We start from the raw sequence: 42,864 nt of genomic DNA on the forward strand, positions 1-42,864 counted from the left end.
AACTTCTTTTTATAGAATTTTCAGGGGTTGGAATATACTGTTCAGTTATCAAGGTTCTCTTTGTTGTTGTCTTTCAGTTCTCAGCGACAACTTCTTTATTCTATCACATCGCCGATCGCTTGTCAACAACTTTTTTATTTATTTTTTTCTTTTTATTTTCTGTCGTTTTCGCGACAGGTCTTTACTATATCATGTTTATCAGTGTTTGTCAACAACTTTTTCATTTTATTTTCAAGCACTGCTCTGCGTTTTATGGAAACAGAGCGGAGAAAGAGGGATTTGAACCCTCGCGCCGGTTGCCCGACCTACACCCTTAGCAGGGGCGCCTCTTCGGCCTCTTGAGTATTTCTCCGAACTTGCTTTTCCATATGACGCGTCACATGACGCATACCCTAGTATACTAAATCACCAGGTCTTTGTCAATCCCTTTTTTCAGAAATTCTTATTATTTCCTGTATGCTTCCACCGCCGTCTCATACAGGTTATGCCCATCACAGTCGACAACAACAATGGCCGGAAAATCCTTAACGGTCAGCTTCCGGATTGCCTCGGTTCCGAGATCCTCATAGGCGATCACCTCGGCAGAAGTAATGCACTTGGAAAGCAGCGCCCCGGCGCCTCCGACAGCTGCCAGATAAACGGCTTTATTCCGGACAACGCCATCCAGCACTGCTTTCGAACGCTTTCCTTTTCCGATCATTCCCCTTAAACCAAGATCCAGAAGCTCCGGCGCATACTTATCCATACGGCTGGCCGTGGTGGGACCTGCCGATCCGATGACCTGTCCCTCTCTGGCCGGCGCCGGTCCCATATAGTAAATTACCTGATCTTTGATATCAAAGGGAAGTTCCTCCCCTCTGGAAAGAGCCTCTGCCATCCGCTTGTGAGCGGCATCTCTTGCGGTATAGATGGTTCCGGAAATATAAACATAATCACCGGCCTTTAATTTCGATGTAACTTTTTCTCCGAACGGAGCATTGATGTACTGATCCATGATACCCTCCTCCTTATAACACTCTCACTGCATGACGGTTCACGTGACAACAAATGTTCACAGCCACGGGAAGTCCCGCAATATGGGTCGCATAGGTCTCAATGTTGACGGCAAAGGCTGTCACCCGTCCTCCGAGACCGCCGGGACCGATGCCGAGCCCGTTGATCTTCTCAAGCATTTCTTCCTCCAGGTCACGCACATACGGAATTTTGGAATGCTCCAGGGCATTTCTCGTCAAGGCCTTTTTCGCCAGATAGGCACACTTTTCAAAGGTGCCGCCAATCCCGACACCAACCACCATGGGAGGACAGGCATTGGGGCCAGCATCCCTCACTGCCGTTAAAATAGCTTCTTTTACGCCCTCGATCCCGTCTGCCGGCTTTAACATAAAGATCCGGCTCATATTCTCACTTCCGAAGCCCTTAGGAGCCACCGTGATCTCCAGCTTATCCCCGGGAACGATCTCATAATGGATCACCGCAGGCGTGTTATCCTTTGTATTTTCCCGTAAAATCGGATCTCCGACCACGGATTTCCGGAGGTATCCCTCCACATAGCCACAACGGACGCCGTTATTGACTGCGTTTTCCACAGTATCCCCAATGATATGGACATCCTGCCCCACCTTCAAAAAGACCACTGCCATTCCCGTATCCTGACAGATGGGGATCTCGTCACTGTCGGCAATCGCCAGGTTTTCCTTTAACTGGTTCAGGATCTTTTTTCCAAGTGGCGATTCCTCTTTTTCCAGAGAAGCATCAAACACCTGGCGCATATCGGAAGACAAATGAAGATTGGCCTCAATGCAAAGCTCCTTCACTGCCCTTGTAATTTCATCGGTATGGATCGTTCTCATAAATTCCTCCATTGATTTCTTGATTTTCATGCTGCGGTTCTTTTAAAACCGGTTTTTTATGATTTTAAAAATGCGGAGCCCGGAAATCCCAGGCCCCGCCTTACTTTTATTTCAATTCCAGGGTCATCTGGCCGTCATCATTGTTATTTGGATCCTCCCGCACCTTTGCAATACTTGCCACGGAAATATCCTTTTCATCGATGTTGATCAGCTTCACGCCGGAAGTGATCCTTCCGAGAATGGAAATATCCTCCACATTCAGCCGGATGATAATGCCCTCTGTCGTGATGATCATGATCTCCTGATCGGGTTTCACAATCTTCGCTCCCACGATGGAACCTGTCTTATTGTTGATCTTATAGCACTTTACGCCCTTTCCGCCGCGGTTTTGAGGCGCAAATTCCTCCAGAAGCGTCCGCTTGCCCATGCCATTCTCCGACACAATAAGAAGCGCCTCGCCCTGGGTATTCATCTGCATGCCGACTACCTCATCACCGGAATCCAGCTTCATGCCGATCACGCCCATGGACGCACGGCCGGTAGGTCTTACGTCAGTCTCATGGAAGCGGATGCACTGGCCGAATTTGGTAACAAGGAGAATATCCTTCTTATTGTTGGTCGATTTTACCTCGATGAGCTCATCTCCATCTTTTAAATTGATAGCCTGGAGCCCGGACTTACGGATATTCTGGTACTCGGTGATGGCAGTCTTCTTCACCATACCGTCCTTGGTTGCCATAAACAGATAACGTCCCTGCTCATACTCACGGATCGGAATGATCGCCGTGACCTTTTCACCCGGAAGAAGCTGAAGCAGGTTCACGATGGCAGTTCCTCTCGCGGTCCGGCTGGCTTCGGGGATCTCGTATGCCTTCAGACGGTATACCTTTCCCTTGTTTGTAAAGAACATCAGATAATGGTGGGTGCTGGTCATCAGAAGATCCTCGATGTAATCCTCCTCGATCGTCTGCATTCCCTTAATACCCTTGCCGCCGCGGTGCTGTGCCTTGAAATTATTCTCGCTCATGCGCTTGATGTAGCCCAGATTGGTCATGGCGATCACCGTATTTTCGTCAGCGATCAGATCCTCCATGGACATATCGTTTTCGTCCATGCTGATGGTTGTCCGGCGGTCATCCCCGTACTTGGCAGAAATAATTAAAATTTCTTCCTTGATCACGGCAAGAAGCTTCTTTTCATCGGCAAGAATAGCCTTCAACTCGGCAATCCTTGCTTCCAGCTCGCGGTACTCGTTCTCGATCTTCTCCCGTTCCAAGCCGGTCAGCGCACGCAGACGCATGTCCACGATGGCCTGGGCCTGAGCATCGCTGAGCCCGAACCGCTTGATCAGGTTTGCTTTTGCATCGGCTGTGCTTCTGGAACCACGGATAATTTTAATCACTTCGTCGATGTTATCCAGTGCGATCAATAAGCCCTCTAAGATATGGGCCCGCTCCTCTGCCTTGTTTAAATCGTATTTTGTTCTTCTGGTTACAACCTCTTCCTGATGCTTCAGGTATTCCTTCAGCATCTCCTGGAGATTCATAACCTTCGGTTCGTTGTTTACAAGCGCCAGCATGATCACGCTGAAGCTGTCCTGAAGCTGGGTATGCTTAAACAACTGGTTTAAGATAATGGTCGGATTGACGTCACGGCGCAGCTCGATGCAGATCCGCATACCACTCCGGTCGGACTCATCACGCAGGTCGGTGATTCCGTCGATTTTTTTATCTCTTGCCAGCTCGGCAATCTTTTCGATCAGTCTTGCCTTATTTACCATGTAGGGAAGCTCGGTCACGATGATCCGGTGCTTTCCGTTAGGCATGGGTTCAATATCAGTCACGGCACGGACACGGATTTTTCCGCGGCCGGTCCGGTAAGCATCATCGATTCCGCTGCGTCCGAGAATCTGGGCGCCGGTGGGGAAATCGGGTCCCTTCACGATGTCAAGAAGCTCATCGATCTCCGTATCACGATCCTCCATAACCCGATTGTCGATGATCTTTACGACTGCATCAATAACCTCCCGCAGGTTATGAGGAGGAATATTAGTCGCCATGCCGACAGCGATTCCGGAGGTTCCGTTTACCAGAAGGTTCGGGAATCTGGAAGGAAGAACTGCAGGCTCTTTTTCCGTATCATCAAAGTTTGGAACAAAGTCTACGGTGTCTTTATTGATGTCTGCCAGCATCTCCATGGAGATCTTGCTTAAACGCGCCTCGGTATAACGCATGGCAGCCGCACCGTCACCGTCTACGGAGCCGAAGTTTCCGTGACCATCCACCAGGGTATAGCGCATAGACCACTCCTGCGCCATGTTGACCAGCGCTCCGTAGATGGAACTGTCGCCGTGGGGATGGTATTTACCCATGGTATCGCCGACGATACGGGCACATTTTCTGTGGGGCTTGTCCGGCCCGTTGTTCAACTCGATCATGGCATAGAGCACACGACGCTGCACCGGCTTCAGGCCATCCCGCACATCGGGGAGGGCACGGGCTGCGATCACGCTCATCGCATAATCAATATAAGACTTCTCCATGGTCTTCTGAAGATCGACCTCATGGATTTTGTCAAAGATCGTGTTATCCATTTACTGCTCCTCCCTTAAATATCCAGCTCACCATACTTGGCGTTCTGCTCGATAAATTCTCTTCTCGGCTCGACCTTGTCGCCCATCAGGGTCGTAAAGGTCAGATCAAGCTCGGAAGAAGTCTCTTCGTCCATGGTTACTTTCAGAAGGACTCTCCGCTCCGGATCCATGGTGGTCTCCCACAGCTGCTCCGGATCCATCTCGCCCAGTCCCTTGTAACGCTGAATCTTATTGCTGTTATCTCTGCCGATCTCGTTTAAGATCTGGTTTAATTCCTTGTCATCATAAGCATACCAGACCTTCTTGTTCTTCTCGATCTTATACAGGGGCGGCTGTGCCAGATACACATAGCCCTGCTTGATCAGTTCCGGCATAAACCGGTAGATAAAGGTCAGAAGAAGCGTATTGATATGAGCACCGTCCACATCGGCATCGGTCATTAAAATAATCTTGTGGTAACGAAGCTTTGTAATATCAAAGTCATTGTGGATTCCCGTTCCAAAGGCGGTGATCATGGCCTTGATCTCGGCGTTGGCATAGATCTTGTCCAGTCTTGCCTTCTCCACATTTAAGATTTTTCCTCGAAGAGGAAGGATTGCCTGAGTATTTCTGGAACGGGCAGTCTTTGCAGAGCCGCCTGCGGAATCTCCCTCAACGATGTAGATCTCGCAGTTTTCCGGATTCTTATCCGAGCAATCTGCCAGCTTTCCGGGAAGAGCCGCGCTCTCCAGCGCCGTCTTTCTTCTCGTTAAATCCCTTGCCTTTCTGGCCGCCGCTCTGGCCCGCTGTGCCAGAATGGATTTTTCACAGATCACCTTGGCCACCTGAGGATGCTGTTCCAGGAAGTAGGTGAGCTGTTCGCTTACCACACAGTCCACGGCATTTCTCGCTTCACTGTTGCCAAGCTTCTGCTTGGTCTGTCCCTCAAACTGGGGATTCTCGATCTTAACGCTGATGATAGCAGTCATACCCTCACGGATATCCTCGCCGGACAGATTGGATTCTTTTTCCTTTAACAGCCCGTTCTTTCTTGCATAATCATTAAAGGTCTTTGTAAGGGCATTTCGGAAGCCTGCCACATGAGTTCCGCCCTCAGGGGTGTTGATGTTGTTGACAAAGCTGTAGGCGCTCTCTGAGTAGGAATCATTATGCTGGACAGCCACCTCCACGGCAATCCCGTCCACGGTTCCCTCGCAGTAGATGATATCCGGATACAGAACCTCATTGCTGCGGTTCAGATACTGGACGAACTCCTTGATTCCGCCCATGTAGTGGAAGGTCCGCTCCTGCTCCTTTCCGGGACGTTTGTCCGTAAGGACGATCTTAATGCCCTTGGTCAAAAAGGCCATTTCCCGAAGACGCTGCTTTAAGATATTAAAGTCATAAACGGTCTCCTCAAAGATGGTTCCGTCCGGCTTAAAGGTAACCGTGGAGCCGTGCTTCGCCTTTTTGCAGGTTCCGATGACCTCCAGCTTCGACACAGTCTTTCCCTTTTCGTAGCGCTGGCGGTAAACATTTCCTTCCCGGTAAATAGTAACCTCCAGCCAGTCGGACAGCGCGTTTACAACTGACGCACCGACACCATGAAGTCCGCCGGATACCTTATAGGCACCGCCGCCGAACTTTCCACCGGCATGGAGCTGGGTAAAAATAACCTCCACAGCCGGAACGTGCATCTTCGGATGTTCATCAACAGGCATACCTCGTCCGTTATCCACCACGGTGATGGAATCATCTTCATTGATCGTGACCTCAATGGTATCGCAGAAACCGGCCAGGGCCTCGTCCACAGAGTTATCTACGATCTCATAGACCAGATGATGAAGTCCTCTGGACGACGTACTGCCGATATACATACCCGGACGCTTCCGTACTGCCTCCAGTCCTTCCAGCACCTGGATCTGCTCTGCACCATAATCAAATTCGGAACTCATAAGTACCTCCTGTCTCTATCCCTCTTTGACAATCCTGCCATTTACTACCTGATAAACCTGATTCATGGAAAAATGGTTATTCACAAACTCATCAAGACCCGTACAGGTGATGATGGTCTGGATCCCCTTAATACTCTCCAGCAGATGATTCTGCCGGTTTGCGTCCAGCTCGGAAAGCACATCATCCAGAAGAAGCACCGGCGGATCACTGATGGTACGCCGGATCATCTCAATCTCCGATAGCTTTAAGGACAGTGCCGCGCTGCGCTGCTGTCCCTGGGAGCCGTATTTACGGATATCGATTCCGTTTACTAAAAATACAATATCGTCCCGGTGGGGTCCCCGCATGGAAACCCTGTTCTTCTTATCACGCTCCCTGGATTCCAGAAGCGCTGCCGCAAACTGCTCCGGCTCCGTATCCGGCTCATAAACCACCCGGATCTCTTCTTTTCCGCCGGTCAGACTCCTGTGGATCCCGGAGATGATCTCTCCAAGCTCCTTTAAAAACGACCGGCGCCGCTCCATGACACGGACGCCGTAGTTCACCATCTGTTCATCCCAGACCGGAAGCATATCTTCATACTCCGGCCGGAAGCTTAACTCCTTTAACAGTTTATTTCTCTGATTCAGGACCTGATTATAAGATACAAGCCCTGCGGTATAAAACCGGTCAAGCTGGCACAGTTCCATATCCAGAAACCGCCGCCGCTCCGCCGGCCCGTTTTTTATGATATTTAAATCCTCCGGAGAAAAAAAGACCACATTCAGATTTCCGAACAGTTCACTGGCCTTTCGGATCGGGAGTCCGTCAATGGCGATCCCCTTGGTCTTATTCTTCTTCAGATGCATATCGATCCTGGTCTCCCGGCCCTTTTTCTCCACCAGAAGCTTGATATGGGATTCCTCATCATGAAAATGAATGATCTCCTTATCCTTACTTCCACGATGGGATTTGGAAGTCGCACAGACATAAATGGATTCCAGGATATTGGTTTTTCCCTGGGCATTGTCTCCGTAGAGGATATTCGTACCGGACGAAAAATCAATATGCAGTTTTTCATAATTCCGGTAGTTTTTCAGCTCCAGGGTTTTCACAAACATACGAACACCTAATTTTCAACCTTCAGAGTCTTTCCGTCAAAGGAAACCTCATCTCCGGCCACGATCTTTTTTCCTCTCATGAGGCATACCTCGCCGTTGACCTTCACCTGTCCGTCCAGAATGACTTCCTTGGCCTCCACACCGGAGGACACAAATCTGGCCAGCTTTAATACCTGGCCAAGCTTAATATATTCATCTTTGATCTTTACTGTCTGCATACGAACGAACTCCTTAAATGTTTACCGGGAGGATCAAATAGATATATGCGCCCTCGCTGTCCCGGATAAAGCAGGGTGCCTTGGAATTGACCATATAAATATCCACGGTTTCATCATCGATAACACGAAGTGCATCAATCAGGAACTTGGGATTGAAGCCGATGGTAATATCCTTTCCCTCTTTGTTGATCAAAATCTCTTCCTTCAGAGAACCGATGGCAGAACGGATCGCCACCTCAAGGCCATTGTCGGTCACGGTAATGATGATGGGCTTCTTATCGCTCTCCCGGATCAACAGTGTGGAACGCTCGATGGAATCAAGAAGCTCCTGCTTGTGTACGGAGATCCTGGTTTCATAATCGTTGGAAAGCATCTGATCCACATTAAAATATTTCCCTTCAATAAGACGGGATACCACCACCGTATCATCGAACTCAAAAAGAACATGATTATTGGTAAAGTAGAGAAATACCTCTTTTTCGGTCTCGCCGGACAGGATCTTGCTGATCTCGATCAGCGTCTTGCCGGGAACGATCACCATTTCATTCTCATAATGATCCTTTAACTGAACCTTTCGAATCGAAATCCGATGGCCGTCCAGGGAAACAACCCGTAAGAAATCATCACAAACCTCAAACAGTTCTCCTGTCATCAGCTTGTTGTTCTCATTCGCTGCAATAGAGAAAATAGTCTGGCGGATAATTTCCTTTAAGGTAAATTGAGACAGGCTGATGTATTTATTCCGCTCGATATAAGGCAGATAAGAAAATTCATCACCCGGTTTTCCGGCGATCCGGAAGTTCGACTTCTCACAGGTGATGGTAACGTTAAGTTCCTCATCACTCTCCAGCCAGATCATGCTGTCCGGCAGCTTTCGGATAATTTCCGAAAACAGCTTGGCATCCAGAGCGATTTTTCCATGCTCCAGAATACTTCCTTCTGCTTTTGTTTCGATGCCAAGCTCCATGTCGTTTGCTGTCAGCTTGATTTCATCTTCCGAAGCATCGATCAGGATGCACTCCAGGATCGGCATGGTGGTTCTGGAGGGAACCGCTTTCATAACAATACTGATGGCGCCAAGAAGCGCAGATTTTTCAAAGGATAATTTCATAATTGTGTATAACTCCTTTCACGGCCGGTCCGGCGCGTAGATAAAGAAAGAAATAAAAAGATTCAGTAGTCGTAGTAGTAGGGACTGTGGATTTGTGGAAAAGCCCTGAAAAGCCAGGGACTGCAAGGAAAATCGCACGGGATAACTATGTGGATAACTGCCGGCAGCTCTGTGGGGAAAACCTCGGTTATCCACAGGTGAAAATCCAGGCTGATCTTATCCACAATCTGTCCACAAACCATCCACAGAAATATCCACATCCTTATGCACAGACGGAGTTTCTACTTATATATAGTGATCCTGTTATAACGATCGTTCGATCGCTTTTCTCAGATCTCAGTGAGAAGCGGTCTGTTAAACAGGATTCAGCTTCTTTTTCAGGACTTCGATGGTATGGCTCATGGCCTCATCGGTCTCCAGCTGCTTGGTGATCTTCTTTACACCGCTCATGATGGTGGAATGATCCTTCCCGCCGAGGGCCTTTCCGATGGTCTGGAGCGGCGTATCGGTCATTGTGCGGCATAAATACATTACGACCTGTCTGGGAACTACGATTTCCTTGTTCCGCTTTGCCGATAAAATGTCCTCGGGTGTACATTTATAATGGTCTGCCACTACATTGATGATGCTCTGAGGCGTCACCGCCGCTGTTTTATTGGGAGAAATGAAATCCTTTAAGGCTTCTTCTGCCAGCTCCAGGGTGATCTCGGAGTTATCGAGCTTCGACAAGGCGATGACCTTAGTCAGTGCACCCTCCAGCTCACGGATATTGGATTTTACGTTGGTGGCAATGTATTTGATCACCTCATTGTCGATGTTGTAGCCATCCATTTCCTCTTTTTTCCGGAGAATCGCCATTCGCGTCTCATAATCAGGAGACTGGATATCAACGGCCAGGCCCCATTCAAAACGGGAAACAAGACGCTCCTCCAGGGTCTTGAAGTCCTTGGGTGGACGGTCGCTGGAGATAATGATCTGCTTTTTCGCATCATGAAGGGCGTTGAAGGTATGGAAAAATTCCTCCTGAGTACTCTCTTTTCCTATAATAAACTGGATATCGTCGATGAGGAGTACGTCATTATTCCGGTATTTCTCCCGGAACTGGGCGGAGGTTGTCATATTTTTATTCCGGATCGCATCGATCAGCTCGTTGGTGAACTTCTCAGAGGTCACATAGGTGATCTTCTTTGTCTGATCGTTCTTTAAAATAAAGTTGGCGATGGAGTGCATCAGATGGGTCTTTCCCAGTCCCACGCCTCCGTAGATAAACAGAGGATTGTAGATCTGGGCAGGATTTTCCGCCACTGCCAGCGCCGCTGCATGCGCCATTTTATTATTGGAGCCGACCACGAAGGTATCAAAGGTATACTTCGGGTTTAAATTGGCACTTTGCATGACCGAAAACAGGGAAGCGTCCGGTTCCTTGGCAGCAGACTCCTGATTTCCGGAGGAAGTCTTCTCGTTTTTCACGGAAAACTGCACCGTACAATCATACCCGGTGACCTCCAGAATGGAGATCTGGAGCGGAAACGCATATTTTTTTCGGATCAGATCCAGGCCGAGGCCTTCTACGGCAGGATCCAGGCTGGCCACATGGACCACATGGCTGGATTCATCGACAGACTGAACCTGAAGCGGTTTCAGCCAGGTATTATAGCTGACATCGGCAATATCATATTCTTCCCGCATGAGCTGAATGATTTTTTCCCAGTTATCAAGTATTTTCTGAAGCATTTTCGGATTCTCCTGATTATCGTTCATTGTGGATACTGTGGATAAACTTATCCACAAAGGCAAAGTAAGCCATATACCCTTATTATTCTATACCAAGTTTTGATAAATTTCAACGAGAAACTGTGGATAACTTTGTCCACAGCGGAAAAGCCTTGAAAAATAAGGGTTTCAGAAACATATACACAGGGAAATAACAACAAAACCACAGACTTATCCACAACTTATCCACAAATTGTGGACAACTGTGGATAACCATGTGGATATATTGGGGACGAACTGTGGACGAAGAAAAAAATGGGGATAAAAGGGAAAAAACCGCAGAAGAATCGCGTTTTTCCGTAAAATTCCGCTTGACGGAACTTTCCTCTTTGCCTATAATGGAAATGATGTTTTATTATACGTAAACTGGAGAAAAGGAGGTGTTGTGATCATGAAGATGACATTCCAGCCCAAGAAGAGATCCCGTGCAAAGGTTCATGGCTTCCGTGCAAGAATGAGTTCCAAAGGTGGAAGAAAAGTTTTAGCAGCCAGAAGAGCAAAGGGAAGAAAGCAGTTATCAGCATAAGGCCGCAGCATTGTGGCCTTTTGTTTTCCCTTCAATAGGTAGAGTATGAGTACATTCCATTCGTTAAAAAAGAATAAGGAGTTTCAGGCGGTCTACCGCAGAGGAAACTCCCTTGCAAACCGATACCTCGTCATGTATACGAGGAAAAGAGACGATGAAGGTGAAAACAGAGTCGGCATTTCTGTCAGCAAAAAGGTCGGAAACAGCGTGGTGAGACACCGGCTGAAACGACAGATCCGCGAATGTTACCGGATCCGCTGTAATGAGGCAGCGCGCGGATATGATCTTGTGATCATTGCGAGAGAAAAATGCAGAGACAGGACTTACCAGGAAATAGAGGGAGCCCTTTTAAAGCTGATGAAAAGCCACCATTTGATGTAGGATGCAGGTGAAGAACTATGATAAAGCGTCTGCTGATCAGATGCATACGTTTTTACAGAAAATATCTGTCGGGTCTGAAAACAAGGACCCGCTGTATCTATACGCCTACCTGCTCCCAGTACGCCATTGAGGCGCTGGAAAAATATGGTGCTTTAAAGGGCTCATTTCTGGCAGTCAAACGAATATTGAGATGCAATCCTTTTGCAAAGGGCGGGTATGATCCCGTACCCTGATTTTGGAGGTAGGAACTTTGAACTTTCTGTTATTGACAAAAAGTACAACCATCATCATTGGCCCCATCGCCACAGCTCTCGGCTGGATCATGGATGGTATTTACAAGCTTGGGGTTCACAATGTTGCATGGTGTATTATTCTGTTTACCATCATCATCAATCTGATTCTTCTGCCTTTAACGATCAAGCAGCAGAAGTTTATGAAACTGAATGCTGTTATGCAGCCTGAGCTTATGGCGATTCAGAAGAAGTATAAGAATAAACAGCAGGATCAGGCAGCCATGCAGAAAATGCAGATGGAGCAGCAGGCCGTTTATAACAAGTACGGCGCTTCCCCGACAGGCGGCTGTTTAACAACGATCATTCAGCTTCCGATCCTGTTTGCCCTGTACCAGGTTATTTACCGGATTCCGGCGTATATCACAGAGGTAAAAACCCTTCTTATGAATGTGGTTACTCCGGTTATGCAACAGACCGATTATATCAATAAGATCGCAGACCTGGCTTCAGCTAACAAGCTTCCCATTGATAAGATCGATTACAGTCAGGCAAACAAGCTGGTGGATCTATTTGGAAAATTCACTGCTTCCTCCTGGAATCAGTTAAAGGAAGTATTTCCGGCTCTGGAAGGGGTTATTACAGAGACTTCTTCTAAATTCCTTCATATCAACAGCTTCCTCGGCGGTATGAACCTGACGGAGGCTCCCGGTTTTAAGTTTTCGATCGCGCTGATCATCCCGATCCTCGCCGGACTGACCCAGTGGCTCAGTGTAAAGACCATGAATACGGCGCCTCAGGATCCCGATGCACCGGGCGCAGGTGCTATGAAGTCTATGAATACGGTAATGCCGATCATGTCGGTATTCTTCTGTATCACGTTCCCCATCGGTATCGGTATTTACTGGGTAGCCAGCTCCACCGCCCGTATGGTACTTCAGATTGGAATCAATCAGTACATGAAGAAGATCGATGTGGATGATATGATCAAGGAAAACATCGAGAAAAAGAATAAAAAGCGTGCAAAGAAAGGGCTTCCGCCCATCAATGCCAACGCAACGATCCAGAGTGCCAACAAGGCGGCTGTCGCAGCCGAACGAAAGAAGGCTTTGGAAGAGGAGCGTGCAGCAAAAGCAAAGACGAATTCAACGGATTATTACAAAGAGAAGCGTGAAAATATGGGGACCATCGCTTCCAGAGCCCGTATGGTTCAGGATTACGACGAGAAGAAGGGCAAGAAAAAATAAGGGAGGTTACTGTCATGGGCGATTATATCGAAGTATCAGCCAAAACTGTTGAAGATGCCGTTACAAAGGCACTGATCCAGTTGGAAACCACCAGCGACAAGATGGAATATGTTGTAGTAGAAAAAGGCAGCACAGGAATTCTTGGTATTTTTAACAGTAAACCGGCCATTATCAAGGCAAGAAAAGTACTGACAGTAACAGATATGGCGGAGGAGTTTTTAAAGGATGTATTTGCGGCCATGAATATGGAGGTGACCATGACCTCTTCCATGGACGAAGAAGAGAAGTGCCTGAACATTGACCTTGCCGGAGCGGACATGGGAGTTCTGATCGGAAAGAGAGGACAGACCCTGGATTCCTTACAGTATCTGGTAAGCCTGATTATCAACAAAGAGAGCGAGGAATATCTCCGCGTAAAGCTTGACACGGAAAACTACCGTGAAAGAAGAAAAGCAACGCTGGAAAGCCTGGCTAGAAATATCGCTTCCAAGGTAAAGCGGACAAAGAGACCGGTTTCTCTGGAGCCGATGAATCCGTATGAGAGACGGATCATTCATTCCGCACTTCAGAATGACAAGTATGTGGTGACGAGAAGTGAGGGCGATGAGCCGTACCGTCATGTGATCGTTTCTCTGAAAAAGGAAAGCAGAGGCCGTTACGACAACAACCGCTATGACCGCCCCTCAAGACCTTACAGAGAACGCAGGGAGTATCATCGAAGCGAACAGTAATAACGAGATTGAAAAAGGGGCTGCACAAGATGTGTAAGCCCCTTTTTTGGAGGAAATTATGCAGGAACAGAGCGGTACAATCGCGGCCATTGCAACAGCCGTATCAAGCTCCGGGATCGGGATCGTCCGCATCAGCGGGGAGGAAGCGCTGGCAGTGCTTTCCAGGATCTTTTATCCGGCGAAAAGAGAATTGAATGTCATGGAGCTTCCGAGTCATACGGTTACCTACGGTCACATTTATGATGGTGAAACCATGATCGATGAGGTGATTGTAATTTACATGAGACACCCCCACAGCTATACGGCAGAGGATACGGTGGAGATCGACTGCCATGGAGGGGTATATGTGGTAAAGCGGGTACTGGAGACCGTGTTAAAGCATGGGGCAAGACCGGCGGAGGCCGGCGAATTCACCAAGCGTGCTTTTTTAAACGGCAGGATCGATCTGTCTCAGGCGGAGGCAGTCATGGAGCTGATCGAATCCAAGAATGAATATGCCATGAAAAGCTCCTTAAAGCAGATTGGCGGCGCGTTATCAGAGAAGATCAAGGAGCTTCGGAAGAAGCTGATTTACGAAATAGCCTTCATCGAGTCGGCTCTGGACGATCCGGAGCATATATCGCTGGACGGATACAGTGATCGTCTGGCCGGTACGGTAAGAGAACTGAAGGAAGAGGTGGCGGAGCTTCTTCGTTCTGCTGACAACGGGCGATTGATCTCTGAGGGTATTAAGACAGTGATCCTGGGACGGCCCAATGCCGGGAAATCTTCAGTCCTGAATCTTCTTCTCGGTGAAGAACGGGCCATCGTAACTGATGTGGCGGGAACTACCAGAGATACGCTGGAGGAGCATCTGAACTTTAACGGGATCAGCCTGAATCTGATGGACACGGCGGGAATCCGAAAAACCGAGGATCTGGTGGAAAAGATCGGGGTGGATCGTGCTATGGAACATGCAAAAGATGCAGATCTGATCCTTTATGTGGTGGATTCTTCGGAGCCCCTTTCCGCAGAAGATGAGGCAATTATTTCGATGATCCGGGAAAAACAGGCAATTGTGCTGTTAAATAAATCAGATCTGGAGCAGAAGATCACGGCAGAAGACTTATGGGATCGGACGGGAAAGCAGGTGATCCTGTTCTCGGCAAAGGAGCGGACCGGACTTTCGGATCTTTCTGAGGCAATTTCAAAGATGTTTTTCTCTGGCGAGGTTCAGTTCCATGATGAGATTTATTTAAACAGCGCAAGACAGAAGGACGCGCTTCGGCGGGCGGAGGAAAGTCTGGAAAAGGTCAGGGAGAGCATTGATAACAGGATGCCGGAGGACTTCTATTCTATTGATCTCATGGATGCCTATGAGGCGCTGGGATCGGTGATCGGCGAGTCGGTGGAGGAGGATCTTGTAAACGAGATCTTCAGTAAGTTCTGTATGGGAAAATGATCGGAGGCAGAGACATGGAACAGAACAGAAAGGTTCTGAGAGAGACGTATGATGTGGTGATAGTTGGCGCCGGACACGCCGGCTGTGAGGCTGCGCTGGCAAGTGCAAGGCTGGGGCTGGAGACAATCATGTTCACTGTCAGTGTGGACAGCATTGCCCTGATGCCCTGTAATCCCAATATCGGCGGCAGTTCCAAGGGTCATCTGGTGAGGGAGCTGGACGCTCTGGGCGGTGAGATGGGGAAAAACATCGACAAGACCTTTATCCAGTCGAAGATGTTAAATCAGTCAAAAGGACCGGCGGTTCATTCCCTTCGGGCGCAGGCGGACAAGCAGAACTATACGAGACAGATGAGAAATACCCTGGAAAACACCGACCATTTAACAATCCGCCAGGCGGAAGTGGCAGAGCTTATTGTTGAGGACGGAGTATTAAAGGGTGTCCGTACCGTGTCAGGCGCGGAATATTTCTGCAAAGCGGCCGTCCTGGCCACCGGCGTTTACCTGCGGGCACGCTGTATTTTCGGAGATGTAAGTAATCCTACCGGCCCCAACGGGCTTCAGGCAGCCACTCATTTGACGGATTCCCTGAAGGAAAACGGTGTAAAGATGTACCGCTTTAAGACGGGAACACCGGCGCGGGCCGACAGGCGGAGCATTGATTTTTCCAAGATGGAGGAGCAGTTCGGTGACAGGCGGGTGGTGCCGTTCTCCTTTACGACTGATCCGGAATCGGTTCAGAGGGAGCAGGTTTCCTGCTGGCTGACCTATACCAATGAAGAGACTCATAAAATTATCCGTGAAAATCTGGATCGCTCGCCCCTGTTTTCCGGTTTTATTGAGGGCACCGGCCCCCGGTACTGCCCGTCTATTGAAGATAAGGTCGTGAAGTTTGCCGACAAAAATCGTCATCAGGTATTTATTGAGCCGGAGGGGGAATATACCAATGAGATGTATCTGGGCGGTATGTCCAGTTCCCTTCCGGAGGATGTCCAGTATGCCATGTACCGCACCGTTCCGGGGCTGGAGCATGTGAAAATCGTGCGGAATGCCTATGCCATTGAATATGACTGTATTGATGCGAGACAGCTTTATCCGACCCTGGAATTCCGGAAAATTTCCGGTCTGTTCAGCGGCGGTCAGTTCAACGGAAGTTCCGGTTATGAGGAAGCGGCGGCACAGGGGCTGATGGCCGGAATCAACGCAGCCAGAAAGGCAAAAGGGCTTTCCGGTGTGGTTTTGGACCGCTCTCAGGCCTATATTGGCGTTCTGATCGACGATCTTGTGACAAAGGAAAGCCATGAGCCGTACCGCATGATGACCTCCAGAGCGGAATACCGCCTGCTTTTACGTCAGGACAATGCCGATCTGCGGCTTTCCGGGATCGGTCATGAAATCGGTCTTATTGATGACGAACGGTATGCCGGTGTTGTGGCAAAGAAAGAAGCTATTGACCGGGAAGTAGAGCGTTTGACGCACACAAGTGTGGGTGGAAATGAGAAGGTTCAGAAGTTCCTGGAGGCTCATGAAAGTACCTTGTTAAAGAACGGGATCACGCTGGCAGAGCTGATCAAGCGTCCGGAGCTTTCTTATGAAGCAGTGGAAGAGATCGATCCGGATCGTCCGGAGCTTTCCGAGTCCGTGGCAGAGCAGGTCAATATCAATTTAAAATATGAGGGTTACATCAGACGGCAGGAGAGCCAGGTACGCCAGTTTAAAAAGCTGGAGGGTAAACGGCTTTCTACGGAGCTGGATTATACTCAGATCAAGGGACTCAGGAAGGAAGCCATGCAGAAGCTCCAGGAGGCAAAGCCGGTCAATGTGGGACAGGCCTCCAGAATTTCCGGCGTTTCACCGGCAGATATTTCGGTACTGCTGGTGTATTTAAAGAAGTGATTAGGAATCAGAATCGCAGAAAGCAGGTGACATATGGATCAATGCGGATATATAAAGGAACAGTTTCAGGCTTGGGGAATGGAACTGTCGCAGGAACAGGCAGAGCAGTTTCAGACGTATTATGAGATGCTTCTGGAAACCAACAAGATTATGAACCTGACTGCCATCACGGAGTTTGAGGAGGTTGTGGATAAACATTTTGTGGACAGCGCACTTTCCTCCCGCTATTTCCCCTTTGACCAGGTACAGACTGTAATTGATGTGGGAACCGGCGCGGGTTTTCCGGGAATTCCTTTAAAAATCCTTTATCCCCATCTTTCGATGACTTTATTGGATTCTTTGGGGAAAAGAGTGAAATTTTTACAGACTGTTGTGGATAACTTATCCCTCACAGATATGAAACTCATTCATGGACGGGCGGAGGATTTCGGGCGTGACCCGGAATACCGGGAGCAATTTGAGGTCTGTGTGTCACGCGCAGTTGCGAATCTTTCTACGCTTTCTGAATATTGCACGCCCTTTGTAAAGGTCGGTGGTGCTTTCTTATCTTATAAATCCGGAAACGTAGATGAGGAATTGGAAATCGCCAAGCCTGCCATTAAGATTCTGGGCTGCAAGACAAAGAAGGTAGAGCGGTTTTCGCTGGATGAGGCCGGACGGAGTCTGGTATGGATCGAAAAGAAAGAAAAACTGCAGAAAAAATACCCGAGAAAAGCCGGAGTACCGTCCAAGCAGCCGCTGTAGTATGATATGGAATGATCCGTTGAAAACATGATGCAATAAAAGGTACAATAAAACGGACTGTTTTAAATTTTGCAAATAGTGAATCTTCATTTGCAGATTGCTTAGCTTAATAGTACAGATTGCTTAATAGTACGATAAAACGGACTATTTTAATAAAAAAGAAAAAGAATTGCAAAAGAAAAAATGCAAAAGCAGCTATTCCGATAAATCTATGTAATTTCGGAAATAGCTGCTTTATCTTTATAAAGAGTTAAAAAAGGAATCGAAAATTCTATCTCATACCAGTTTCTCATACTAGTTTCTCATACTAGCTTCTCATACTAGTTTTTTATATTAGTTTGAATCCTATCGTTCATTCAGAAAATCTTCTATCAGCTCAGCAGCAGCCTTGGAATCTTCTAACTGTGGAAGATGAGCGGTCTCTTTTAATACAACCCCTTCCGCTGCTGGATTGATTGCTGTATATTCCCTTAAAAGTTCTTCATGCTGTGGTTCATATTCGCCACAGATCAGATAAATGCTTTGATCAATATTCTTTAGGGCATTTGTGATCGGCAAATTGGTGTAATTACTCTTAATACTTGCATATAATGCTTTTCCATACGGATCATTTCGGTGAGCCATTTCATGATATACCTTGATCGTTTCCGGATCAATGCGGCATGGATTGGCGTAGTTTTCCGTTAAAAATTTTTCGGTGATACTGCGGCGGCTGTTGGCAATATTATAGATCAGTGTACCAATAACCGGAAGATCCAGGAAAAACTTATAAAGCTTGACATAATGATTTGGTGTCTGGCTGCAGCGCAGTACAGAATCCGGATTTATCAGAATCAATTTATCAAACAGGCTTTCATTATTATTGCAGGCGGTAATCACAAAAGAGCAGGATGCACCGGAAGCAGCAACATCAGTTCGACGCCCGATCACATTTTTGATAAAGTCAGTGAGAAGCTGTACATAAAGAAAATTTGTGTATGTTAGATTTGGCTTTTCAGAATTTCCACATCCAAGAAGATCCAGAGCATAAACGGTATGATTCTTTGCCAGTGCTTTTATGATTTTGTGCCATTCATAAGAGGAGGAAGCCGTTTTTAGGTCATGAATCAGCAATAAAGGCTTTCCATGGCCGCTCTTTATGTAGCTGATATCTCCAAAGCGCCAGGAATATGTTTCCTTCAGCGATTCATCGGTGGGAAACAGACTCTTTGAAGCATTTATGGAGATTAGTTTATTTATGATTGTGATTACTCCGGCAGTACAGGTGCCGAAAAGCAATGCTTTGGAGAATTTACTTTTTTTACTCATAGAAATCACCTCATTATAAATAAAAGTCTGATGTTTCACGTGAAACATAAAAAATAGTTAATATCGGAATGTTTCACGTGAAACATAAAAAATGGTTAATACCGGAATGTTTCACGTGAAACATTCCAGAAATTATAAAGCTGATCAGATATCTTATTCCATAAGATCAGAATATACAAGTATAATCGAAGCAGGTATATTTGCAGCTAAAACAGATAAGCAATTGATGAACAAATATAAGTGCCTAATGTTTACCGTGTTTCTAAGTATTATTATCTCACGTTTTACCCGGTTTGTCACTTCTTTTCCATGTTTTCAGATAGAAAAATACTATACATAGTTGAAAAAATAGGTTGATTTCACTATTTTTCTGAAAGAATTAAGATTTTCATATGGCAATGAGAATGAGATGATGTTATAATAAAAACGTTAGCCAAAACAAAATGAAACTGCTTGAAAAGAGAGGGGAACTGGGATATGGGAAGAATAATTGCGATAGCCAATCAGAAGGGCGGAGTCGGAAAAACGACTACGGCAATCAATCTTTCTGCCTGCCTTGCGGAGGCAGGAAAAAAGGTTTTGACCATTGATCTTGACCCGCAGGGAAATACAACCAGTGGCCTTGGAGTAAATAAAGCGGAACAGGAACATACTACTTATGAATTATTGATCGGTGAAGATTCTGTGGAGGCATGCTTATTAAAAGAGGTCCTTCCCAATCTTGATATGCTTCCTTCCAATATTAATTTATCCGGTGCGGAGATAGAGATGATCGGAATCGAACAGAAGGAGTTCGTTCTGAAAAAGGAAATCGATAAGATTCGGGATCAGTATGATTTTGTGATCATTGACTGTCCTCCGTCTTTGAATATGTTGACGGTAAACGCCATGACAACCGCGGATACGGTATTGGTACCGATCCAATGTGAATATTATGCACTGGAGGGGCTTTCTCAGCTGATCCATACGATCAATCTGGTAAAACAGCGGTTAAATCCGGTACTGGAGCTGGAGGGGGTTGTCTTTACGATGTATGATGCAAGAACCAATCTTTCGCTTCAGGTAGTTGAAAATGTAAAAAGCAGCCTGAAAAATACGGTATATAAGACCATTATTCCAAGAAATGTGCGTCTGGCTGAGGCACCGAGTCATGGTATGCCGATTACGCTGTATGATACAAAATCCGCCGGGGCAGAAAGCTATCGGCTTTTGGCGGAAGAGGTAATCGGAAGAAATGGAGAGCAGGAAGACTAAGAAATGAGGATATAGAATGGCGAGAGCAAGAAAAAGCGGACTGGGAAAAGGACTTGATTCTCTGATTCCCATGGGAATGGAGCTGGAGGGAATCCAGAAGTCTGCCCCGAAAAAGGCAGAAACGCCGAAAACAGAAGAACAAGAACTGAAAGCAGAAGAATCTCAGGTATTTTTAAAAATCAGCCAGATCGAACCGAATCGGGATCAGCCGAGAAAGCAGTTTGATGAAGACGCGCTGATGGAGCTGGCAGATTCCATAAAGCAATATGGTGTGCTGCAGCCCCTGATTGTTCAGAAAAAAGAGGAATATTATGAGATTATTGCCGGAGAGCGCAGATGGCGGGCAGCCAAGCTGGCTAAGCTGAAGGAAGTCCCGGTAATTATAAAGGATTATACGCCGCAGGAGATTATGGAGATTTCTCTGATCGAGAATATTCAGAGAGAAGATCTGAATCCCATCGAAGAAGCATCGGCATATCAGCGGCTGATCGATGAATTTCATTTGAAGCATGAAGAGATTGCGGAGAGGGTAGCGAAAAGCCGTTCTGCAATCACCAATTCCATGCGTCTGTTAAAGCTGGATAAACGGGTACAGATGATGCTGGTAGAAGGAGAAATCTCCGGTGGCCATGCAAGAACGCTGTTGGCGTTGGAGGACCAGGAATTGCAGTTTACAGCTGCTGAGCGGATTATTGAGCATAAGCTCAGTGTCCGGGAGACAGAAAAATTGGTAAAGGATCTTCTGAAGCCGAAAAAATCCGGGAAGGAGCAGAATGTACCGGACGAGGCAACTGCTCTGATTTATAAGAATCTGGAAGAAAAAATCCGGGGAATTCTCGGAACAAAAGTAAGCATTAACCGAAAAGATGAAAATCGCGGAAAAATTGAGATTGAATATTATTCCATGGACGAATTGGAACGTCTGATGGATCTATTTGGAAAAATGTAACAAGAAAACAGGAAGGAAGACGATTATTTATGGAAAACAGTATCTTAAATAACCTGGGATTTGATCCGGCATATATTATTCTGGCGCTGATCGTGCTGGTGGCAATCCTGGCGATCCTTGTGGTAGTTCAGATCGGCAAAACATCCAGACTGGCAAAGAAATATGACCGGTTTATGCGCGGCAGAGATGCCGAGTCGCTGGAAGATGTATTTGCCGAGGCATTCGATGATATCCATATGCTTCAGGCAGAGGATCGTGCGACAAAGGACGCACTGAAGGTCATCAACAAAGTACTTGTGAAATCCTTCCATAAGACCGGACTGGTGAAATATGATGCATTTCCGGGAATGGGCGGAAAATCCAGTTTTGCGCTGGCACTGATGTCACAGAATAAAAGCGGCTATATCCTCAATGCCGTACACAGCCGTGATACCTGTTATGTATATGTAAAGGAAATTATCAAGGGCGAGACAGATGCACCTCTGGGACGTGAAGAAGAAAAGGCAGTTCGGATCGCGCTGGGTCTGGAAAAACCGGAAAACTAAAAATGTATTTAAAGAAAAATAAAAAGTTTCTGATAAAATCTCTCTGGAATAACCCGGAGAGATTTTTTGTTTGAACAGCACGGATCATGATTGAAATGAATAACACAAATAGTTATTTTTTTATCAAAATCAGATTGACAAAACATTAACACAGCGCTATAATACAGAAAAGATTGTTAAGGAGTTATCAAAACAACTGCGATTGTTCAGAAAATAACAATAAAAGCATAAAATTGTTGTAAAGATTACAGAAAAATATAGACAAGTCACGCGGCCATGTGATACTTTGTAAACACAGAAAGCAGATCAGGGACAGGAAAAATACAATCTTCGGTGTAAAAGAAAAGAGGCACGGAAAAGCAAATGGAAAGGAGACAGCGACATGGGTAAGGAACATCAGGCAGAGGACGGCAGGATCACGAACGTAGAGCAGTTAAAAGTACGTCTGGAAGAGATGCGGGAGGCACAGAGAAAGTTCTCACTGTTCACACAGGAGCAGGTGGACCGGATCTTTTATGAGGCGGCTATGGCGGCCAATCATCAGAGAATTCCGCTGGCGAAGCTGGCGGCGGAAGAAACCGGCATGGGCGTGGTGGAAGATAAGGTAATTAAGAACCATTACGCGGCTGAGTACATCTACAATAAGTATAAGAATGAAAAAACCTGCGGCGTGATTGAAGATGATCCGGCGTTCGGATATAAGCGGATCGCAGAGCCTATCGGCCTGATTGCAGCGGTTATCCCGACCACAAATCCGACTTCTACGGCGATTTTCAAGACGTTAATCTCCTTAAAGACAAGAAATGCCATTATTATTTCCCCTCATCCCAGGGCAAAAAAATGTACTATTGCGGCGGCAAAGGTTGTTCTGGACGCGGCAGTAAAGGCCGGAGCACCGGAGGGAATTATTTCCTGGATCGATGAGCCCAGCATTGAGCTTACCAATGAACTGATGCGTTCCGCGGACACGATCCTGGCCACCGGCGGCCCCGGCATGGTAACGGCAGCATATTCTTCCGGAAAGCCGGCCCTCGGCGTAGGACCCGGAAATACGCCGGCGATCATTGATGATTCCGCAGATATTCTGATGGCTGTGAACTCGGTGATCCATTCCAAAACCTTTGATAATGGCATGATCTGTGCATCGGAGCAGTCAGTTATTGTTCTGGATTCCATTTATGAGGCGGTAAAGAAAGAATTTACCCGCAGAAAATGTTACGTTTTAAATAAGAAAGAAAAGGAAAAGGTCGCCGCCATCATTCTTTCCCCGGCAGGAACGGTCAATGCAAAGATTGTCGGACAGCCGGCACCTGTGATCGCAAAAATGGCCGGTGTTGATGTGCCTGCGGATACAAAGATCATCATTGGTGAGGTAGATTCCGTGGATATTTCGGAGCCGTTTGCTCATGAGAAGCTCTCCCCGGTTCTTGCCATGTATCGGGCAGCGACGTTTGATGAAGCCATTTACAAAGCAGAACAGCTTGTAAAGGACGGAGGCTATGGCCATACCTCCGCACTGTATGTAAATCCCAACACGGAGGACGGAAAGGCGAAGATGAAGAAGCATCAGGCAGCCATGAAGACCTGCCGTATCCTTGTGAATACCCCCTCTTCCCAGGGCGGTATCGGCGATCTCTATAACTTCCGCCTGCTTCCGTCGCTGACGCTTGGCTGTGGCTCCTGGGGCGGAAATTCTGTATCGGAGAATGTGGGAATCCGCCAGCTGATCAACATCAAGACCGTTGCGGAAAGGAGAGAGAACATGCTGTGGCTCAGAACACCGGAAAAAGTTTATTTTAAACGCGGCTGCATGCCGGTGGCTCTCGATGAACTGGGCACCATCATGCATAAGAAACGTGCCTTCATCGTAACGGATACATTCCTTTATAAGAATGGATATACAAAGCCCATTACCGACAAGCTGGATCAGATGGGAATCGTTTACAGCTGTTTCTATGATGTGGAGCCTGATCCCAAGCTGAAATGTGCCAAGGCCGGTGCAGAGCAGATGAGAAGCTTCGAGCCGGATACCATTATCGCTCTGGGCGGCGGTTCCGCCATGGACGCGGCGAAGATCATGTGGGTGATGTATGAGCACCCGGAAGTGGATTTTATGGACATGGCGATGGATTTCATGGATATCCGCAAGAGAGTGTATACCTTCCCGAAGATGGGGGAGAAGGCGTATTTCGTGGCAATTCCCACCTCTGCCGGAACCGGTTCCGAGGTAACGCCGTTTGCCATCATCACCGATGAAGCGACCGGAAAGAAATGGCCGCTGGCCGATTACCAGCTCCTGCCCAATATGTCCATTGTTGATGCAGACAACATGATGAACATGCCGAAGGGCTTGACCAGTGCATCCGGTATTGATGTCATGACTCACGCGCTGGAGGCATACGTTTCTGTGATGGCTTCCGATTATACGGATGGCCTGGCGCTGAAAGCCATTAAGAATGTATTTACCTATCTACCCCGTGCTTACGAATACGGTGCGGCAGACGCAGAAGCAAGAGAAAAGATGGCCAACGCTTCCTGTATGGCAGGCCTTGCCTTTGCCAACGCATTCTTGGGGGTGAACCATTCTCTGGCACATAAGCTGGGTGCGTTCCATCATCTGCCCCATGGTGTTGCCAATGCCCTGGTGCTCACCTATGTGATCCGCTATAATGCAGCAGAAGCGCCTGCGAAGATGGGAACCTTCCCGCAGTATCAGTATCCTCATGCGTTTGAACGGTATGTGGAGGCGGCACGCTTTGCGGGAATCACCGGAAAAGACGATCAGGAGGTATTCGAGAACTTCATTCAGGCTCTGGAGGAGCTGAAGGCGAAGATCGGCATTAAGAAGACCATCGCTGATTATGGAATTTCCGAGAAGGATTTCCTGGCAACTCTGGATGAGATGGTGGAACAGGCCTTTGATGATCAGTGCACCGGCGCGAACCCCAGATATCCGCTGATGAGTGAGTTAAAGGAAATCTATCTGAAAGCATATTATGGGAAATAGTAGGTGCGCAAACGTGAATTTTATGATATGATAGCCTTAGGAAGGCGGTCGGAGGGAGCTTCGGCCGCCTTTTGCAAACCGGAAATATGGGGCGCAAAAAGAACGGATTTCGGACTGAAACGCAGAACAGATTTCGAGTCGGAAACAAACATGGAAACGAAACTGGAAGACACGGAAACAAAACCGGAAACAGATCCGAATACAAAAATGAAAAGGAGATCATGACTATGGGACTTATCAAAGCAGCAATTGGTGCCGCAGGCGGCGTAGCAGCCGATCAGTGGAAAGAGTTCTTTTATTGTGAGGCACTTCCGGCAGATGTGCTGGCGGTAAAGGGCAGAAAAAAGGCGAGCCGCCGTTCCAGCAATAAGCACGGCGATGAGAACATTATCACCAACGGATCGCTGATTGCCGTGGCAGACGGGCAGTGTATGCTTATCGTGGAGCAGGGTAAGGTGGTTGATGTCTGTGCAGAACCTGGTGAGTATACATATGATGCGTCTACAGAGCCGTCGGTTTTCTCCGGCGATCTGGGCGATGGGATCGGTAAGGTATTCCGAAATATCGGAAAGCGTTTTACCTTCGGCGGTGAGGCTCCGAAAGATCAGAGAATCTATTATTTCAATACAAAGGAAATTATCGGAAATAAGTATGGAACTCCGTCTCCCGTTCCGTTCCGCGTAGTGGATCAGCGTGCAGGACTGGATATGGATATTTCTATTCGCTGCTTTGGTGAATACAGCTATCAGATTACAAATCCGCTTCTGTTCTATACGAATGTGTGTGGAAATGTGGATGAGGATTATAAGAGAGAGAGACTAGACAGCCAGTTAAAGACTGAGCTGCTCACTGCACTTCAGCCTGCTTTTGCGAAGATCAGCGACATGGGAATCCGTTATTCTTCTCTTCCCGGACATACGAGAGAGATCGCAGCGGCGCTCAATGATGAGCTTTCCGAGCAGTGGAAAGAGATCCGCGGTATGGAGATCGTGTCCTTTGGCGTCTCCTCAGTTAAGGCAAACGAAGAGGACGAAAAGACTATTAAGGAAATGCAGAAAAATGCAGCCTTCATGGATCCCACAAGAGCAGCCGCTCATCTGGTTGGTGCTCAGGCAAGTGCGATGCAGTCCGCAGCCTCCAATCCCAACGGTTCTGCCATGGCATTTATGGGTATGGGAATGGCAGGTCAGGCTGGCGGCATGAATGCCCAGAGCCTGTATGGCATGGGACAGCAGCAGGCAGCAGCACAGGCACAGCAGGCGGCAGCACAGGTACAGCCGACCGTACAGGCTCCTCAGACAGCAGCGGCAGACAGCTGGGTATGTGCTTCCTGCGGAACAACGGCAACCGGAAAATTCTGTCCGGAGTGTGGAAATCCGAAGCCCGCAGCTCCCAGCGGAAGCTGGACCTGTTCCTGCGGTGCAGTCAATAACGGAAAGTTCTGTGTGGAATGCGGAAAAGCAAGACCGGCGGCTGTACGCAAATATAAATGCAACAAGTGCGGCTGGGTTCCCGAAGATCCGACCAATCCGCCGAAGTTCTGTCCGGAGTGCGGAGATCCCTTTAATGAGGATGATGCGCAGTAAGTAAAAAATAATAAAGAAAGCATTAAGAAGAGGGGTCCCGTAACTGGGATCCCTCTTCTGCTAATAGATCGGTTTTCATACAAAAAGAACAGGCCGAAACCTGCTCCTTCTGTGCTTGAACATATAAATAGGGGGTGTATACAATACCCGTTATGGGCATTATAAGCAATTAGTAAAACGGATGTTGATATTAGGAACCATAATCTTGAGATTTGTAATTTCGAGATCCGGTTCAGCCGGAGAATTTATACAATTCCCTGGGAATGCATAGCATCGGATACTTTTTTGAATGCGGCGATGTTTGCGCCGGCAACGAAGTTATCCTCGCAGCCGTATTCCTTTGCGGCATGGTTGATCTGGCGGTAAATATTTACCATAATCTCCTTTAACCGGGAGTCGGTTTTTTCAAAGGACCAGTAAACACGCTCGCTGTTCTGGGTCATTTCCAGAGCGGAGGTGGTTACGCCGCCGGCATTGGAAGCCTTTCCGGGAAGGAAGAGGAGCTTGTTTTCAAGAATGAAATCGGTTGCATCCTGGGTAGTCGGCATGTTGGCGCCTTCGCAGACTGCAAAGCAGCCGTTGGCCTTCAGTGTCTTTGCATCCTCCAGTGACAGTTCGTTCTGAGTTGCACAGGGCATTGCGATGTCGCAGGGGATACTCCATACGCCCCGGCCCTCGGTGTACTGGGCTGTGGGAACAAATTCGAGATATTCCTTAATTCTTCCTCTGCGCTTTTCCTTGATCTCTTTTACGGCATCAAGACGAATTCCCTTGGGATCGTAGATGTAACCGTTGGAATCGCTCATGGCAACAACCTTTGCGCCGAACTGCTGGGCACGTTCTACCGCGTAGATTGCCACGTTTCCGGAGCCGGAGACAACGATGGTCTTACCGCTCATGGTCAGGTCATGGTCACGGAGCATTTCTTCCGTAATATAAACAAGACCGTAGCCGGTTGCTTCGGTTCTCACTAAGGAGCCGCCGAAGGTCAGGCCCTTTCCGGTCAGAACGCCTTCGTAAAGGCCGGTCAGCTTCTTGTACTGGCCGTACAGGTAGCCGACTTCACGGCCGCCGACGCCGATATCACCGGCGGGAACGTCGATGCTTGCACCGATGTGGCGGTACAGCTCGTTCATGAAGCTCTGGCAGAATGCCATAACCTCACGGTCGGATTTTCCCTTGGGATCGAAATCAGAACCGCCCTTTCCGCCACCGATAGGCAGTCCGGTAAGCGCATTTTTAAAGATCTGCTCGAAGCCGAGGAATTTAATGATACCCTGGTTTACAGAAGGGTGGAAACGAAGACCGCCCTTGTAAGGTCCAATGGCACTGGAAAACTGGATACGGTATCCGCGGTTTACATGAACCTGTCCCTTATCATCAATCCAGGGAACACGGAAAGAAATGGCACGCTCGGGCTCGATCAGGCGCTCCAGCAGCGCTTCCTTCCGGTAAGAAGCTTCATTGCGGTCGATTACGGGACGCAGGGAATTCAATACCTCGCGTACCGCCTGGTGGAACTCGGGTTCTCCAGGATTTTTCACAACAACTCGTTCAATCATCTCATCTACATATGACATATTATTTCCCTCCAGACAAAAAATAGGAGCCAAATAAAGCAGGTTTACCTGCTTATTTGACTCCATTGTCCTGTTGAGAATTATAGCACTTTGCAGGGAAGTTGTCAAACAAAACTTTTTGGCACTGTTCCGATATAGATACCGATGATTTCGTTGGTTATAAATTGAATTCTCCAACGAGTTCTTCCTTAAACATAGAGAGAATCGTGTCGTAGTCGTCGGTCTGGCCGAGGATCCACATGAGCTTGGTCATGATGGCTTCGGTGATCATGTTTCCAGCGCAGAGGGCACCGGCCCGTTCTGCGAAAACACCGACGTCATAAACGCTCATATCGGAGCCGTCCTGAACACACTGGGTTGTGACGATGACGGGGATCTTCTGCTCGATGAGGGCGGTGATGGCGGGAAGGAGATTCCTCCGCACATCGGGGATCCCGCCGAGACCAAAGGCCTCCAGCACAACGGCACGATAGCCGAGACCGGGAACGGATTCCAGAAGCTTCGGGTCCATGCCGGGATAAACACGGAGCAGAAGGACGTCGGAATCAAAGTTTGTATTTAAGGAAAGTGTGTTTTTGGGAGTCGGTGACGGAGCTGCACTAAGGCAGACTTCCCCATTCCTGATAACACCCTCAGCAGGGCGGTTCAGACTCTCGAAGGCGTGAAAATTCCGGGAGCAGACCTTTCTTGCATTGACGCCGCGGATAATGGTGTGGTCAAAGACAAGGTAAACGCCCTTCAGTCGACCATCTGCCGCTGTGCGGAAGGCGTCCAGAATGTTTCTCTTTCCATCGGTATTCGGATCACCGATGGGAAGCTGAGAGCCGGTGAGAACCACCGGCTTGTTCAGGTTCTGGAGCATAAAGGAAAGCGCTGCGGCCGTGTAGCCCATGGTATCTGTTCCATGGGTGATCACAACGCCGTCAAAGACTTCCACAGCCGCAAACACAGCCTTTGCGATTACAGCCCAGTCCTCCGGCTGCATATTGGAGCTGTCAAGGCTTAAAAGCTCTTTGCAGTGGATCTCGCATAAGCCTTCGAGCTCCGGAATCAGCTCCACCATGAACTGTCCGGTCATGGTGGGGGTCAGTCCGTTTTCACCGGGGGTTGAAGCGATGGTCCCGCCGGTGGAAAGCAGTAAAATCTTTTTCAAGGGAAACGTACCTCCTGTTTTTTGCTGCTGCTTATTATAGCACACAGCTAATTGATTAAGCAAATTAAGGAAGAATGTGAAAACCTTGTATGGGAATACTGTATCATGCCGTTTAAGATCACGGAAACGTAAGCCTCCGCGTCTTCCTCGGTGAGCATGGGGATCTTCACATAATCCTTGTATTCTTTTGTAACAATCATGGAGAGGATCGCGTTCTTACCGGGAATGATACCGGCACCGCGCATCTGATCGTTGACGGTATTGCCCATGAAGGTCACGCCGCCGGCATCCTCACTTACAAGAGAAGCAAGCTCTGCAGTGATCCGCACCTTTTCCAGACAGTCATCGGCATTCTTTAACCGGGAAGCAGCCTCGATGATCCGGTCTGCATAAGCGGCAGTTGCCTTTGCCAGACTTCCGGGAGAAAGGGGCATGGCGTCGGTTTTCAGGCAGCAGGGAATTCCCAGTCTTTTTGCCGTTTCCAGAAGGACGTTTGCCATGGGGATATTATCGGTGCCTTTTTCTGCACGGAGCATCAGCTTGTTTTCGGTCAGCTCCGGAGCAAAGGCAGGGATAAAGGCCTTGCTTTCGATGATGATGGTCGGAATGTCACAGAGACCGACGGCGTCCATAACGGGAGCCTTGAAATCCCACGGAACATTGCCCTCATAATCCTCGGCAGGTCCGATGCCGCCTTCGGTGAAGTTGACAAGAAGCATCAGAGCCATGGGAATGGAATCAATATCAAGCACGGTCGTGATGGCACGGTCCAGATAACCGTCCTTTGCGGGACCGCTTACATGAAACCTCTCAGGTGCTTTCTTTACGAAGGTATCCAGAAGAGCAAGGGCGCAGGCACCCTGGAAGGAAGCCGCTGTTTCGCTGATGCCCTGTCCGTACATACGGCCGAAAACACGTATCGCACAGTTCTGGGTGAATACGGTATCAAGGCCGGGGGCTCTTGTCTCCAGAAGTTCCTTTTCATAAGGAGTGATGCCGCGGCGGGGAGAAGCCTGGGCAGAACCGCCGTCTTTTGTAACGACGGTGATCCGGTTCTCTTCGATAGAAACCTGTACATGATCAATGCGTGTATCGGCGGGAAGCGCTTTTTTCAGGATCAGTGCTGCGACTGCAAGGCCGGCGGAATCATCCTGCACAAAGCCGGAATGGCTGTGAACGTGGCCAACGCCTGCATGGCCGGAAATTCCTAAAATGCCCTTTTGCTTATCGGAAAAACAGATAGTCATAATGCTCAACCTCCATTTCATTATTGTATGCAGAGTCAGAGACAGGCAGACCTGTGAGGATACAGATCTGCCTGCCAGAAATCAATATTCAGAAGCTGCTATTGTTCGGAATGTTCAGTAGAAGATGCTTCTGCCGTTTCTTCTTCGGCACCATGATCCGCATTGAATTTATCACGGTCCAGGTCACCCATCATGGCGGAAACTGTTACCATACCAACGGTATCGCCGGTTACATTTAACATGGTATTAGGCATATCGATCAGACGGTAGATGCCTGCAACCCAGGGAACGATGGTAAGGGGCAGACCCATGGTCTGCATCATGATGGCGCTCATCATGATACCGCCTCCGGGAACTCCGGCAACGCCGGCTGCCATGATGACACCTAAGAGAATGATCAGTGCCAGCTCACCGATGTTGTAGCTGCGGCCAAATAACTGGGCAGCGAATACAGCGTAAATTGCCATTTCTGCACAGCAGGCCTGCATGTTGATAGTTGCGGCGGGCGGTGCGATCAGACCAACCGTATCCTCGGGAACACCGCAGCGCTCCTTGGCACATTTCATGGTAAGGGGCAGGGTTGCGGAAGAGGAACAGGAAGAGAACGCCAGGATCATAGCCGGGAATACGTTCTTGTAATGCTTGATCGGGTTGACCTTTGCGATGGTCATCAGGATCAGCGGGAATACGATCAGGATCAGGGTTGCATAGGCGATGTACTGGGTTAAGAGCATCTTGCCCAGTGCGCCGAGAACCTCAGCTCCGAGCGTACCGGAAACCTCTGCCATCAGACAGAACACGCCGACAGGAGCCATCTTCATGATCATTTCCACAATACGGATCATTAAATCATTTCCTGCATCAAACAGATTGGAAAGGAAGCTCTTTGCCTTGCTGCCTTCGGGAAGCGTGGAAATTCCGATTCCGGCGAATACGGCGAAGACGATAACCTGAATGATGGAGAACTCGGATAAGGAGTTGAATACGTTATCGGGAATGTAATTAATGAGGGTATCCAGAAGGTTTACGCCTTCAGTGCTGTAGCTTTCTGCGGCTTCGGTTAAGTTTACACCGACACCGGGCTGGATGATGTAGGACCATACAAGTCCGGCAACTGCTGCCAGGAAGGAAGCAAGCAGCCAGTAGATGATGAATCGGATACCGATCTTCTTTAACTGCTTTAAGTTGGAAAGGCTTGCGATACCGCCGATGATGGAACACAGGATCAGCGGAAGGATCGTCATCTTTAAGAGACGGATAAATACCGTTCCGACCGTATCGGTTACGTAGGTCCAGTACTGATGCTGGGCTTTAAAGATAAAACCGCAGATGAGACCGAGGATCATGCCGATCAGGATCTTGATGGCAAGACTGATTTTCTTTTTCTTTTTCATAGAGACTCCTCCTTTTTGGTAGTTATCTTTATTCGGAATCAGGCAGTTCTGGTTCTGAATAAAAATAAGATGACGGCTCTGGACATAGTAAGAGCGCGATATCGCACCCTTGCGATGTACAGAACCGTCATCAATTTATAAAAAAACTATAAACTTATTTTTCTGGATTGTCAATATGGTTTGCAAAAATAATCGCGCAGAGTTCAAAAGAACCTGAAAAGAACGGATCCAAGGCTTGAAAAATAAAACGACCTGATATATAATGAACCCAATATGGCAATTAAAACGCAAGGAAGAAAGCTAAAGCGTGTGACGCCCGAACAGAGAACCGGTGGCTGGTGGAAACCGGAGGGGATAAGCAGGCCTATCCACTTTCAGAGCGTCCGGCGAAGAGCCGGAGGGCTGGTGGCCTGTATCCCACCGATGAGCGGCCGGTAAAACGGCAATCTGGGTGGCAACGCGGAAACCTTTCGTCCCTGTTTCGGGGAATGAAGGGTTATTTTTTTAGGAGGAAGAGCATGATTGATATTAAGTTTTTAAGGGAAAACCCTGATGTAGTAAAGGAAAACATTAAAAAGAAATTCCAGGATCATAAGCTGCCGCTGGTAGATGAGGTGATTGCACTGGATAAGGAAAATCGTGAGATCAAGCAGGAAGTGGAAGCGCTCCGCGCTGAGAGAAATAAGCTTTCCAAGCAGATCGGCGGACTGATGAAGCAGGGTAAGAAGGACGAGGCTGAGGAGGTTAAGGCACAGGTTAATGCCAATGCAGCCCGCGTCGATGAGCTTACTGCAAAGGAACGTGATGTGGAAGCCGCCATCAAGAAGGACATGATGACCATTCCCAATATCATCGATCCGTCCGTTCCGATCGGAAAGGACGACAGCCAGAACGTGGAAGTAACCAAGTACGGTGAGCCGGTGGTTCCCGATTTTGAGATTCCTTACCATACGGAGATCATGGAGCGGTTTGACGGCGTGGATATGGATGCAGCAGGCCGTGTTGCCGGAAACGGCTTCTATTATCTGATGGGCGACATTGCCAGACTTCATTCTGCAGTACTGGCTTACGCAAGAGATTTCATGATCGACCGCGGCTTTACCTACTGCGTGCCGCCGTTCATGATCCGCAGCAATGTGGTGACCGGCGTTATGAGCTTTGATGAGATGGACGCCATGATGTACAAGATTGAGGGCGAGGATCTGTATCTGATCGGAACCAGTGAGCATTCCATGATCGGAAAGTTCATCGATACCCTGAATCCGGAGGAGAAGCTTCCTTATACACTGACCAGCTATTCTCCCTGCTTCCGGAAGGAAAAGGGCGCTCACGGCATTGAGGAAAGAGGCGTTTACCGCATCCATCAGTTTGAAAAGCAGGAGATGATCGTTGTCTGCAGGCCGGAGGAGAGCCCCATGTGGTTTGATAAGCTGTGGCAGAACACCGTGGATCTGTTCCGTTCCATGGACATTCCTGTGAGAACTCTGGAGTGCTGCTCCGGTGACCTGGCGGATCTAAAGGTGAAGTCCTTTGATGTGGAGGCATGGTCTCCGAGACAGAAGAAATACTTTGAGGTTGGAAGCTGCTCCAACTTAGGCGATGCACAGGCAAGACGTCTTGGTATCCGCGTAAAGGCGGCAGACGGCAGCAAGTACTTTGCCCACACTCTGAACAATACTGTTGTGGCTCCGCCCCGTATGCTGATTGCGTTCCTGGAGAACAATCTGTGCGAGGACGGAAGCGTAAAGATTCCGGAAGTTCTTCGTCCTTACATGGGCGGCAAGGACAAGCTGGTTCCCAAGCATTAAAAAGGAGTTCCTATGCACAAATTCCTGCGGGCAGTGGGGTTTAGCGAGTACAAACGAAAATCACAGATCGAGAGGCTTCTTGATCAGGCGGAACGGAGCGTGATGGAGACGCGGATCGTTCAGATGGAAGACGGTGTGACAAGAGCTCAGATCTATACCGAGGCGGGGAGACAGATCGGTCTTTCCGTCTGCGGCGAATATAATGAAGCAGACCAGCTGGAGCGGGAGTATTATTTCCCGTTTCTGCGCAGTGTCTGCATTTCCACCACGGCTCCGTGTCAGATCCAGCGTCATGCGGAGAAGGAATCCTATGCCGGGATCTGTGAGGAGTACAAGGTGGGAGTCTCCCTGATCTTTTATCTCCAGAACAGCGCGGAGTATCTGCGGCGGCTGTCCGATCCTGCAAAGAGTACGCGGATCACCTCGGTTATGCTATCGGGGCTTTCCACCTACGGGCGGATTCTGCTTCCGGTTTACAAGACGGAAAAGCAGCGGGAGCGGATCAAGGTGGCCTCTCTGGCACGGGCCGATCTCCTGGAGGCCGCAAGGCGCGGCGATGCGAAAGCCATGGATTCTCTTGCCATCGAGGACATGGATATTTATAATTCCGTGACCGGACGTGTCCGCAATGAGGATATCTATTCCATCGTGGATTCCAGCTTCATGCCCTTTGGCGTGGAATGTGACCAGTATTCTGTCCTGGGCGAGATCCAGGAGGTAGAAAAGGTGACAAATGGGTGGACAAACGAGGAAATTTATGTTTTAATGGTAGAGTGCAGTGATTTGGTTTTTCAGATCGGGATCAATGCAGACGATCTGCTCGGTGAGCCGGCAGTGGGCCGGCGGTTCAAGGGAACCGTATGGCTTCAGGGCTATGTGAATTTCGCGGACTAGACGACCGGGCAGAGAAAGATCCTTCGGCAGCGTACCGGGGGTTATAATCGGAATGTCTCTGTAGCTCAGCTGGATAGAGCGTCCGCCTCCTAAGAAGGAGCCGCGGCTGAACCCTGAGGGAAAACAGAAAAAAGAACTTGGAGTTCGAATCGATTCTGGAAGAGACAAAATTAACAACGAAGCTTTCCCCATTCTGGCGGATGCTCTACTGTTAATAAAATAATAATCTGATGATATCCAGCTAATCAAAATTAGCTGAAAATCATAAAACGGTTACCGAACCAAAGTGGCAAAAACCCAGTGTTTAAGCCAAAAATCGGTAATGTCCTCTTAGTTTAACGGATAAAACAAGCGCCTCCTAAGCGCTAGCTGTGGGTTCGATTCCCGCAGGGGACGGTTGCAAACAAAGCGGTAATGATTAGCAGAAAATGCTATGTCATGAACCGCTTTTTTGTTTTCAATGAGATGAAAAAAAGCAGGTCGGGAATGAATTTCCAGCTAATTTGAAGTGATTTTCGTTAGCTGGCGGCTAATCAAAAATGCTGTTTTGCAAACGGGAAAAAATGAACTTCCTGCTAACATCGGGGTTCGTTCCTGTTGCAACCTCAGATCGGGGATGTAAAACAGGGTAAAACGGAGAAAAATCCTTTGCTGAAAGGAACTTCTGCAAACATCTATTAGCTGAAACAATAGAATATTTCATTAGCTGTAGCTAATGGCAAACGGGATGCTCGTTTGGATCAGATTCAAATATAAGAATCTAATCTGAACGGGCATTTTTTAGTTTGGATTACAGGAAAAGGAGGAGTTCAATGGCAGGAAAAGAAAACGAATCAAACAGGCTGTTTGAGGATGAGAAAGTCATAGAAATTGAGATTGAAAGACTCAGATCATTTAAAGACCATCCTTTTAAAGTGACTGACGATAAGGAAATGCATCTCCTGAAGGACAGCATAAAACAGTACGGTGTATTGAATCCGCTGATCGTAAGGCCGGTGCCGGATGGAGTTTATGAAATTATCTCGGGTCACAGAAGAAAATATGCGGCTCAGCTACTTGGATATCGAAAAGTACCGGTGATTATACGAGTTATGAACGATGAAGAAGCCATTATTAAAATGGTAGATGCTAATCTGCAAAGAGAACGGATCAGTTACAGTGAAAAAGCATTTGCATACAAAATGAAAAATGATGCTATGAAAAGAACTGCCGGAAGACCGCGTAGCCAAATTGACCACAATTTAAAAGGAAAAAGAACAGTGGAAATCATAGCAAAAGAAACGGGTGAAAGTCCAAAGCAGGTGCAAAGATATATTACTCTTACAAACCTGATCCCGGAGCTTTTACAACAGTTAGATGATGAACTTATTTCCTTCAATCCGGCTGTCGAACTGGCAGCTTTAAAAGAAAATGAGCAAAAAGAATTGATCGAGGCAATGGATTATGCCCAGTCTGTCCCTTCTCTCTCTCAGGCACAAAGGATGAAGAAACTGAGTAAAGAAGGAAAACTATCTTTGGAAAAGATGCAGGATATTTTGAGTGAGATAAAAAAAGGGGAAATATCCCGAGTCACATTTACAAATGAACAGCTTCACAGATATTTTCCCAACAACTATACACCGGAAATGATGAAGCGTGAAATCGTAGCAATCTTAAAAATATGGATGGAACAATATTGGGACAAATAAGAAACGGAGGAATGAAGAATGTGTAAAGTAATCGCTGTTACAAATCAGAAAGGCGGGGTCGGAAAGACAACGACAACAGTAAACTTAGGGATCGGCCTGGCGAAAGAAGGGAAAAAGGTGCTTTTGATTGATGCGGATCCCCAGGGAAGCCTGACAGCCAGTCTGGGGTATGTGGAACCGGATGATCTTGGTACTACTCTGGCAACGATCATGCTGGCAGTTATTAATGAGGAAGAAATAAAACCGGAGGATGGAATTCTTCATCATGAAGAGAATGTGGATCTGTTACCGGCAAATATTGAATTGTCGGCCCTGGAAGTAACCCTGGGAAATGTGATGAGCCGGGAAATGATCATGAAAGATTATATCGAAATGATGAGAGAACGATACGATTATATTCTGATCGACTGTATGCCCAGCCTTGGAATGATGACAATCAATGCTCTTGTTGCTTCGGATGCAGTTCTGATTCCGGTACAGGCAGCATATCTGCCGGTGAAAGGTCTCCAACAGCTGATCAAAACCATTTCTATGGTAAAGAAAAGGCTGAACAGGAAATTGCAGATCATGGGAATTCTGCTGACAATGGTAGATTTCCGCACAAATTACGCAAAGGATATTTCAACGATGCTCCATGTGACATATGGATCAAAGATAACGATTTTTGAAAATGTAATACCGTTATCCGTAAAAGCGGCAGAAACAAGTGCGGAGGGAATCAGCATTTATGCCCACTGCCCTAAGAGCAAAGTATCCAATGCATATAAGAGTCTTACACAGGAGGTTTTGGAAAATGAAAAATAGAAGCGGCGAGAAAATCAAACTGACAAGTATTGATGAACTTCTGGGAGTTGTAAATGAAGAGTCTGCAATGGAGATTGAGATTGATAAAATACATCCTTTTGCCGGACATCCATTTAAAGTAATTGATGATGAAAAAATGCAGGATCTGATTGACAGTATCCGGGAAAACGGTGAACTTACTCCTGTTCTGATCCGTCCTGATAATCATGATGATTATGAAATGATATCCGGACACAGGAGAATGCACGCAGCTCAACTGGCTGGTCTTGTAACCATACCGGCAATCGTCAGGGAAATGACGGATGATGATGCAGTGATCGCTATGGTGGATGCCAACATTCAGAGGGAGGAACTACTTCCGAGTGAAAAGGCATTTGCTTATAAGATGAAGATGGATGCAATGAAGAGACAGGGATGCAGAAGTGATTTAACTTCGTCTCATTTTGAGACGAAGTTGAGATCTGATGAAATATTGAGCAAACAAGTTGGAGAAAGCCGAGCTCAGATCCAGCGTTTCATCCGTTTGACAGAACTTATCCCAGATTTACTTGAAATGGTAGATATGAAACGTCTTAACTTCACGATTGCGGTAGATATTTCATATATTCCTAAAGATGTACAGAAATGGATTTATGAATATATCTGCGACAATGGATTTATAAAACCAAAACAGATTGCTGCGCTGAGAAAGTATCTGGAACAGGGAACAGTTACCCAGAGTTTGATGATCTGCATTATGAATAACAGTATTCCGGTGAAAGCTCCGGCAAGAAAGATTACTTTTAACGAAAAGAAACTGACAAGGTACTTTCCACAGGACTACACCACAGAAGATATGGAAAAGGTAATTGAAGCGCTATTGGAGAAATGGAAACAGGAACAGGAGGAAATGTGATGGATTTTAAATATTTATATGGAAAGCAGGCAGATCAGTATTCGTTCATACATATACCGAAGATGCTGGTAACCGAAAAAGCATTTACTGATATGACGATTCACGCAAAAGTTCTCTACGGTCTTCTCTTAGACCGTATGGGAATGGCTGTTAAAAACGAGTGGATCGATGAGGATAACCGGGTATATGTGGTTTATCCCATCAAGGAAATTCAGAGTGATATGGGTGTGACCAGAAAAAAAGCAATGGAATGTCTGGCAGAGCTTGAAAGTGCCGGACTGATAGAAAAGAATTTCAGAGGTATGGGCCTGCCCAGTATCTATTATGTGAAAGACTTTGCGGTAGCGTAAGAAGTGTCGAAAACAGGACTACACTATCGCAGGAAAGGAGAAAAGATGGATCAGAAATTGACGTTTAGATATTTTTACGGGAATGAAGCTGACCAGTACAGCTTTTACCGGATACCAAAACTTTTATTCAAAAATGAATATTTCAAAAATCTCAGCAGTGACGCGAAGATATTATATGGATTGATGCTGGACAGAATGTCCTTATCCATCAAGAACCAGTGGTTTGATGAACAGAACCGGGCATATATCTATTTTTCCATAGAGGATATCATGGAGCTGTTGAATTGTGGGAGAAATAAATCAGTTAAATCCCTGCAGGAGCTGGATGATGAAAATGGAATCGGACTGATCGAGAAACGCAGGCAGGGATTTGGAAAAGCCAATATCATATATGTGAAGAGTTTTATGATCTATGAGGAACAGGAAGAGAAACCGGCAGAGGAACCACAGAAATTTACAAAACAAACGAATGCTGATAATCTTGAAGAGAAAGAAGTTTATAAAGTAAACTCCATGAAGTCCCAAAAACAAACTTCAAGAAGTCCTGAAAATAAACTTCAAGAAGTTTGCAATTCAAACTCTAATTATAATAATACTAGCGATATTAAAGAGAGTAAGAATAAATCTGATCAAATCATATCCGATAGACAGAGATCTGATGTTGATGGGATGGATATAGTATCCGCTTATCAGAATCTCATCAAGGAAAACATAGATTATCAGTCATTACTTATTGCCCATCAGTATGATGAAGCATTGATTCAGGGCATTTATGAGCTTATTCTAGAAACCGTTCTGTGCAGTAGTGAAAAGATCCTGATTGCAAGTAACTGGTATCCGGCAGAGTTGGTACGCAGTAAATTTTTAAAACTGAATTATTGCCACATTGAGTATATTTTGGATTGTTTTAAGCGGAACACATCAAAAGTGAAGAATATCAAGAAATATATGCTTGCAGCATTGTTCAATGCCCCAACAACGATTGACGGGTATTACCAAGCAGAAGTAAATCATGATATGCCGCAGTTTGCTGTTTGATCGAGAGGAGGAGAAATATGTTTGGTTTAAAGCTTATTGGAAAAATATTATTGTTGCCGGTATGGCTTGTTTTGTTGGTTGTAGGAATTCCCGTTAAGCTGATTGTAAATATGGTGTCTATTGTAAAGTCATCGGTTGTCCTTTTGCTTGTTGCTCTGGTGATTGGAACGATCATCTGCTATAAGGATTGGGTTCAGGTTTTATTCTTACTGTGCATGATCATATCTGCATTTCTGGTTTTATATGGCAGCGTATTTGTAGAAGTTGTGATTGACCTGGCAAAAGAAAAAATAGAAAAAATCATATTGGCATAGAGGAGAAACAGAATTATGAAAATCGAAAATAATGAGTACATTCAGCTACCCCCTTTACGGAGAGACACCGATTTGAAAGTGATTATTGCATTATGGGAATATGTTAAATTACCAGAAGAAATGAGGAAAAATGTCTTGTCATCCGTTGTATTTTTCATAATGACAAATCACCCAGTATGAAAGTTGACCGGAGATATTACTGTTTCGGATGTGGCTGTACCGGGGATGCGATTGATTTTACGGCACAACTGTTTGGCATTGGATTGAAAGATGCAGCCATGAAACTGGCAGATGATTTTGGAATTTCTTATTCCGGCAGGGATAGAGGATCACCGAAGAACAGGAGAAGCATTCCGATAAAAAAGCCGGAGCCGACACCAGAAGAAATCTGGCAGAAAAAATATCTAAGATGCCTGAGAGCATATCTGGATTACCGCAGCCTACTTCTGGAATGGAAAGAGAAGTATGCACCAGAAACATGGACGGAAGAATGGCATGAAAAGTTCATGACAGCACTCAGGGAACTGACGGTTGTTGAGTATTATCTGGATATCCTGCTCTTTGGGGACAGGGCAGATAAGGAAGCACTTGTAAGAGAAAAATGGAAGGAGGTGGAGAGGATTGAGCAATGCGAAAGAGAAGATAAAGGAGATCGCCACAAAAGAACAGAAAGATGCTATGAAGGAAATGCTCCGGATGGTAGATAAAAGTAAAGTCGATGAAGTGAAAAATATGCTGGAATATACACAGAAGGGAACCGCCAAAGCAACGGTAGGGAATTATATGGTCGTGCTGAGAAACGATCCGCTTGTGCGTGAGAGCATGAAGTATAACAAGCTGACGGGCAGGATTGATATTGTGAAAAAGCTCTGGTGGAATGAGGAAGTCTGCAAGCTGGACGATGATGGCAGGACTTATTTTTATTATTTCTTTGAACGCTATTATAAGCTCACAAGCGAAAAATGTATGGACAAGGCACTCCGCATCGAAGCCAACAGCCGGGCATACCACCCAATCTGTGAGTATCTGGAACAACTGGAATGGGACGGTCAGGAGCGAATCCGTTATGTCCTGCAACGGTATATGGGGGCAGAGGCTTCGGATTTTGTCTATGAGATCGTGAAGCATTTTCTGATGGAAGCGTTGAGCAGGATATACCGCCCCGGCTGTAAAGCAGACGAAATGCTCTGCCTGGTAGGTCAGCAGGGAGCCGGGAAATCCACGTTTTTCCGTTTCCTTGCCATAAATGATGACTGGTTTTCCGATGATCTAAAGCAGTTGAATGACAGTAAAATATACGAGCATCTCCGGGGACACTGGATCATGGAAATGTCAGAGATGATTGCAGCGATCAGTGCGAAAAGCAATGAAGAGATCAAATCATTCCTGACCAGGCAGAAAGACACTTACCGGAATCCCTATGATAAATATGAGGAAGACCGGAAGCGTCAGTGTATCTTTGCCGGTTCAACGAACACAAGGCAGTTCATTCCCTTTGACCGTACCGGGGCAAGACGATTTTTACCGATTGCCATAGACAGCAGCAAGGCAGAGAAGCATATCCTCGATGATGAAAAAGAAGCCAGATCCTATTTTGACCAGTTGTGGGCAGAAGCAATGGAAATATACTGGTCAACGGAGAATAAGAACAGCCTGTTGAAGTTTTCAAAAGAAATGGAGCAGGAGATCAGGGAATACCGGAAACAGTTTACACAGGAAGATACGATGGCAGGAATGATTCAGGGCTGGCTGGACGCTTATAAAGGGAGTCATGTATGTTCCGTCCAGATCTGGAAAGAAGCCTTTGACCATTTTGAACGGGAGCCGAAAAAATTCGAGACAAATGAGATCTGTTCCATTATGGATACACAGATCACCGGCTGGAAGAGGGCAGGAGTCCACAGATTTTCAAAGGAAGGCTATGGCAGACAGAGAAGCTGGATCAGAGAAGGGACAGAAGAGGCTGGCAACGAACCGGACAAAGACGGATTTACAAAACTGACGAAGGCAGAACAGTTGGAGCTGCCATTTGACCTGCCCGACAAAGAGAAAGGCTGATTTTGATGCCGAAAGGCTACGGATTCCCCGGAAATTTATCACTTGTTGACAGTTTTGTTGACATCGAAATCCTTTATATTTACTGGTGTTTCAGTTACTTTTTAACAGGTGTCAACAAGAACATTCAAAAAACTTTTCAATAGTGTTTTGGAAAATAGAAAAAACTACCCGAAAAAAGTTTGAACCCTCATGTTGACACTTACGTTGTCAGCGTGCCAATAAACTTCTGGCAGGGACAGAAGCAATCCTCTCTCTGTCGGGCACAGGAAAGAAAGGAAATAGATGATTATGGAAAAAATGATGAATGCAAAAACAGAAGGAAACACATTTACAAAGAAAATCGGACAGACAGTTTACATTGTCCGTTATCATTTTAATGAAGATGCAAAAGAAACCATGCAAGAGAAAATCAACCGGATGTTGGTAACAGAAGCAAGCCGACAGGCGGTTTGATAAAAAAGAGATATAAAGCAAGCCTACTATTATCTGTGGAGTATTCTACGGATAATGGTAGGCTCTTTATTTTTTATTAGATGATTCGCTGAGCAATTCATCATAAGTAGTATGCAGACAGTCCCGGATACCACGAAGCTGAGTGCCAGTAATGTGCTGAATACCTCTTTCAATTTTTACCAGTGATTCTCTGGTCATATCTATATTTTCTAACTGGAGCATACGGACAAGTTCAGTTTGCCCGTAGCCTTTCTGCAATCTGATACGACGGATATTTCCACCAATATCAATCCCAACCTGTTTTATTTTTTGTTCCATTCACTTCACCTGAAATAGAGGACTGAAATTAGTCCATATTTGCCTTTATCATATCGGCCAGAAATGATATAATGGGACTAATATGAGTCCATTTCTAAATCTCTTAATACAAACAACATAGAATTAGTATTTCAGATTTTGAATGTATTTATTTAGTGTATAAAAAGTAAAATTATTACAGCAGACAACATAAAAACATTAGAATAATTTCTTTAAATTGATACTATTCTTGATTGACGATATTATTTTTGAAGGAATATAATGTAATAAATATTTTGGGCGAAATTAGATGTGTATTGTAGTATTGAAAAACAATACAGATGCGAAAGGGCTGTTGAATAATCTGTGCTCCAATGAGCCACCTGTCCGGCAAGCTTGAGCCACCATTCCGGATATGTGTGAGCCACTATTCCGGTCATAATGAGCCACTTCAGTTTTATAATAGA

Annotated in this window: 39 protein-coding genes and 2 tRNA genes; 25 read left to right on the top strand and 16 right to left on the bottom strand. The window is 46.7% G+C overall.

The window, feature by feature from the left end; all coding sequences use genetic code 11:
• Positions 1–264: 264 nt before the first annotated feature.
• The 9 genes from ACTQ3K_RS10710 to dnaA all read right to left on the bottom strand — a co-directional run bounded on the left by ACTQ3K_RS10710 (position 265) and on the right by dnaA (position 10,541).
• Positions 265–352 (bottom strand) — tRNA-Ser (locus ACTQ3K_RS10710).
• Between the two features lie 93 nt (positions 353–445).
• Positions 446–994: a Fe-S-containing hydro-lyase gene (locus ACTQ3K_RS10715; RefSeq protein ID WP_441567861.1), complete on the bottom strand. Its 549-nt coding sequence runs from the start codon at positions 992–994 to the stop codon at positions 446–448.
• 13 nt (positions 995–1,007) lie between these two features.
• On the bottom strand, positions 1,008–1,850 hold the full coding sequence (locus tag ACTQ3K_RS10720; RefSeq protein ID WP_441567862.1) for a fumarate hydratase: 843 nt from the start codon (positions 1,848–1,850) through the stop codon (positions 1,008–1,010).
• Positions 1,851–1,956: 106 nt separating this feature from the next.
• The gene (gyrA, locus tag ACTQ3K_RS10725; RefSeq protein WP_441567863.1) at positions 1,957–4,443 is read right to left on the bottom strand and encodes a DNA gyrase subunit A; all 2,487 of its coding nucleotides are present in this window, start codon (positions 4,441–4,443) and stop codon (positions 1,957–1,959) included.
• Between the two features lie 14 nt (positions 4,444–4,457).
• Positions 4,458–6,377, bottom strand: coding sequence for a DNA topoisomerase (ATP-hydrolyzing) subunit B (gyrB, locus tag ACTQ3K_RS10730; protein WP_441567864.1), 1,920 nt, complete (start codon positions 6,375–6,377; stop codon positions 4,458–4,460).
• Between the two features lie 15 nt (positions 6,378–6,392).
• Positions 6,393–7,478, bottom strand: a complete 1,086-nt coding sequence (recF, locus tag ACTQ3K_RS10735) for a DNA replication/repair protein RecF (RefSeq protein ID WP_441567865.1) — start codon at positions 7,476–7,478, stop codon at positions 6,393–6,395.
• Between the two features lie 8 nt (positions 7,479–7,486).
• Positions 7,487–7,696 carry an RNA-binding S4 domain-containing protein gene (locus tag ACTQ3K_RS10740; RefSeq protein ID WP_441567866.1) on the bottom strand — a complete coding sequence of 70 codons (210 nt, stop codon included), beginning with the start codon at positions 7,694–7,696 and terminating at the stop codon, positions 7,487–7,489.
• A 13-nt stretch (positions 7,697–7,709) separates the two neighbouring features.
• On the bottom strand, positions 7,710–8,807 hold the full coding sequence (dnaN, locus tag ACTQ3K_RS10745) for a DNA polymerase III subunit beta (RefSeq protein WP_441567867.1): 1,098 nt from the start codon (positions 8,805–8,807) through the stop codon (positions 7,710–7,712).
• A gap of 354 nt (positions 8,808–9,161) precedes the next feature.
• Positions 9,162–10,541 carry a chromosomal replication initiator protein DnaA gene (gene dnaA / locus ACTQ3K_RS10750; RefSeq protein ID WP_441567868.1) on the bottom strand — a complete coding sequence of 460 codons (1,380 nt, stop codon included), beginning with the start codon at positions 10,539–10,541 and terminating at the stop codon, positions 9,162–9,164.
• Positions 10,542–10,971: 430 nt separating this feature from the next.
• Between dnaA and rpmH the strand changes: the two genes are divergently transcribed.
• From rpmH to rsmG, 8 genes are read left to right on the top strand one after another with little or no spacing between them, the layout of a single operon-like run.
• Positions 10,972–11,106 (top strand): 50S ribosomal protein L34, encoded by a 135-nt coding sequence (gene rpmH, locus ACTQ3K_RS10755; protein WP_441567869.1) that lies wholly within the window; start codon positions 10,972–10,974, stop codon positions 11,104–11,106.
• Positions 11,107–11,151: 45 nt separating this feature from the next.
• Positions 11,152–11,487 (top strand): ribonuclease P protein component, encoded by a 336-nt coding sequence (gene rnpA / locus ACTQ3K_RS10760; protein ID WP_441567870.1) that lies wholly within the window; start codon positions 11,152–11,154, stop codon positions 11,485–11,487.
• A gap of 17 nt (positions 11,488–11,504) precedes the next feature.
• Positions 11,505–11,720 carry a membrane protein insertion efficiency factor YidD gene (gene yidD, locus ACTQ3K_RS10765; protein WP_441567871.1) on the top strand — a complete coding sequence of 72 codons (216 nt, stop codon included), beginning with the start codon at positions 11,505–11,507 and terminating at the stop codon, positions 11,718–11,720.
• 17 nt (positions 11,721–11,737) lie between these two features.
• Entirely contained in the window at positions 11,738–12,964 is a 1,227-nt protein-coding gene (locus ACTQ3K_RS10770) for a YidC/Oxa1 family membrane protein insertase (protein WP_441567872.1), read from the top strand.
• 14 nt (positions 12,965–12,978) lie between these two features.
• The gene (gene jag / locus ACTQ3K_RS10775) at positions 12,979–13,695 is read left to right on the top strand and encodes an RNA-binding cell elongation regulator Jag/EloR (protein WP_441567873.1); all 717 of its coding nucleotides are present in this window, start codon (positions 12,979–12,981) and stop codon (positions 13,693–13,695) included.
• Positions 13,696–13,753: 58 nt separating this feature from the next.
• Entirely contained in the window at positions 13,754–15,136 is a 1,383-nt protein-coding gene (gene mnmE / locus ACTQ3K_RS10780; protein ID WP_441567874.1) for a tRNA uridine-5-carboxymethylaminomethyl(34) synthesis GTPase MnmE, read from the top strand.
• A gap of 14 nt (positions 15,137–15,150) precedes the next feature.
• The gene (gene mnmG / locus ACTQ3K_RS10785) at positions 15,151–17,031 is read left to right on the top strand and encodes a tRNA uridine-5-carboxymethylaminomethyl(34) synthesis enzyme MnmG (RefSeq protein WP_441567875.1); all 1,881 of its coding nucleotides are present in this window, start codon (positions 15,151–15,153) and stop codon (positions 17,029–17,031) included.
• A 33-nt stretch (positions 17,032–17,064) separates the two neighbouring features.
• On the top strand, positions 17,065–17,775 hold the full coding sequence (gene rsmG / locus ACTQ3K_RS10790; protein WP_441567876.1) for a 16S rRNA (guanine(527)-N(7))-methyltransferase RsmG: 711 nt from the start codon (positions 17,065–17,067) through the stop codon (positions 17,773–17,775).
• 345 nt (positions 17,776–18,120) lie between these two features.
• Here rsmG and ACTQ3K_RS10795 read toward each other — a convergent pair whose 3' ends face one another.
• Positions 18,121–19,083: an alpha/beta fold hydrolase gene (locus ACTQ3K_RS10795; protein ID WP_441567877.1), complete on the bottom strand. Its 963-nt coding sequence runs from the start codon at positions 19,081–19,083 to the stop codon at positions 18,121–18,123.
• A gap of 477 nt (positions 19,084–19,560) precedes the next feature.
• Here ACTQ3K_RS10795 and ACTQ3K_RS10800 point away from each other — a divergent pair, with 477 nt between their 5' ends.
• The 5 genes from ACTQ3K_RS10800 to ACTQ3K_RS10820 all read left to right on the top strand — a co-directional run bounded on the left by ACTQ3K_RS10800 (position 19,561) and on the right by ACTQ3K_RS10820 (position 26,424).
• Positions 19,561–20,337: a ParA family protein gene (locus tag ACTQ3K_RS10800; RefSeq protein WP_441567878.1), complete on the top strand. Its 777-nt coding sequence runs from the start codon at positions 19,561–19,563 to the stop codon at positions 20,335–20,337.
• A gap of 16 nt (positions 20,338–20,353) precedes the next feature.
• Positions 20,354–21,286, top strand: a complete 933-nt coding sequence (locus tag ACTQ3K_RS10805) for a ParB/RepB/Spo0J family partition protein (protein WP_441567879.1) — start codon at positions 20,354–20,356, stop codon at positions 21,284–21,286.
• A gap of 29 nt (positions 21,287–21,315) precedes the next feature.
• The gene (locus ACTQ3K_RS10810; protein ID WP_441567880.1) at positions 21,316–21,831 is read left to right on the top strand and encodes a DUF4446 family protein; all 516 of its coding nucleotides are present in this window, start codon (positions 21,316–21,318) and stop codon (positions 21,829–21,831) included.
• Between the two features lie 382 nt (positions 21,832–22,213).
• Positions 22,214–24,838 carry a bifunctional acetaldehyde-CoA/alcohol dehydrogenase gene (gene adhE, locus ACTQ3K_RS10815; protein ID WP_441567881.1) on the top strand — a complete coding sequence of 875 codons (2,625 nt, stop codon included), beginning with the start codon at positions 22,214–22,216 and terminating at the stop codon, positions 24,836–24,838.
• A 227-nt stretch (positions 24,839–25,065) separates the two neighbouring features.
• Entirely contained in the window at positions 25,066–26,424 is a 1,359-nt protein-coding gene (locus ACTQ3K_RS10820) for an SPFH domain-containing protein (RefSeq protein ID WP_441567882.1), read from the top strand.
• 245 nt (positions 26,425–26,669) lie between these two features.
• On the opposite strand, the gene gdhA is transcribed toward ACTQ3K_RS10820, so the two are convergent.
• From gdhA to ACTQ3K_RS10840, 4 genes are all read right to left on the bottom strand, one after another.
• Positions 26,670–28,004, bottom strand: coding sequence for an NADP-specific glutamate dehydrogenase (gene gdhA / locus ACTQ3K_RS10825; protein ID WP_441567883.1), 1,335 nt, complete (start codon positions 28,002–28,004; stop codon positions 26,670–26,672).
• Between the two features lie 157 nt (positions 28,005–28,161).
• Positions 28,162–29,157, bottom strand: a complete 996-nt coding sequence (locus tag ACTQ3K_RS10830; protein ID WP_441567884.1) for an asparaginase — start codon at positions 29,155–29,157, stop codon at positions 28,162–28,164.
• 47 nt (positions 29,158–29,204) lie between these two features.
• Positions 29,205–30,404, bottom strand: a complete 1,200-nt coding sequence (locus ACTQ3K_RS10835; RefSeq protein WP_441567885.1) for a hypothetical protein — start codon at positions 30,402–30,404, stop codon at positions 29,205–29,207.
• 98 nt (positions 30,405–30,502) lie between these two features.
• Positions 30,503–31,798 carry a dicarboxylate/amino acid:cation symporter gene (locus tag ACTQ3K_RS10840; protein WP_441567886.1) on the bottom strand — a complete coding sequence of 432 codons (1,296 nt, stop codon included), beginning with the start codon at positions 31,796–31,798 and terminating at the stop codon, positions 30,503–30,505.
• A gap of 518 nt (positions 31,799–32,316) precedes the next feature.
• Here ACTQ3K_RS10840 and serS point away from each other — a divergent pair.
• From serS to ACTQ3K_RS10900, 12 genes are all read left to right on the top strand, one after another.
• Positions 32,317–33,606 carry a serine--tRNA ligase gene (gene serS / locus ACTQ3K_RS10845; RefSeq protein ID WP_441567887.1) on the top strand — a complete coding sequence of 430 codons (1,290 nt, stop codon included), beginning with the start codon at positions 32,317–32,319 and terminating at the stop codon, positions 33,604–33,606.
• 12 nt (positions 33,607–33,618) lie between these two features.
• The gene (locus ACTQ3K_RS10850; protein ID WP_441567888.1) at positions 33,619–34,500 is read left to right on the top strand and encodes a DUF3881 family protein; all 882 of its coding nucleotides are present in this window, start codon (positions 33,619–33,621) and stop codon (positions 34,498–34,500) included.
• A 324-nt stretch (positions 34,501–34,824) separates the two neighbouring features.
• Positions 34,825–34,896: transfer RNA gene (locus ACTQ3K_RS10855), tRNA-Arg, on the top strand.
• 416 nt (positions 34,897–35,312) lie between these two features.
• Positions 35,313–36,188: a ParB/RepB/Spo0J family partition protein gene (locus ACTQ3K_RS10860; protein WP_441567889.1), complete on the top strand. Its 876-nt coding sequence runs from the start codon at positions 35,313–35,315 to the stop codon at positions 36,186–36,188.
• Between the two features lie 18 nt (positions 36,189–36,206).
• Positions 36,207–36,992, top strand: coding sequence for a ParA family protein (locus ACTQ3K_RS10865; RefSeq protein WP_441567890.1), 786 nt, complete (start codon positions 36,207–36,209; stop codon positions 36,990–36,992).
• Positions 36,982–37,887, top strand: a complete 906-nt coding sequence (locus tag ACTQ3K_RS10870; RefSeq protein ID WP_441567891.1) for a ParB/RepB/Spo0J family partition protein — start codon at positions 36,982–36,984, stop codon at positions 37,885–37,887. Before ACTQ3K_RS10865 ends, ACTQ3K_RS10870 begins: the two co-directional genes overlap by 11 nt.
• On the top strand, positions 37,887–38,237 hold the full coding sequence (locus ACTQ3K_RS10875) for a replication initiator protein A (RefSeq protein WP_441567892.1): 351 nt from the start codon (positions 37,887–37,889) through the stop codon (positions 38,235–38,237). Before ACTQ3K_RS10870 ends, ACTQ3K_RS10875 begins: the two co-directional genes overlap by 1 nt.
• A 45-nt stretch (positions 38,238–38,282) precedes the next feature.
• Positions 38,283–39,275, top strand: coding sequence for a DUF6017 domain-containing protein (locus ACTQ3K_RS10880; RefSeq protein WP_441567893.1), 993 nt, complete (start codon positions 38,283–38,285; stop codon positions 39,273–39,275).
• Positions 39,276–39,292: 17 nt separating this feature from the next.
• A complete protein-coding gene (locus ACTQ3K_RS10885) occupies positions 39,293–39,589 on the top strand; it encodes a hypothetical protein (protein ID WP_441567894.1) in 297 nt (98 codons plus the stop codon).
• A 149-nt stretch (positions 39,590–39,738) separates the two neighbouring features.
• Positions 39,739–40,296 carry a CHC2 zinc finger domain-containing protein gene (locus tag ACTQ3K_RS10890; RefSeq protein WP_441567896.1) on the top strand — a complete coding sequence of 186 codons (558 nt, stop codon included), beginning with the start codon at positions 39,739–39,741 and terminating at the stop codon, positions 40,294–40,296.
• Complete coding sequence (locus ACTQ3K_RS10895) at positions 40,211–41,647, top strand: VapE domain-containing protein (protein WP_441047706.1); 1,437 nt, start codon at positions 40,211–40,213, stop codon at positions 41,645–41,647. Before ACTQ3K_RS10890 ends, ACTQ3K_RS10895 begins: the two co-directional genes overlap by 86 nt.
• A gap of 288 nt (positions 41,648–41,935) precedes the next feature.
• Positions 41,936–42,100, top strand: a complete 165-nt coding sequence (locus ACTQ3K_RS10900; protein WP_441047708.1) for a transposon-encoded TnpW family protein — start codon at positions 41,936–41,938, stop codon at positions 42,098–42,100.
• A 66-nt stretch (positions 42,101–42,166) separates the two neighbouring features.
• Here ACTQ3K_RS10900 and ACTQ3K_RS10905 read toward each other — a convergent pair whose 3' ends face one another.
• Positions 42,167–42,418: a helix-turn-helix domain-containing protein gene (locus ACTQ3K_RS10905; RefSeq protein WP_441047709.1), complete on the bottom strand. Its 252-nt coding sequence runs from the start codon at positions 42,416–42,418 to the stop codon at positions 42,167–42,169.
• A gap of 242 nt (positions 42,419–42,660) precedes the next feature.
• Positions 42,661–42,864, bottom strand: a 204-nt coding sequence (locus tag ACTQ3K_RS10910) for a hypothetical protein (protein WP_441567895.1), incomplete at its 5' end; no start/stop codon positions are given.

It is taken from the genome of Candidatus Paralachnospira sp. LCP21S3_A2 (assembly GCF_052118925.1).
Lineage (GTDB): Bacteria > Bacillota > Clostridia > Lachnospirales > Lachnospiraceae > Lientehia.

Excerpts from the sequence above, each read along its gene's own strand:
- ACTQ3K_RS10715 (WP_441567861.1), bottom strand. The coding sequence starts at position 994 with ATGGATCAGTACATCAATGCTCCGTTCGGAGAAAAAGTTACATCGAAA.
- ACTQ3K_RS10720 (WP_441567862.1), bottom strand. The coding sequence starts at position 1,850 with ATGAGAACGATCCATACCGATGAAATTACAAGGGCAGTGAAGGAGCTT.
- gyrA (WP_441567863.1), bottom strand. The coding sequence starts at position 4,443 with ATGGATAACACGATCTTTGACAAAATCCATGAGGTCGATCTTCAGAAG.
- gyrB (WP_441567864.1), bottom strand. The coding sequence starts at position 6,377 with ATGAGTTCCGAATTTGATTATGGTGCAGAGCAGATCCAGGTGCTGGAA.
- recF (WP_441567865.1), bottom strand. The coding sequence starts at position 7,478 with ATGTTTGTGAAAACCCTGGAGCTGAAAAACTACCGGAATTATGAAAAA.
- ACTQ3K_RS10740 (WP_441567866.1), bottom strand. The coding sequence starts at position 7,696 with ATGCAGACAGTAAAGATCAAAGATGAATATATTAAGCTTGGCCAGGTA.
- dnaN (WP_441567867.1), bottom strand. The coding sequence starts at position 8,807 with ATGAAATTATCCTTTGAAAAATCTGCGCTTCTTGGCGCCATCAGTATT.
- dnaA (WP_441567868.1), bottom strand. The coding sequence starts at position 10,541 with ATGCTTCAGAAAATACTTGATAACTGGGAAAAAATCATTCAGCTCATG.
- rpmH (WP_441567869.1), top strand. The coding sequence starts at position 10,972 with ATGAAGATGACATTCCAGCCCAAGAAGAGATCCCGTGCAAAGGTTCAT.
- rnpA (WP_441567870.1), top strand. The coding sequence starts at position 11,152 with ATGAGTACATTCCATTCGTTAAAAAAGAATAAGGAGTTTCAGGCGGTC.
- yidD (WP_441567871.1), top strand. The coding sequence starts at position 11,505 with ATGATAAAGCGTCTGCTGATCAGATGCATACGTTTTTACAGAAAATAT.
- jag (WP_441567873.1), top strand. The coding sequence starts at position 12,979 with ATGGGCGATTATATCGAAGTATCAGCCAAAACTGTTGAAGATGCCGTT.
- mnmE (WP_441567874.1), top strand. The coding sequence starts at position 13,754 with ATGCAGGAACAGAGCGGTACAATCGCGGCCATTGCAACAGCCGTATCA.
- mnmG (WP_441567875.1), top strand. The coding sequence starts at position 15,151 with ATGGAACAGAACAGAAAGGTTCTGAGAGAGACGTATGATGTGGTGATA.
- rsmG (WP_441567876.1), top strand. The coding sequence starts at position 17,065 with ATGGATCAATGCGGATATATAAAGGAACAGTTTCAGGCTTGGGGAATG.
- ACTQ3K_RS10795 (WP_441567877.1), bottom strand. The coding sequence starts at position 19,083 with ATGAGTAAAAAAAGTAAATTCTCCAAAGCATTGCTTTTCGGCACCTGT.
- ACTQ3K_RS10800 (WP_441567878.1), top strand. The coding sequence starts at position 19,561 with ATGGGAAGAATAATTGCGATAGCCAATCAGAAGGGCGGAGTCGGAAAA.
- ACTQ3K_RS10805 (WP_441567879.1), top strand. The coding sequence starts at position 20,354 with ATGGCGAGAGCAAGAAAAAGCGGACTGGGAAAAGGACTTGATTCTCTG.
- ACTQ3K_RS10810 (WP_441567880.1), top strand. The coding sequence starts at position 21,316 with ATGGAAAACAGTATCTTAAATAACCTGGGATTTGATCCGGCATATATT.
- adhE (WP_441567881.1), top strand. The coding sequence starts at position 22,214 with ATGGGTAAGGAACATCAGGCAGAGGACGGCAGGATCACGAACGTAGAG.
- ACTQ3K_RS10820 (WP_441567882.1), top strand. The coding sequence starts at position 25,066 with ATGGGACTTATCAAAGCAGCAATTGGTGCCGCAGGCGGCGTAGCAGCC.
- gdhA (WP_441567883.1), bottom strand. The coding sequence starts at position 28,004 with ATGTCATATGTAGATGAGATGATTGAACGAGTTGTTGTGAAAAATCCT.
- ACTQ3K_RS10835 (WP_441567885.1), bottom strand. The coding sequence starts at position 30,404 with ATGACTATCTGTTTTTCCGATAAGCAAAAGGGCATTTTAGGAATTTCC.
- ACTQ3K_RS10840 (WP_441567886.1), bottom strand. The coding sequence starts at position 31,798 with ATGAAAAAGAAAAAGAAAATCAGTCTTGCCATCAAGATCCTGATCGGC.
- serS (WP_441567887.1), top strand. The coding sequence starts at position 32,317 with ATGATTGATATTAAGTTTTTAAGGGAAAACCCTGATGTAGTAAAGGAA.
- ACTQ3K_RS10850 (WP_441567888.1), top strand. The coding sequence starts at position 33,619 with ATGCACAAATTCCTGCGGGCAGTGGGGTTTAGCGAGTACAAACGAAAA.
- ACTQ3K_RS10860 (WP_441567889.1), top strand. The coding sequence starts at position 35,313 with ATGGCAGGAAAAGAAAACGAATCAAACAGGCTGTTTGAGGATGAGAAA.
- ACTQ3K_RS10865 (WP_441567890.1), top strand. The coding sequence starts at position 36,207 with ATGTGTAAAGTAATCGCTGTTACAAATCAGAAAGGCGGGGTCGGAAAG.
- ACTQ3K_RS10870 (WP_441567891.1), top strand. The coding sequence starts at position 36,982 with ATGAAAAATAGAAGCGGCGAGAAAATCAAACTGACAAGTATTGATGAA.
- ACTQ3K_RS10875 (WP_441567892.1), top strand. The coding sequence starts at position 37,887 with ATGGATTTTAAATATTTATATGGAAAGCAGGCAGATCAGTATTCGTTC.
- ACTQ3K_RS10880 (WP_441567893.1), top strand. The coding sequence starts at position 38,283 with ATGGATCAGAAATTGACGTTTAGATATTTTTACGGGAATGAAGCTGAC.
- ACTQ3K_RS10885 (WP_441567894.1), top strand. The coding sequence starts at position 39,293 with ATGTTTGGTTTAAAGCTTATTGGAAAAATATTATTGTTGCCGGTATGG.
- ACTQ3K_RS10900 (WP_441047708.1), top strand. The coding sequence starts at position 41,936 with ATGGAAAAAATGATGAATGCAAAAACAGAAGGAAACACATTTACAAAG.
- ACTQ3K_RS10905 (WP_441047709.1), bottom strand. The coding sequence starts at position 42,418 with ATGGAACAAAAAATAAAACAGGTTGGGATTGATATTGGTGGAAATATC.